Source organism: Acinetobacter sp. BIGb0196 (assembly GCF_011759595.1).
Lineage (GTDB): Bacteria > Pseudomonadota > Gammaproteobacteria > Pseudomonadales > Moraxellaceae > Acinetobacter > Acinetobacter guillouiae.
Map to the genome: position 1 here is coordinate 2,422,203 of NZ_JAAOZA010000001.1, position 57,671 is coordinate 2,479,873.

At 36.3% G+C, this 57,671-nt stretch carries 57 protein-coding genes, 1 tRNA gene and 1 pseudogene (2 of these 59 cut by a window edge); 27 read left to right on the forward strand and 32 right to left on the reverse strand.

Going from position 1 to position 57,671, the window contains the following annotated elements; translation table 11 throughout:
* Positions 1 to 7: the final stretch of an MFS transporter gene (locus tag FHR28_RS11110; RefSeq protein ID WP_004720991.1), read on the forward strand. The gene continues 1,313 nt to the left of window position 1, outside the view; 7 of the gene's 1,320 nt are visible here — the last part of the coding sequence; the start codon falls outside the window, past its left edge; it ends in the stop codon at positions 5 to 7.
* Position 8: 1 nt separating this feature from the next.
* Complete coding sequence (gene coq7, locus FHR28_RS11115; RefSeq protein ID WP_004720993.1) at positions 9 to 644, forward strand: 2-polyprenyl-3-methyl-6-methoxy-1,4-benzoquinone monooxygenase; 636 nt, start codon at positions 9 to 11, stop codon at positions 642 to 644.
* A 122-nt stretch (positions 645 to 766) separates the two neighbouring features.
* On the opposite strand, the gene FHR28_RS11120 is transcribed toward coq7, so the two are convergent.
* From FHR28_RS11120 to FHR28_RS11140, 5 genes are all read right to left on the reverse strand, one after another.
* The gene (locus FHR28_RS11120; RefSeq protein WP_105712813.1) at positions 767 to 1,291 is read right to left on the reverse strand and encodes a hypothetical protein; all 525 of its coding nucleotides are present in this window, start codon (positions 1,289 to 1,291) and stop codon (positions 767 to 769) included.
* Positions 1,292 to 1,318: 27 nt separating this feature from the next.
* Positions 1,319 to 1,750, reverse strand: a complete 432-nt coding sequence (locus FHR28_RS11125; RefSeq protein WP_016539512.1) for a 2-amino-4-hydroxy-6-hydroxymethyldihydropteridine diphosphokinase — start codon at positions 1,748 to 1,750, stop codon at positions 1,319 to 1,321.
* The gene (gene folB, locus FHR28_RS11130) at positions 1,707 to 2,087 is read right to left on the reverse strand and encodes a dihydroneopterin aldolase (RefSeq protein ID WP_004720998.1); all 381 of its coding nucleotides are present in this window, start codon (positions 2,085 to 2,087) and stop codon (positions 1,707 to 1,709) included. Before folB ends, FHR28_RS11125 begins: the two co-directional genes overlap by 44 nt.
* Before the next feature lie 109 nt (positions 2,088 to 2,196).
* Positions 2,197 to 3,495, reverse strand: coding sequence for an ABC1 kinase family protein (locus FHR28_RS11135; RefSeq protein WP_004721001.1), 1,299 nt, complete (start codon positions 3,493 to 3,495; stop codon positions 2,197 to 2,199).
* Positions 3,496 to 3,534: 39 nt separating this feature from the next.
* On the reverse strand, positions 3,535 to 4,317 hold the full coding sequence (locus FHR28_RS11140) for a HesA/MoeB/ThiF family protein (protein ID WP_166782589.1): 783 nt from the start codon (positions 4,315 to 4,317) through the stop codon (positions 3,535 to 3,537).
* A gap of 298 nt (positions 4,318 to 4,615) precedes the next feature.
* Between FHR28_RS11140 and FHR28_RS11145 the strand changes: the two genes are divergently transcribed.
* Together FHR28_RS11145 and FHR28_RS11150 are read left to right on the forward strand one after the other, a co-directional pair.
* Complete coding sequence (locus FHR28_RS11145; RefSeq protein ID WP_004721004.1) at positions 4,616 to 5,089, forward strand: Lrp/AsnC family transcriptional regulator; 474 nt, start codon at positions 4,616 to 4,618, stop codon at positions 5,087 to 5,089.
* A gap of 163 nt (positions 5,090 to 5,252) precedes the next feature.
* Entirely contained in the window at positions 5,253 to 5,726 is a 474-nt protein-coding gene (locus FHR28_RS11150; protein ID WP_166782590.1) for a GrpB family protein, read from the forward strand.
* A gap of 246 nt (positions 5,727 to 5,972) precedes the next feature.
* On the opposite strand, the gene FHR28_RS11155 is transcribed toward FHR28_RS11150, so the two are convergent.
* The 3 genes from FHR28_RS11155 to FHR28_RS11165 form a co-directional block, all read right to left on the reverse strand.
* Complete coding sequence (locus tag FHR28_RS11155; RefSeq protein WP_004721014.1) at positions 5,973 to 7,427, reverse strand: hypothetical protein; 1,455 nt, start codon at positions 7,425 to 7,427, stop codon at positions 5,973 to 5,975.
* A 924-nt stretch (positions 7,428 to 8,351) separates the two neighbouring features.
* On the reverse strand, positions 8,352 to 9,101 hold the full coding sequence (locus FHR28_RS11160) for a YebC/PmpR family DNA-binding transcriptional regulator (protein WP_004721018.1): 750 nt from the start codon (positions 9,099 to 9,101) through the stop codon (positions 8,352 to 8,354).
* Between the two features lie 106 nt (positions 9,102 to 9,207).
* Positions 9,208 to 9,771: a 1-acyl-sn-glycerol-3-phosphate acyltransferase gene (locus tag FHR28_RS11165; RefSeq protein WP_004721021.1), complete on the reverse strand. Its 564-nt coding sequence runs from the start codon at positions 9,769 to 9,771 to the stop codon at positions 9,208 to 9,210.
* A gap of 748 nt (positions 9,772 to 10,519) precedes the next feature.
* Here FHR28_RS11165 and FHR28_RS11170 point away from each other — a divergent pair.
* The 3 genes from FHR28_RS11170 (at position 10,520) to FHR28_RS11180 (ending at position 12,965) form a co-directional block, all read left to right on the forward strand.
* Positions 10,520 to 10,948, forward strand: coding sequence for an MAPEG family protein (locus FHR28_RS11170; protein WP_004721023.1), 429 nt, complete (start codon positions 10,520 to 10,522; stop codon positions 10,946 to 10,948).
* Positions 10,949 to 11,413: 465 nt separating this feature from the next.
* On the forward strand, positions 11,414 to 12,520 hold the full coding sequence (locus tag FHR28_RS11175; protein ID WP_004721026.1) for an OmpW/AlkL family protein: 1,107 nt from the start codon (positions 11,414 to 11,416) through the stop codon (positions 12,518 to 12,520).
* Between the two features lie 211 nt (positions 12,521 to 12,731).
* Positions 12,732 to 12,965, forward strand: coding sequence for a DUF2171 domain-containing protein (locus FHR28_RS11180; RefSeq protein ID WP_004721027.1), 234 nt, complete (start codon positions 12,732 to 12,734; stop codon positions 12,963 to 12,965).
* A gap of 115 nt (positions 12,966 to 13,080) precedes the next feature.
* Here FHR28_RS11180 and FHR28_RS11185 read toward each other — a convergent pair whose 3' ends face one another.
* Positions 13,081 to 13,365 carry a hypothetical protein gene (locus tag FHR28_RS11185; RefSeq protein WP_004721029.1) on the reverse strand — a complete coding sequence of 95 codons (285 nt, stop codon included), beginning with the start codon at positions 13,363 to 13,365 and terminating at the stop codon, positions 13,081 to 13,083.
* Positions 13,366 to 13,790: 425 nt separating this feature from the next.
* Complete coding sequence (locus FHR28_RS11190; RefSeq protein ID WP_004721030.1) at positions 13,791 to 13,958, reverse strand: hypothetical protein; 168 nt, start codon at positions 13,956 to 13,958, stop codon at positions 13,791 to 13,793.
* A 311-nt stretch (positions 13,959 to 14,269) separates the two neighbouring features.
* On the opposite strand from FHR28_RS11190, the gene FHR28_RS11195 reads away from it, so the two are divergent.
* Complete coding sequence (locus FHR28_RS11195; RefSeq protein WP_004721032.1) at positions 14,270 to 14,416, forward strand: hypothetical protein; 147 nt, start codon at positions 14,270 to 14,272, stop codon at positions 14,414 to 14,416.
* 403 nt (positions 14,417 to 14,819) lie between these two features.
* Here FHR28_RS11195 and FHR28_RS22080 read toward each other — a convergent pair.
* Positions 14,820 to 15,012, reverse strand: a pseudogene (locus tag FHR28_RS22080) (integrase); the annotation flags it as partial.
* Positions 15,013 to 15,161: 149 nt separating this feature from the next.
* Here FHR28_RS22080 and FHR28_RS11200 point away from each other — a divergent pair.
* Together FHR28_RS11200 and FHR28_RS11205 are read left to right on the forward strand one after the other, a co-directional pair.
* Positions 15,162 to 15,238: transfer RNA gene (locus FHR28_RS11200), tRNA-Ile, on the forward strand.
* Between the two features lie 369 nt (positions 15,239 to 15,607).
* Positions 15,608 to 16,042 carry a hypothetical protein gene (locus FHR28_RS11205; RefSeq protein ID WP_166782591.1) on the forward strand — a complete coding sequence of 145 codons (435 nt, stop codon included), beginning with the start codon at positions 15,608 to 15,610 and terminating at the stop codon, positions 16,040 to 16,042.
* Positions 16,043 to 16,141: 99 nt separating this feature from the next.
* Here FHR28_RS11205 and FHR28_RS11210 read toward each other — a convergent pair whose 3' ends face one another.
* Positions 16,142 to 16,636, reverse strand: a complete 495-nt coding sequence (locus FHR28_RS11210; RefSeq protein ID WP_004821067.1) for an SMI1/KNR4 family protein — start codon at positions 16,634 to 16,636, stop codon at positions 16,142 to 16,144.
* Between the two features lie 714 nt (positions 16,637 to 17,350).
* Here FHR28_RS11210 and FHR28_RS11215 point away from each other — a divergent pair.
* Positions 17,351 to 17,758 carry a hypothetical protein gene (locus tag FHR28_RS11215; RefSeq protein WP_004821063.1) on the forward strand — a complete coding sequence of 136 codons (408 nt, stop codon included), beginning with the start codon at positions 17,351 to 17,353 and terminating at the stop codon, positions 17,756 to 17,758.
* Positions 17,759 to 17,872: 114 nt separating this feature from the next.
* On the opposite strand, the gene FHR28_RS11220 is transcribed toward FHR28_RS11215, so the two are convergent.
* Genes FHR28_RS11220 through atzF form a run of 3 tightly spaced genes read right to left on the reverse strand, consistent with a single transcriptional unit; the run spans position 17,873 to position 24,018 of the window.
* A complete protein-coding gene (locus FHR28_RS11220) occupies positions 17,873 to 18,565 on the reverse strand; it encodes a GntR family transcriptional regulator (RefSeq protein ID WP_166782592.1) in 693 nt (230 codons plus the stop codon).
* Positions 18,566 to 18,568: 3 nt separating this feature from the next.
* Positions 18,569 to 22,171, reverse strand: coding sequence for an urea carboxylase (gene uca, locus FHR28_RS11225; RefSeq protein WP_166782593.1), 3,603 nt, complete (start codon positions 22,169 to 22,171; stop codon positions 18,569 to 18,571).
* Between the two features lie 14 nt (positions 22,172 to 22,185).
* Positions 22,186 to 24,018 (reverse strand): allophanate hydrolase, encoded by a 1,833-nt coding sequence (gene atzF, locus FHR28_RS11230; protein WP_171527316.1) that lies wholly within the window; start codon positions 24,016 to 24,018, stop codon positions 22,186 to 22,188.
* 569 nt (positions 24,019 to 24,587) lie between these two features.
* Here atzF and FHR28_RS11235 point away from each other — a divergent pair.
* Complete coding sequence (locus FHR28_RS11235; protein WP_004721040.1) at positions 24,588 to 24,860, forward strand: putative quinol monooxygenase; 273 nt, start codon at positions 24,588 to 24,590, stop codon at positions 24,858 to 24,860.
* A gap of 46 nt (positions 24,861 to 24,906) precedes the next feature.
* Here the strand turns inward: FHR28_RS11235 and FHR28_RS11240 are convergent, their stop codons facing one another.
* On the reverse strand, positions 24,907 to 25,446 hold the full coding sequence (locus tag FHR28_RS11240; protein ID WP_004821051.1) for a type 1 glutamine amidotransferase domain-containing protein: 540 nt from the start codon (positions 25,444 to 25,446) through the stop codon (positions 24,907 to 24,909).
* A 289-nt stretch (positions 25,447 to 25,735) separates the two neighbouring features.
* On the opposite strand from FHR28_RS11240, the gene dctA reads away from it, so the two are divergent.
* A complete protein-coding gene (dctA, locus tag FHR28_RS11245; protein ID WP_166782595.1) occupies positions 25,736 to 27,019 on the forward strand; it encodes a C4-dicarboxylate transporter DctA in 1,284 nt (427 codons plus the stop codon).
* 264 nt (positions 27,020 to 27,283) lie between these two features.
* Here dctA and FHR28_RS11250 read toward each other — a convergent pair whose 3' ends face one another.
* Entirely contained in the window at positions 27,284 to 28,495 is a 1,212-nt protein-coding gene (locus FHR28_RS11250; RefSeq protein ID WP_166782596.1) for an MFS transporter, read from the reverse strand.
* Between the two features lie 134 nt (positions 28,496 to 28,629).
* Between FHR28_RS11250 and FHR28_RS11255 the strand changes: the two genes are divergently transcribed.
* The 3 genes from FHR28_RS11255 to FHR28_RS11265 all read left to right on the forward strand — a co-directional run bounded on the left by FHR28_RS11255 (position 28,630) and on the right by FHR28_RS11265 (position 30,897).
* A complete protein-coding gene (locus FHR28_RS11255; protein ID WP_166782597.1) occupies positions 28,630 to 29,223 on the forward strand; it encodes a TetR/AcrR family transcriptional regulator in 594 nt (197 codons plus the stop codon).
* 196 nt (positions 29,224 to 29,419) lie between these two features.
* Positions 29,420 to 29,935: a GNAT family N-acetyltransferase gene (locus tag FHR28_RS11260; RefSeq protein ID WP_166782598.1), complete on the forward strand. Its 516-nt coding sequence runs from the start codon at positions 29,420 to 29,422 to the stop codon at positions 29,933 to 29,935.
* 152 nt (positions 29,936 to 30,087) lie between these two features.
* The gene (locus tag FHR28_RS11265) at positions 30,088 to 30,897 is read left to right on the forward strand and encodes a siderophore-interacting protein (protein WP_151957963.1); all 810 of its coding nucleotides are present in this window, start codon (positions 30,088 to 30,090) and stop codon (positions 30,895 to 30,897) included.
* A 265-nt stretch (positions 30,898 to 31,162) separates the two neighbouring features.
* On the opposite strand, the gene FHR28_RS11270 is transcribed toward FHR28_RS11265, so the two are convergent.
* The 3 genes from FHR28_RS11270 to FHR28_RS11280 all read right to left on the reverse strand — a co-directional run bounded on the left by FHR28_RS11270 (position 31,163) and on the right by FHR28_RS11280 (position 33,824).
* Positions 31,163 to 31,942 (reverse strand): TIGR03915 family putative DNA repair protein, encoded by a 780-nt coding sequence (locus FHR28_RS11270; RefSeq protein ID WP_004721052.1) that lies wholly within the window; start codon positions 31,940 to 31,942, stop codon positions 31,163 to 31,165.
* On the reverse strand, positions 31,943 to 33,202 hold the full coding sequence (locus tag FHR28_RS11275; RefSeq protein ID WP_151957965.1) for a putative DNA modification/repair radical SAM protein: 1,260 nt from the start codon (positions 33,200 to 33,202) through the stop codon (positions 31,943 to 31,945).
* Between the two features lie 199 nt (positions 33,203 to 33,401).
* On the reverse strand, positions 33,402 to 33,824 hold the full coding sequence (locus FHR28_RS11280; RefSeq protein ID WP_004821026.1) for a PACE efflux transporter: 423 nt from the start codon (positions 33,822 to 33,824) through the stop codon (positions 33,402 to 33,404).
* 93 nt (positions 33,825 to 33,917) lie between these two features.
* Between FHR28_RS11280 and FHR28_RS11285 the strand changes: the two genes are divergently transcribed.
* The 3 genes from FHR28_RS11285 to FHR28_RS11295 all read left to right on the forward strand — a co-directional run bounded on the left by FHR28_RS11285 (position 33,918) and on the right by FHR28_RS11295 (position 37,505).
* Positions 33,918 to 34,841: a LysR family transcriptional regulator gene (locus tag FHR28_RS11285; protein ID WP_004721057.1), complete on the forward strand. Its 924-nt coding sequence runs from the start codon at positions 33,918 to 33,920 to the stop codon at positions 34,839 to 34,841.
* 139 nt (positions 34,842 to 34,980) lie between these two features.
* Positions 34,981 to 35,697: a tRNA (guanosine(46)-N7)-methyltransferase TrmB gene (trmB, locus tag FHR28_RS11290; protein ID WP_105712828.1), complete on the forward strand. Its 717-nt coding sequence runs from the start codon at positions 34,981 to 34,983 to the stop codon at positions 35,695 to 35,697.
* A gap of 608 nt (positions 35,698 to 36,305) precedes the next feature.
* Complete coding sequence (locus FHR28_RS11295; RefSeq protein ID WP_166782599.1) at positions 36,306 to 37,505, forward strand: multidrug effflux MFS transporter; 1,200 nt, start codon at positions 36,306 to 36,308, stop codon at positions 37,503 to 37,505.
* A gap of 44 nt (positions 37,506 to 37,549) precedes the next feature.
* Here FHR28_RS11295 and FHR28_RS11300 read toward each other — a convergent pair whose 3' ends face one another.
* On the reverse strand, positions 37,550 to 38,107 hold the full coding sequence (locus FHR28_RS11300) for a TetR/AcrR family transcriptional regulator (protein WP_105712830.1): 558 nt from the start codon (positions 38,105 to 38,107) through the stop codon (positions 37,550 to 37,552).
* A 668-nt stretch (positions 38,108 to 38,775) separates the two neighbouring features.
* On the opposite strand from FHR28_RS11300, the gene FHR28_RS11305 reads away from it, so the two are divergent.
* Genes FHR28_RS11305 through FHR28_RS11325 form a run of 5 tightly spaced genes read left to right on the forward strand, consistent with a single transcriptional unit; the run spans position 38,776 to position 43,178 of the window.
* A complete protein-coding gene (locus FHR28_RS11305; protein ID WP_056510594.1) occupies positions 38,776 to 39,846 on the forward strand; it encodes an ABC transporter substrate-binding protein in 1,071 nt (356 codons plus the stop codon).
* Positions 39,847 to 39,855: 9 nt separating this feature from the next.
* Positions 39,856 to 40,635, forward strand: a complete 780-nt coding sequence (locus tag FHR28_RS11310; protein WP_166782600.1) for an ABC transporter permease — start codon at positions 39,856 to 39,858, stop codon at positions 40,633 to 40,635.
* Positions 40,635 to 41,426: an ABC transporter ATP-binding protein gene (locus tag FHR28_RS11315; RefSeq protein WP_166782601.1), complete on the forward strand. Its 792-nt coding sequence runs from the start codon at positions 40,635 to 40,637 to the stop codon at positions 41,424 to 41,426. The genes FHR28_RS11310 and FHR28_RS11315 overlap by 1 nt, the downstream gene beginning before the upstream one ends.
* 17 nt (positions 41,427 to 41,443) lie before the next feature.
* Positions 41,444 to 42,466: a D-cysteine desulfhydrase gene (locus tag FHR28_RS11320; RefSeq protein WP_166782602.1), complete on the forward strand. Its 1,023-nt coding sequence runs from the start codon at positions 41,444 to 41,446 to the stop codon at positions 42,464 to 42,466.
* A 1-nt stretch (position 42,467) separates the two neighbouring features.
* Positions 42,468 to 43,178 carry an aspartate/glutamate racemase family protein gene (locus tag FHR28_RS11325; protein WP_056510580.1) on the forward strand — a complete coding sequence of 237 codons (711 nt, stop codon included), beginning with the start codon at positions 42,468 to 42,470 and terminating at the stop codon, positions 43,176 to 43,178.
* Between the two features lie 189 nt (positions 43,179 to 43,367).
* On the opposite strand, the gene FHR28_RS11330 is transcribed toward FHR28_RS11325, so the two are convergent.
* From FHR28_RS11330 to FHR28_RS11355, 6 genes are all read right to left on the reverse strand, one after another.
* Positions 43,368 to 44,630: a carbohydrate porin gene (locus tag FHR28_RS11330; RefSeq protein WP_166782603.1), complete on the reverse strand. Its 1,263-nt coding sequence runs from the start codon at positions 44,628 to 44,630 to the stop codon at positions 43,368 to 43,370.
* Positions 44,631 to 44,896: 266 nt separating this feature from the next.
* On the reverse strand, positions 44,897 to 45,604 hold the full coding sequence (locus FHR28_RS11335) for a YoaK family protein (protein ID WP_105712835.1): 708 nt from the start codon (positions 45,602 to 45,604) through the stop codon (positions 44,897 to 44,899).
* A 48-nt stretch (positions 45,605 to 45,652) separates the two neighbouring features.
* Entirely contained in the window at positions 45,653 to 46,330 is a 678-nt protein-coding gene (locus FHR28_RS11340) for a YoaK family protein (RefSeq protein WP_228722057.1), read from the reverse strand.
* Positions 46,331 to 46,368: 38 nt separating this feature from the next.
* Positions 46,369 to 46,533 carry a DUF1427 family protein gene (locus FHR28_RS11345; protein ID WP_004721074.1) on the reverse strand — a complete coding sequence of 55 codons (165 nt, stop codon included), beginning with the start codon at positions 46,531 to 46,533 and terminating at the stop codon, positions 46,369 to 46,371.
* Positions 46,534 to 46,589: 56 nt separating this feature from the next.
* Entirely contained in the window at positions 46,590 to 48,464 is a 1,875-nt protein-coding gene (locus FHR28_RS11350) for an amidohydrolase (RefSeq protein WP_166782605.1), read from the reverse strand.
* Between the two features lie 39 nt (positions 48,465 to 48,503).
* Positions 48,504 to 49,190, reverse strand: a complete 687-nt coding sequence (locus FHR28_RS11355; RefSeq protein ID WP_004821006.1) for a hydrolase — start codon at positions 49,188 to 49,190, stop codon at positions 48,504 to 48,506.
* A 435-nt stretch (positions 49,191 to 49,625) separates the two neighbouring features.
* On the opposite strand from FHR28_RS11355, the gene FHR28_RS11360 reads away from it, so the two are divergent.
* Positions 49,626 to 50,510, forward strand: a complete 885-nt coding sequence (locus tag FHR28_RS11360) for a LysR family transcriptional regulator (protein ID WP_004721080.1) — start codon at positions 49,626 to 49,628, stop codon at positions 50,508 to 50,510.
* A 111-nt stretch (positions 50,511 to 50,621) separates the two neighbouring features.
* Here the strand turns inward: FHR28_RS11360 and FHR28_RS11365 are convergent, their stop codons facing one another.
* Positions 50,622 to 51,476, reverse strand: a complete 855-nt coding sequence (locus FHR28_RS11365) for a hypothetical protein (RefSeq protein ID WP_166782606.1) — start codon at positions 51,474 to 51,476, stop codon at positions 50,622 to 50,624.
* 155 nt (positions 51,477 to 51,631) lie between these two features.
* On the opposite strand from FHR28_RS11365, the gene FHR28_RS11370 reads away from it, so the two are divergent.
* Positions 51,632 to 53,035, forward strand: coding sequence for a PLP-dependent aminotransferase family protein (locus tag FHR28_RS11370; protein ID WP_166782607.1), 1,404 nt, complete (start codon positions 51,632 to 51,634; stop codon positions 53,033 to 53,035).
* A 129-nt stretch (positions 53,036 to 53,164) separates the two neighbouring features.
* On the forward strand, positions 53,165 to 53,323 hold the full coding sequence (locus tag FHR28_RS11375) for a hypothetical protein (protein WP_004721086.1): 159 nt from the start codon (positions 53,165 to 53,167) through the stop codon (positions 53,321 to 53,323).
* Positions 53,324 to 53,365: 42 nt separating this feature from the next.
* Here FHR28_RS11375 and FHR28_RS11380 read toward each other — a convergent pair whose 3' ends face one another.
* The 4 genes from FHR28_RS11380 to FHR28_RS11395 form a co-directional block, all read right to left on the reverse strand.
* Positions 53,366 to 54,145, reverse strand: coding sequence for a Rossmann-like and DUF2520 domain-containing protein (locus FHR28_RS11380; RefSeq protein ID WP_166782608.1), 780 nt, complete (start codon positions 54,143 to 54,145; stop codon positions 53,366 to 53,368).
* Positions 54,146 to 54,233: 88 nt separating this feature from the next.
* On the reverse strand, positions 54,234 to 55,268 hold the full coding sequence (locus FHR28_RS11385) for a DUF1311 domain-containing protein (RefSeq protein WP_166782609.1): 1,035 nt from the start codon (positions 55,266 to 55,268) through the stop codon (positions 54,234 to 54,236).
* Positions 55,269 to 55,412: 144 nt separating this feature from the next.
* Positions 55,413 to 56,963, reverse strand: a complete 1,551-nt coding sequence (locus FHR28_RS11390; protein WP_166782610.1) for an OmpA family protein — start codon at positions 56,961 to 56,963, stop codon at positions 55,413 to 55,415.
* Positions 56,964 to 57,156: 193 nt separating this feature from the next.
* Positions 57,157 to 57,671: the end of a dihydroorotase gene (locus FHR28_RS11395; protein ID WP_056510562.1), read on the reverse strand. It continues 721 nt past the right edge of the window; the window shows 515 of its 1,236 coding nt (coding positions 722-1,236); its start codon lies off the right edge, out of view; it ends in the stop codon at positions 57,157 to 57,159.

Below are 57,671 nucleotides of genomic sequence, written 5' to 3' on the forward strand. Positions count from 1 at the left end.
GGACTAATATGCGTCAATATACTGGCATCGATAAATTGATCAATTCATTTGACCAAGCTTTAAGAAGTTTAGTACCTGGTGCAACTTCGGCACAAAGAAGCAATCCGTCCAATGCAGTAGAAACTAAGCTGGCTGTCAGTGAAGCACGTCATGTTGCAGGCTTAATGCGCGTTAACCATAGTGGTGAAGTCTGTGCTCAAGCGCTTTATCATGGGCAAGCATTAACAGCCAAACTTCCAAATGTACGTCGTGAAATGGAATTTGCAGCAATTGAAGAACAAGATCATTTGGCTTGGTGTGAAGATCGTTTAAAAGAGCTCGACAGTCATACCAGTTTGCTGAATCCTGTATGGTACGGTCTTTCTTTTGGTATGGGTGCGCTTGCTGGCATTGCAGGTGATAAATACAGTTTAGGTTTTGTGGCTGAAACTGAACGCCAAGTCAGCTTACATTTACAACACCATATCAGTCAGCTTCCAGCTCAAGACGAGCGCTCACGTAAAATATTGGTGCAGATGAATGAAGATGAACTGCATCATCGTGATACAGCATTAACTGCTGGTGGTGTAGAGCTGCCTATTCCAGTGAAGATCACCATGACTGCTATTTCTAAACTGATGACCAAGACCAGTTATTTTATCTAATTTATCTAACAGTCTGATTTAACTGATTTACAAGCCCACTTGCTGGGCTTGCTTTTTTAGTATTTTAATAAGGTCTGCTTAACCCACATTTTGATGTAGAGATGTAGGTTAAAAATAAAAAATTACTCAGCAACGCCCAAAAGTAATTTAGCTGTATTCGGTGGCAATTTTGCAGTTGCGACAGGCAATAAAGATGGATTGAGCGGATATTGAGTTCCATCAAATTTCAACATCACTTGCCCATGCTTTCGGCTATAAACCAGCACTTGCTTCCAACCATTATGCATATATGTTGTAGAGTAAACTGGCGTATCCACCAAGGTTGTTTTACTTAAAAAGTCAAACTGGTGATTAGATTTTCCTTGAAAGATCAGCATTGTACAACCACCAGACCCACACCAATCTTGCCCTTTTAAAAGCACGATGGCTTCATCTTGCCCATCTTGATTGAGATCATCAAATGCCACATCAAATAAAGCTTGATCTTGTGTATAAGCATTCACTTTTTGCTTAAGATTGCTATCCCGCTGTTGTAAGCTTTGCACTTCACTTACAGCTTGTACTGGTGTAACAGATTGTTCAGGTAAATGGCGACATGCACTAAATAAAAGCACACAACTGAATAATGCCAAGGGCTTAAAATACATTGTTTTTTAACCTATTTATTTTAAAGACTATAAAATGATAACTGGAAATTGATCTGCGGAATGTTTGAATAATGCATCTTCCCAAAGATCAGACATCGGCACTTTAACATCCAACGCCAATGGTAGTTTCTTTGGATTAAATTGCATTGCAGTTAAATGAGATCCCCATGCAATGAGATCAATATCCAAGGAAATTTGATGTGATGGGCGTACACGACCTGAGTCTGCTTCCATCTTTTTTAATAAAGACAGCATTTCATCTACAGACAGCTGACTTTGAACCAAACATGCAGCATTCCAATAATCTGCACCAATTCCATCACGGCATGGAATCAAATAGATTGGAGAAAATGACACCATTCCCAAATGGGCAATCTGAGCAAATGCTTTTTGAAAATTTTGTTGTGGATCGCGATTACTCGCTAGAGCTAGGGCGAATATCATTTCGGTGTCGTTCAAGACGAATTCCTACAGAATTTGCTTGCGGGATAATGGCAGGCTTACGGATCGTAATCATAATCGATTCAATAGGCGGAAAGGTAGAGAAAAGCGTATTCAACACCAATTTGGCCGCATGTTCGATCAATTTTGGCGCAGCATCTTGAATCACTTTGGCAGAAATTTCACAAATTTCTGCATAGTTCAACGTATCGACCAATTCATCTGAGTTAGACGCTTGTTCTAAACTGGTTTGAATGTGGAGATCCAACATTAAAGGTTGGATAATTTGCCGTTCCCAATTGAAGCAGCCAATCACCGTCTCAACTTTCAACCCTTCAATGATAATTGCATCCATGACGTTTATAAATTCTCAGTTTAAATAAAAAAATACCCTTTTAAAAAAGGGCCAAGTAAGATTTTACAATCAGACCTAGCCAGCTTTTCACAAAGGGAAAACATCTATATCAATGTTTTAACAACGATACAGGATCAATATTTTGCACCATCTGTAAACGTTGGTCAGCATAAATATCGGTATATGGCGCAAGAACACGCATAAAACGATCAAAATAGAGCATTTGCTTAAATAATAAGGCGAAGTCACGTGGGAAACGAATACCATGACGCTCGCCTACACCCACCATGTCCATCATGATGTCATTTAAATCAGATGGGTTTGACGTCATAATTTTTTGTGGATCCGCAAGCAGTACCCCACTAAATAAACGTTCTAAATCTTCTGCCAAAACCTGAGTGTCGACTTGAGTACTGGTCATGCCCATACCCAACATATTTTCAGCCATCAACTTGTAATCAGTCTTTTGCAAAGCATCCATAAATGCCATACATGCTTGCCAAACTTCAGGTTTTAACTGTCCAACGATACCAAAATCAATAAAACCAATACGGCCATCTTCAAGCAACATCAGATTACCTGCATGCAAATCAGCATGGAAAGACTGGCATAACATCAAACTACCAAACCAAGTATTCATGGCGGTAATCAGCACTTGAGATGGATCTTTCGCGACCTTTCTCACCACATCAAAATCAGTCAGTGGCACGCCATACAAGCGTTGCATGGTAAGTACACGACGTGTTGAAAATTGATGATAGACCTTTGGTGCTGTTGCTGCGGTGTTTTGCGACACATTGAGATAATTCACAAAATCATCTAAATTTTGTGCTTCTTCAATAAAATCAACTTCACGTACCATCCGTGTTTTAATTTCATCAACAATATCGGCTAATGAAGCGAATTTTACTTTTGGAATTGCTTTTTCCAACACCTTTGTTGCCCAATGCAATACATTTAAATCGGTATAAAGAATAGTTTCTACACCTGGTTTTTGCACTTTAATTACAACATCTTCACCGGTCACCAATTTGGCCGCATGAACCTGAGCAATGGACGCTGAAGCAAGAGGCTTTTCATCGATGGATGCAAAGATTTCACTTAAATTACGTCCAGCAAATTCTTGTTCCAACACGTCTTGAACATAGCTAAAAGGTAAATAAGGCGTTTGATCTAAACAGCCTTGAAACTCTTCAACATATTCACGAGGAAATAAAGATGGTGTACTGGCAATAAATTGACCCAATTTAATATAAGTTGAGCCTAATGATTCAAAAGTTTCACGCATCAGTTTGGCATTACTTGGTTTTTCAGTGGCGTATTTAATGCCAGCTTTGGCTGCGATAACGGCAGTTTCCCCAACTCGGGCAACTGAACGCAGACCATCTAAAAAGATATTATTTTTCATAATGTCAACATTAAATTGAATTTGTATAAGTGTAGCAAATTAATCAGCATTTGCAGTATGGCTTGCCTGACAGTTTGTACAATCTCTATCTTTTTCAAAGGCTAAAATTCGTTGTTTCATTGTTAATCCATCCCATAGCATCAATTTTTGTTTCAGTGGGGTTTTCGCTAAACCTAAATATAGAAGTGCATGATGTGCCTGTAAACTTGCCATGACATTGGGTGTGGTGGCCAATACACCAGAGTCAGCACAACGTAGACTTTCATTATGCTGTTGCGCTTTGGGAAATAAGCATTCATAACAAGCTGAGTCACCTTCAACCATAAAAAGCTGACCTTGGAAACCAATCGCAGACGCACTAATCAGCGGGATATGCAGCTGGGTACAGATGTGGTTCACCAGATAACGGGTGGTAAAATTATCGCAACCATCTAAGACTAAATCTTGCTGAGCAATCAATGCCTGCGCATTATTTTCATCCAATTTACTGGTATAGCTTTCTACTTGGATAAAAGGATTAATTGTTTGCAATCTCTTGGCCAAGATCTCTGATTTATAAAACCCGACATCTTGCGCAACATAGGCAATTTGTCTTTGTAAATTACTGATTTCAACCGTATCAGCATCAATCAGACTAATTTTCCCAACACCTGCACGTGCCAACAATTCGGCAGTGGTACACCCTATTCCACCGCAACCAACAATCAGCACATTGGCGAGTTTTAATTTTTCCTGCGCCTCAATATCCCAACCATTCAGCAGAATTTGACGGGAATAGAGATGCATTTCAGATTCGGTAAGTTCTAGATCGTGTTCAAGCATGGGGGGATAAACTTTTCAATTTTAATCAGTATAAAGTAAAAATTTTATAGAGGAGCAATTACTAAAATAATCTTTCATCCTTTGGGTTAGGTTTTAGCAATTCGCTCAATGTTTTCAACAGGTCATTTGCAAAATCATCGTGATATAGCTCAACACAGAATACAGTTAGACTTAAACTCATTCCTTTTCTATAACCTAGCATTTTATGATATTTATTCTCAAAAATGATTCAAATATTGAAAAACTATAAAAATCAATCTACATTAATACAGAAAATTTTTTCAAGCTGGATAAAAATATGGAACTGGATCGTTACGACAAACAAATTTTAGAAATTTTAACCCATGAAGACATCAATCTAAATGAATTGTCAGAACGTATTAACCTGTCGGTAAGTTCTGTCCATCGTCGTATCAAACACTTGATCGAAACTGATATCATGACCAATCTAAAGCGTGATATTAATTTTGAAAAATTAGGCTTTAAATTACATGTCATTTTACAAATTTCCCTAAGTAAACATGATACTGATACCTTTGCTAAATTTTTAGAAGAACTCGAAAACATCCCTGAAGTGATTAACGCCTTTTTAGTGACTGGGCAAACTGCTGATTTCCTTGTAGAAGTTATCGCAAAAGATATGGAGAATTACAGTGAAATTTTACTTAAACGTATTGGTAAAATTGAGCACGTGGTTGCACTACATTCAAGCTTTGTGATTAAAGAATATAAACGCGTGTTTAATTGTACTGGCCTACTCAATCGAATTTAAATTATGTATTGAGTCCGTTTAGTTTCCACACGATGAATAGAATGGACTTAAAAGTTTACGAAGCAAAGCTACTCTCATTGGTCTTAAACATTGGTTTTATGATGTTTTAAATAAGTAGAATTTAAAAATCAAGATATCACATTGTATTTGAATGGATCTTTTTATGAAATTTTATTTAGCCGAAGAATATCAACCACTATGTCATGCACGGTTTGCGTATTATCAAACTCAAATCAAAGCACTTTTAACCAATGCAGAGATTGAGCACATTGGCGCCTCTTCGATTCCAAATGCAATCTCTAAAGGAGATTTAGACATTTATATTGCAGTGGATCAATCTGAATTTAATGATGCAATTCAAAAACTTTATGGCTTAAATTTTCAAGAAAAATTAGCAACACTGAGAACGGATCAACTGTGTATGTTGGAATCGCTCAATGGTGATGATGTCGCCTTTCAATTGGTTGTCAAAGGTTCTGAATTTGAGTCATTTATTAAGTTTAGAGATAGACTCTGGCAATCGCCTGAACTGGTGCAAACGTACAATAATCTAAAAAAGCGTTGTGAAAATTTAGATATGATCGATTATCGGATTGAAAAAAATAAATTTATTTCCGCTGTTTTAAACCAGCAATAAATTCTCTCAATAAAAAACGCACCAAAAGGTGCGATTAACATTCAATTAAATCAATATGTTGTAATTTTATTGCACTCAATATTTTCATTTATTAAATTTAAAAAATAATCATGTTTTATTAAAAATTTTATCATCATTGCACTGCCTGAATCACTCTTAACTAGATAAGATTTATTACTGATGCTCAGATTGTCAGTATCAGTAATGTTCTCTTTTAAATTCTGTACGAATTCCAGTAAATTAAGATTAACAAAATTTAAGACTACCATAACAATTTGGGGCAAAATTTTGCCCATTAAGCTGAAGGTTAGATAAATTCATTTGTAGGGGAGCAACATTTGATAAATTTACATTTCCAATATTTGCATCAAGGCCATTTCCACTAATAATTCCACCAAGATCATTTGTTCTGGCAGGATTTTGCTGTAAATAATCTCCAGCTTTCGTAGCAAATTGACCAAGCAATGGCTCAATACTTAATTTTTGGGTTGGTTCTACTCGACCTATACTGATAGGATCTGCAAGTGCTAACCACCAACCTGGCTGTGCAATATTTAAGGATTCAGAACCTGGCCACAATAAACTCTGATTTTGTAAGCTTAAAGATGCAGCCGAATTCACCTGTAAGCTATGAATAAAGCCAAGAGCTTCTTGAAAATTTACAGTCGCTTTTGCACCACTTACTGAACCACTCATTTTGATATTAGTAAATTGACGCCCTGTTGGTGCTGCTAAACAAGCAGGAATTAAAAAAACCGTGTTTTGACATCCTGTTATCTTAGCGTCTACGGGATTACCAGCTGTGTATACTGCTGTTGTGGTTCCATTTGCATCAAAGGTTGTTCTACCTATTGCTGGATAATCATTTCCTGTCCCTAAATTGATAGTTGGAATATCAACAGATGCAGATAAGCCAACTGATGTCTTACGATTTCCTACAACAACAATTTGGGAAGTTTCAAAAGGAAGGTTATTCATTTCTGGAATACTGAATCCCCCTCCAGTTGTGATAAAACTTGCATTTGCTAATCCAATTGCAACTAAGTTGCCTTTAATTGGATATGTAGCTAGATTCATAAACTGTGCAGCAGTATCGGCATATCCTTTAATTTTACTTTGTTCTGCAACAGTAGTACCAATACCTGACTGTACTTTCATGTATCCAGAGAAACTATTTAGTCCATTCGCAACAGATGAATTTTCTGTTCCTAAAGTCAGCAGACCTAGTATTTTCTCGGCACTCAGTCTCAATCCTACCATTTCTCTTGTTGATGACTGACCAGGATTTTTAATTGCAAACTCAATGAAAGGGTTAGTTAATTTTGCACTGGAACTTGCTCTGCCAGAATTAGTATCAGAAATACCACTTAAACTTAAATTATCAATATCAAGGTCACATCCACCAGCCCCGTTCAATCCCCCACAACCTAGTTGTAATTTTTTAATATTAGCATTCAACTCTAGTTCTGCTTCCAAACCTAAGCGATAAAAACCGATATTCTGGCTACCGCCAGTGCGCTGTCTTTCCAAGTTATCTGAATCATTAGGTGCAATAAAAGACATACTCATTAAAGCCTGACCAGTAGTCGCTGACATTTCACTTTCTGACATAGGTTGAAAAGTTTCAGAACTTGCATAAACTGAATAGTTGCTAAAACAGATTAATCCCAAAAAAGCATTTGATAAAAATACCTTTTTCATTATAAAAATCCCTTTTTCATTGTAAGAATGCTTATTAGTTTAAAAATTCAAACAATTACTTTTATTAATAATCGTAATGCAATTTTGCTGTAATTGTATACTTTTTTTTATTCTTCTCAAACTCTTTTTAATTTACCTAAACATTCTAATGTATAAAAATTTTGACTATTGAAGACTGTGGTCTATAACTAAAAAGAGAACTCCAGCATTGCCCACCGTGAGTGGGTTTTTATCTCAAAATCCGATCTTAAATTCACCATACGCAAGCTTTATAATTGTTTTGTCAAAATTTTCATTATAGTTTTTGCATTTTTAATAGTTTTTTCCAGCATTATTCCTAAGGATAAAACTCTATCCAAAGAACCTTAGTACATCATTCAAACCACTACACTCGTTGTATTTAGCAACGGTATAACGATCCTTAGCGTGATTTCTTTACCCTGCCCTAATTTCAATTTAAGGAGTTTAGGGCAAAGTATCATTTAGATATCTGTAGTTTCAAATATGCTGTATTAAAGTAATTTTAGAAAATATTAACTATTAAAAAAATTAATTTCATTAAGTATTCGTCTTCACTCTCAAGAAATTCTTTCTCTTCTAAATTACATGAAAATGCTTCAAAAATATGATTAATTACTTGAATTACACTCTCTTTGTTAAAATTTTCAATGTTAACTAAAATCGACAGTGCATCAGAAATTTCATTCAGGCTAAAAGAGTATTCAAATCGTCCAATTTCAATTAGATCTTTGATTGATTGATCAACAGAAGCAATGTTGATCTCATCTTGTTGAAGGATTTTATTTAAATTTAGTCAAATGAAAAATAACTTATAAACTATTGTTTTTTATTTAATAAATTAAATTAAAACGCGTAATAATAAAAAACGCACCCAAAGGTGCGTTTTATCAACTCAAATCAGACTTAACTGTCTAATTCAGCCAATACTTCATCTGTGAATTCAACATTGGTATATACGTTTTGAACATCATCAAGATCTTCAAACATATCAATCATTTTCACAATGAGTTTTGCTTGATCCACATCAGCAATCAATGCTTTTGTTGATGGGCTCATGACCACTTCTGCATTATCAGATTTTAAACCAGCAGCAGTCAAAGCATCTTGTACATCACCAAAACTTTCAGGTGTAGTGATTACTAAGATTTCATCTTCGTTCACTTCGATATCTTCAGCACCAGCTTCCAAAGCCACGTCCATGATTTTATCTTCCAAAGAAACATCTTCAAAAGTAATCTCACCACGTTTGGTAAACATGTATGCCACTGAACCCGCAGTACCTAAGTTACCATTGGTTTTAGAAAAACAATGACGTACATCAGGCACAGTACGATTAAGGTTATCTGTCATGGTTTCTACGATAACCGCAACACCACCCACACCATAACCTTCATAAGTGACTTCTTTTAAGTCATCGTTATCTTCACCACCAGCACCACGCTGGATAGCGCGGTTGATCGTGTCACGTGTCATATTCACTGAAAGTGCTTTTTCGACAACAGCACGTAGACGAGGGTTACTTCCCACATCAGGACCGCCAAGTCTTGCTGCTGTGGTTAATTCACGAATATATTTGGTAAAGACTTTACCACGACTTGCATCTTGTTTTGCTTTACGATGCTTAATATTGGCCCACTTGGAATGACCCGCCATGCGAAATATGCTCCTGTAGATTGGCTTTATGCCATATCAAATTGCGACAATTCTACCATAAGCACTTTTTTATGAGAAAGTGCTTATTTTTTAGATTTAATGCAAATTAAGAATTTTTTGCTTCAGGAATCACAATATCGAGCCCTGTATGTTGTTTATATAGACGTTTAATTTCTGCTAAGTCTTGATCTAGATCTGTTGGGTAAATTTTTCCAAAGATCCCACCCTGTTTTGTTTTTGAGTTTGCATACATTAAAACAATAGGAACACCAGCTGCTTTTGCGATATGCCAAAAACCAGTACGGATCGGTTTACGTGCTTGCCCACGTTCTGCGCGAGTCGCTTCTGGCGCAATCACCAAATTAAATTCTTCATTACTCTGAAACAGATCAACCATTTGTGAAACGATATCTTTGTTTGACTTACGGTCTACAGGAATACCACCAATTTTTTCTAAAATCGGTTTTAAAGGACCTTTAAATAATTCTTTTTTAATTAAAGTATGGATTTTAATGTCATGAATTTGAAAAATTGCCAATGACAACACAGCATCCATCATGGATGTATGTTCAAAACCGATGATGACTTGTTTTTTTTCTAATACACTTTGATCAACTTCATATGACCAACCTGAGAGCTTAAAAGTAAGTTCTCCCAACATCTTTTTCATAAATACCTGACATCATAAAATCATAATTTGCGAATTGTCCGAGTAAAAGCTTAAAAAGACAATCTCTATTGTGCTTATTTTTTACATTTGTATATTTATTTTTGTCATTTTAAACACTTGTTTTGCTACACCAAAATGTATGCTTAAAATAGAAAACCGTTAAACGCACCAATATCATCTAACTTCCTCTAGAACAAAAATATAAATTTTTCATAAAAAACATCCATATAAATCATAATCTCAATAATAAGGTTCAAATCAATATTTTTTATCTTGTTAAAATCATTTAGACTTTAGTCTTAATTGCGCCATAAGCTCAAAAATTTTACCTGCAAAAGGATTGCAATATGTTGATGCCTCTCTTTGGCGTAAGTGCCTTAGTCTTTGTTTTGATTTGCACATGGAGCATATTTGAAATTTATTTAGAAAAACGAAAAAAGTAACACTGCATACTATTCCCGCTCAATAGCCACAAACTTTGCTAGATCATCGTATAACGCAACACACTCAGCAGCAGCTCTCATTGACTCAAAGCTTAGATCATCGTTAAAAGCACTCGATTAATTTTCAATTGTGTTTAAGTTTCTAATCATTCGATTCTATTTCAGTCATTCTCACCAAAAAATAAATCAGAGCCATCAAGCATTAAAACTGCTTCTAAAAATTTCTCTCGACAAAGTTTAAAAATCACTTTAAATAGATACACTTAATTAAATACATCTAAAGCATATAAAATAAATGGGGATCTATGAATAATCTACTACATATCTATGCATTTTGTGTGGTTTTGCTTTTTTTTAAAATGCTTGTAATCTCTTGTTATCAAGGATTTTATCGTATAAAGAATAAAGCGTTTAAAAATGCCGAAGATGCTAATTTTGTCAGTGTCCAAGCCCGACCCGAAGAGCTGCCACAAGTAACCAGAGCCAGCCAAGCTTGGGCAAATGATTTAGAAAATATTCCCGTGTTTTGGGTGTTTGGAGGGCTTTGTATTGCATTAAACCTAAGTAGTGATTTTATTGTCTGGATCTTTTGTATTTTTACGATTGCAAGAATCACACATACAATCACCTATCTCAGTGCAATGCAACCATGGCGCAGTATTTCTTATGCTGTTGGAATAATCTGTCTTATTATTTTGGCGATTCAAATCATAATCACATGTATTGGATTTTAAATAAATGCAAATCAATAGGCATTAACTGATCATTTTATGCTTTATTCGCTATTTTATAATAGTTAATTTCTTTATAAGTTGTATTTTATAGTTGGAAAAATAATACAACTTATATCGATAATTCACCAAAATATTCTATGAATAATAATTAAATTTAGATTTACTAATCTATGCTGTAATTTTTTTAATATAATCAAAAGTAAAGTAAATTTATCAAAAAGTAAAACTATGTCACTATTTTGTAATACTTTATTTATATGAAAAATATACTTAAAAATACATTATTTTCAAACAACTCTATGATTTTATGTTTTTTATATTACTTTTCGATCATTATTAATTAACTTCTAAGTCTTAATACTGTTTTTAAATTAGAGTTTTTACTCTACTTATTGGTTGTTTTATGTAATTTTAATAATCTCATTGTCAAGAAGACAGTGATTGTATTTAAAAGGATGAATTCAAGTGAAAACAAAAAAGATCTTTCAAAAAGCCGTCATTACAACCTCACTCATTTGTATTGCGGGAATAAGTCAAGCTGAAGATTTTAAACGCTTCTCGGTTTCTTCAGGTTGGTTACATATGTCATCAATGGGGAAAGCACAACCTTTTAGGATTAATACCTCTGTAGGTAATGGTACTAAAGCTGCGGTGGGTGTAATTTCAGGCAAAACGATTATAGATAATCTCGATCAATCGCGTATTGATGCGATGGATCCCAACCTTATTAGCATACTCAACATGCCGAGTAATGAGGAAGGACGGTATGTATTTGATGATCTGTTGGATGCAATTATGGCAGATGACCCAACATTAATAGACCAATTAACAGGAATTGCTGAAATCAATGGGATTGCCCATTGGTCAGCGGATGCTGGTTTGGAAGTTGAGGATGTAGACACGTTAGGTATGATGTTTACTTATAATGTCACCGACAATGTTGCTGTTCAATTGATTGCAGGGATTCCACCAAAAGTTGATCTAAAAGGAAAAGGTACTGTTTATGCACCCTTTTCAGCAGCTTCTCAACCACTCGGTGGCATTGCAGGCGATTTGTATTTAAAAAACAATCTTTTAATTACAGATTTGGATAGTTATAACACTGCTGCATCTGCTAGAGCTTGGACGCCTGCCATACAAGCGCAGTACTATTTTGGTAAATCTGGTGTCAATAAGTTCAGACCATTTGTAGGTGCTGGTTTAATGTATGCCTACTTCAATGATATCGAAATCAATTCAGGAATTGAAAATGATTTGATACGTGCTGGACATATGATTCAAAACATTCATGATGGTAAAGCAGGTGCTTCTTTAGAAGGAAAGCCATCGAGCGGCAACATGAAAGTTAAAGTAGATGCAACTGATGCCATTGCTCCGATTGTTACTGCTGGTTTTACCTATGACTTTAAACAAAACTGGTTTGCTACAGCCTCTATTTCTTATGCGAAGTTAGACAATACGGCAACCATTACTGTCCTAAACACCAACAACAATGCAAAGCTCATTCAGGCTAAAACTAAAATTGAGATCGACCCACTGATCACTTACCTTGGTGTAGGTTATCGTTTCTAAGTCTATCTGTTAAAACCTAAAGCCATTACAGTGACTTAAATACTGTAATGGCTTCATTTATAATTAATTTCAAAAAATTACCATGTATAAAATTTAATTCATTAAGTAATTATTTTGGCTGTCTTGTAGCCTTTTCATTTCAGACCAAGACTCACCTATCTATTTCATATAAGGTAAATATTCAAATCACATTTCAATAGGAAAGTATCAAATGACTTCTATCAATGTTGAAAGTATTAAGAATCATGCCGATGTTATTGCGTCTTGTGGAACCAAAGTTGGTGAGGTAGATCACCTTGTTGGAGCAGACCAAATCAAACTGACCAAACATGGCGATGGACATCACCATCTCATCCCAACATCTTGGGTTGGTGAGATAAAAGGCGAAAAAGTGATCTTAACTAAAGATTCTCAAGAGGTTAAAGACACTTGGCTAGAAGTATAGATTTTGCCTATTACAACTGAGTTTTATTCAATTTATGTGTGTCACGTTCTGAAGTAGATTGACACTTATTCCATATAAAACGCTCGATGAGTTTCATCGAGCGTTTTATATTTGATTAAATCTTATTTTTTAAGACTTTCGTATCTTCATCCAATCTTAATTGGCGTTGTCTTTCGCCTTCATTGATAAGATCGAGGCGTTTGCCCCAGTATTGAATTGCATATTGATATTTTGCAAAAAATGCAAAAAACATAAAGGTTAAGGCTGGACCTAAAACAATTTTATCTGCTTGACCTATGAATTTCTCATAGATCGCCATGCCGAGCGCACAAAAGGTTAAAACCATAAACATAAAGAAGCTAAATTTTAAAAAATTATCGAAGCTTTTACCTTTAAACATAATCAAGAATACATATCATTATCATTTGATAGCTTATTATAGGAGATAGGATCTAATTTTCAAGTGATCACTATTGGTTTTGTATTGATGGCTTTGTATTGATATTGAGCAACCTTATTTCTGATTTAGATCCTTCATCAATCATTGTATTTTGATTGGCATGCTGATCTAAGAATTTGCTTTTTAAAATCTGTCTAATAAATTACACTTTGATATTCGCTCGGTTTGCATGTTGATATATTTTCTATTCTAGAATTTATGAGTAGTAATATGGGTAATGAATAACGGCGTAATGTTTTAAATAACGAGCACAGATAATCCTATAGGCAAACGTTAAAAATCATCTTTATAACTCTATTATTTAATTTTTCAAAGTTAGCAGTTTATTTAACAAATAAAAAATCCACCGAGGTGGATTGAATCAGCTAAGAGTGGCGTAATTTTTTCCCACCTCCATCCTGCTTATTTACGGTCGCCCAAGCAATACGTTGTGCATCTTCATCAGAACGGCCTTGTTTTTTCTCACTTTCATAAATATGTTGGGCTTGTCTTTTCTGCTTTGCTGTATATGCAGATTTATCTCCTATAGGCATAATCACGTCTCCATATAACGATAAATATAAGGATTATCTTTATAACATGGATTATTTTATTCGCTGTTTAGTGTTGTAAGTTCTTGTGAATTTGAGTCATGCTTATTTATTTTAACTCAATATAGAATACCAATTAACACTATGTTTTTATTTTTAAAATAACTAACCCTTATTTTAAAGTATCATTTCATTTAATACTTAAAATTTCACTTAATCTACATTGATCACTTTTTAACAACATTTATTCACACAGTATTGATGAGATTAGTCCACCATATAAATTAATCACTTGATAAATCTTAGAGGTTAATATGCAACCTGATAACAACCCATCAACAGCTCAAGAAAGATCAGAAAAAGCACAAGAAAAGCGTAGAATCCCAAAATATATTTTACTCATAGTGGGTCTATTTTTGCTTGCGATTGTGATCTATATGCTTGCGAGTTGGCAAGGCTAAGTTAGAGTAATTTGCAGCTATTTTTATAAGCTTAGCGTTTTAAAAATGTTTAAAGCAGATTAAGAAAAGCAAGGTGTTTCCTTGCTTTTCTAATAGTGAATTTAATTAAAATCCTATTTAAAATAAAAAATCTTAAATTAAGATGCTAATCACACTTCCAAATACCGCCCTCTTTTTAAACGATCTATTTTTGATTGTATAGTCTATGATTGATCTTGCTTGAAAAGACTCTAAATTGAGGTAATCCATAAAAACTTCGTTTGCTCTAGCTACTGTAGACTTCTTCTTCTCGATATTTAATTGTTGTTGCTGCTCTGATATTTTTGCTTTTTCTCTGGGTTGGGATTTATCCCTTATGCCATTTGCAGCAATTTTCTCTCTACCAATTCATACGCTTAGTCTAGATCGATATTTCCATATAATCCGAAGTTGAGCAAATAGATCGACTGAGAACTTTCTTTTCAGCGATATAAGTTTTATCGCTGTTATTTACACGTACAACAAAGCCAATCAACTTATTGTCTCGATAAATCGCAGATCTAAGCTCCAATTGATCAATAAATGTCTTTTGTCAGCTTTACTCTTGGTGTTGACATATATAGAATCTCTAGCTGTCGCAATGCTAAATACTATATCAAGCTATTCTCTACAGTCTACTTGTAAAAAAAACTTGATAAACTCTAAAATCTTAGATAGTATTGCACACGTTCCAAGTAGTTGATAATTAATCAATTCACTTGATGAAGGGCCTGTAGCTCAGTTGGTTAGAGCAGCGGACTCATAATCCGTTGGTCCCCAGTTCAAGTCTGGGCGGGCCCACCAAATAAGACAACCACTTAGGTGCATTAATCCTAAGTGGTTTTTTTGTTGTCTGTGATTTTAGAATGGCCGTTTTTCAATATATTTTAGAAATCATCAGCTTTAGCTCTTTGCCAAGTACTGCTTCTTAAAAAATAATTTATTGACGAATACATTAAAAAAACTATGATATATACTCTATAAACATTTGAAATTAAGGAAAATAAATGAATAAAGAAGTTAAATCATCTTCTATTGTAGCAGGTGTTGGTACTGACTCTTCTCGTACTATTACGTTAGTGAATTATGAACTCTTTAAATCGCTTAAAAATTAATTTTTTATAATTATTCATTCCTTCAACTATCTTGAAACTCACCACCATTGGTTTATATATGAAATTCAAACATTTTACGATTTTGGCATTAATCGCAACTAGCACATCTCTCGTTTATGCAAAACCTACCCAATTTTATAAACCTTATAAAAGTGTAAATACTGTAGAAAATATACAGCCTAAGAAATACCATATTGAAACGGTAAATGTGAGTTTAGCGAGCAAAGTAGATGCTCCAACATTTTCAACTCAAGACCAAATAAAAGAACGATATGTTCAGAAACTAACGGATGAATTAGAATCTAAAGGTTTATTGGCTGATGAGCAAACAGCTCAACCGATCACGTTATCATTTGATATAAAACAAAAAAGAGTTTTTGCTGGAGAAGATTTAAAATTCTTGGGCTCTAAAGCTATTGGAAAGTACGCTCACGCATTACCTTTGTTTTCTTCAATGACTTTTATCTCTTCAGCTTTAAACTCTGCTGAATAAAACTTTTGTTTCTTGCTCATAGTAAACTCCTGATGAGTATATATAGTTTACCAAGTTAAACCCTGCGGTTTCATCAGCACACATCAAACTCAAAAATATTCATTGCCAATATTTCTGTCCCTCATTAATTGCAAAATTCACTATAAAATTACGAAAATTACTTTCTACTTTTTTCCACTCTTCTCTGCTATCCATTCGATTTGCAACTATTATAGAACCATAATCCTCTTTAGTTTTATCCAACCTTAATAGCAATAAATCATTATCTCCCAAAAACTCACCAATAATATAATCTCCGAAGACGAAATCATCTCTATAATCAAGCATAAATTCTTTTGTTTTTATTTCTATAAAATATAAATCTAATAATATTAATCCCCATTGTCCATATATAACATCTTCAAACAAATATGCACCATTAGAAATTTTATAGAATTCGATAAAATCTTCAGAAAAGGGTATATCATCAAATTCATTTATTCCATGTAAGAACCGACATCTAAATAACATATCTATGGAAATATTATTTATTACTTTAGGTTTCGTCCAACTATTTCTTAATAATTCCACAGTGACTTCAAAACTATCATTCATACTAGTACCTATTCCAAAACTGATAATATTCCTTTTGATGCATTTTTCTTTGTAAAGGTACTAAATTATTAATACCTCAAAATTTTAGAGGCTTAATATGATGAATATCATATTCACTCCAACCACCTAATGGTGTCTTGTAACTCCGTCATACCACACTTTAATATATTCACCACGACTCTGTGTGATGTGTGCTGAATTATCTGGAGATTTTCACTTGGGATATTTTAGGCAGCCAACTTGAATAGATCCCAACTTTTGATTGGCTGTATTTCATAACAATGATTGATGATCGTTGTCATAAAATTATCAATATCTAGATCATTTTTATGATGATCAATTTCTTTAAAGATTTCTACGAAGTCAAATGACATAAACAGCCTACATTTTCCAAAAATTGTAATAAGTAAGATACTTTTTTGATTCCCTGAAATTAACATAATACAGCTTAGGCGAAACTATAGATATTTTCATATCAATAACCGAATGCTACGTTGCCCTAAACTCTTAAAACTTGAGTCAAGGCAGGGCAAAGAAATAGCACTATGGATCAACAATACTCTTGCAAAATACAATGAGTGTAGTGCTTTGAATGATACTAAGAATAAAGGCTCTTATTTGAAGGTTTAGGTAACAATTTACTTAAATAGACAATTGATATTACTAAATTAAACTTTTAAAATTTATTTTTTAATTTTAAAGAAATGTTAATAAATGAAAAAAATCACTCTGCTATTCTTAAGTTTATTCTGTATAGAGTCAGTTTTAGCTGAAACTGTTTATCGACAAAATGGATTGGGTCAAGTTGAAGCAATGGATTCATATGGAAATACAACAACATACCGTAGAAATGGATTAGGTCAGGTTGAATCCACCGACTCTTATGGTAATACAACTACTTATCGCAGAAATGGGTTGGGACAAGTCGAATCACATAATTCTTATGGTAATACAACCACCTACAGGAAAAATGGATTAGGCCAGGTTGAGTCTACAGATTCGTATGGAAATAGAACCACCCAACGTATTAATGGACTAGGTCAATTAGAAATTACTGATCAAAATGGAAATGTTACAACATGCCGAAAGAATGGATTGGGACAAGTTGAATGTGGTAGATAATTAAGATTTAATGTTGAAACCTTATCTAGTACAACTCCCTGATTTTTATTTGAGATCAAAAAGATAATTTCAAGTGTAGATTAAACTTTTGAATATAGTATATTCCCCCTTAGCTTAAATAAATTGACTAGAATCTAGCATTTGCAATGTAATTTTCTTTACCTCATCACGGCTCTGTTTGATATGCTCTGTAGTCGCATTTAGCGCAGAATCCCGCTCTTTTCTAAAAATAAAACCTAAAATAGTCTGATGCTCAGCATAAGTTGCCTCTATACGATATTGTTTGGAGAAATCTAAGCGACGAATAATTCTAATTTTTTCACTCAGTTCTCGATGTATTCGTGCCATTTCCTGATTACCTGCTGCACGAACAAGAGAACAATGAAAATCTTCATCTTGTTGAGAAAGCGCCTTAATATCTTTTAGGTATTGCTCAGGTTCGATACACCATAAATCTTTTAATACTGCCAACTCAATTGATGGCTCCCCAATATGAGCGCAAAGTATTTCGATGGCTGCTTTTTCTAAAATGATGCGAACATCATACAGTTCTTCATAATATCTAAAGTTCAGTGGTCTCACCTGCCAACCACTTCGAAAACTAACCTCTACATAACCTTCCTGCTGTAAACGATATAAAGCTTGACGTATAGGGGTACGACTCACTTGATAAGTTTTAGCAATTTCTGACTCAGTAAAACGCTCACTCGGCATAAGTTTAAAATCAAAAAAATCATTCTTGATTCTTCGATAAACCAGCTCAGACAAATTGTCTGAGCTTTTTAAAGAATTCTTTATTTCAGTCATATCCTATTCCATATAGACCAATGGCTCACCACTATGTACTGTCTGACCAGCGCGACAAGTCACAGCTTTTACAATACCGTCTTCAGATGCATATACAGGTAATTCCATTTTCATAGCCTCGATGATCGCTACAGTTTCACCTTTCTTCACCACTTGACCATGTTCAACCAATATTTTCCATATATTGCCTGTCATTGATGCATTTAAAGCGACAAAGTGACTAAAATCTTGCTGTTCAATGTAATCCTTTTGGGTTTCTGCTGGATGGATAAAATCTTCTTTCCATCGTTCAACTTCAGTTTTAAAAGCAAACTGTTGTTTTTCTTTAAAGACCTCGATGCTGTCAGCTTCATCCTCTAAAAATTTACAGTATTGCGCATAATCAAATTCAGTTTCTTCAATTTGAATTTGAGCTTGACCATTGGCAAAATCTAAACGCCACTGATCTAATTCAGCTTCAGTAACCTCAAAAAATTTGATTTGGTCAAAAAATTGCAGGAACCATTGTTTATCGCCAAATTGTTTATTCTTTTTAAATTTATTCCAGATCGGTAATGTGCGACCAATTAATTGGTATCCACCTGGTGAATCCATTCCATAAATACACATGTACATACCACCAATTCCCACAGTCCCTTCTGCGGTAAATGTACGTGCTGGATTATATTTAGAGCTTAATAAACGATGACGCGGGTCTATCGGTACTGCGCAAGGTGCTGTCAGATAAACATCTCCTAATCCAAGCACAAGATAATTTGCATTAAATAAGATTTGTTTAACTTCATCACGGTGTTTCAAACCATTAATTCGCTGAATAAAATCCACATTATTTGGAAGCCATGGTGCTTTGGCGCAAACACTTTCCTGATATCGTTCAACTGCACTCAGGGTGGCACTATCTTCAAATGCCATGGGTAAATAAACGATACGTGATGGTATTTTTATTTGGCTTAGATCTCCCATTTGTTCTTCTAAATAGAGCAGTTCAGCGATTAGCGTTTTTTGCGGGATGATCAAACCATCATATTTAATTTGCAAGGAACGAACACCAGGTGATAATTCTAAAATACCTGCGATATTGTGAGCACGTATCAGCTCTATCAATTTGTGGACACGTAACCTAAGGGAAAGATCCAGAATATTGTCACCATACTCAAGTAAGATATAACTATCTCCGGCTTGACGATAAACTGTTTTTGGAGAAAGCTGCATAGCCTCTCTCTGTGCCAAAATCGTCGTACCCATTTCCGCTTTAGAAATAGGGGCTACATCTGGAACTGCAGTTGAAAAGTTTTCAATCAAATCTAGCTGCTGTTGTTCTAATTGATTCGCTTGTTCTACGCTTAATGGATAAAAAGAGATTTTATCATCTGCTTTAAGTTGTCCGATTTTCCATAATTCTGCTTTAGCAATCGTTACTGGGCAAACAAACCCACCAAGACTTGGTCCATCTTTAGCTAAAATAACAGGGAAATCACCTGTAAAGTTGATTGCGCCAATGGCATATTCACAATCGTGTACATTGGAAGGATGTAATCCAGCTTCTCCACCATTTTCTCGTGCCCAACTAGGCGTTGGCCCACTTAAACGAATTCCTAAACGGTTTGAGTTAAAATGAACAGTCCATTCTGAAGCAAAGAATTCTTCAATATATTCTTGTTTAAAAAAATCTGGTGCGCCATGTGGGCCATATAGCACTCCGATTTTCCATTCGGTGCTATAGCTTGGAATTAAGTGGTTAGACAATGCTTGTGGTTGTGCAATGGCAATAGGTAACTCATTCATAAGTAAAGTCGGATTCACCATTTTAATCGTATCACCTGCACGAAGTGTACGACCAGCATGACCTCCAAAATTACCTAATGCAAAAGTCGAGCGACTGCCTAAATATACTGGGACATCCAAACCATCCCGTACTGAAAGATATGTTCGACAACCGGATTCAACTTGCCCTAACTCAAGTATCTGTCCAGACTTGACTGTGATCGGTTGCCAAAAATGAATAGTTTGATCGTCAAGATATGCAGAACATGGCGCACCTGTTAATGCAATGGTGGTATCAGCATGAAATTTTAACGTAGGCCCCATCAAGGTAAATTCAAAACCCGCAGCTTTAGCATCATTGCCTACAATTTTATTTGCCAATTGGAAAGCAAAATCATCCATAGGGCCTGATGGTGGGACGCCAATATCCCAATAACCAATACGCCCAGGATAATCTTGAATCGAACTTAATGTTCCCGGCTGAACCACTTCAATCACCCGAGGTGTATATTTAAAATCGTCTAACATCCGTGTCCAGATTTGCATACTTTCAAAGCGAACATCTGAAATAATCTCACGCGCATAATCAAGATTGGTACTAATACCGTTGAGTCGTGCTTCAACTAATGCTTGTTTTAACTTTTGTATCGCAGCCTCACGATTTTCAGCATGAACGATGATCTTAGCAATCATTGGATCAAAATATTGAGAAATTTCAGTGCCTGTAGATACCCATGTATCAACCCGAATTCCTTCAGGGAAATAAACATCAGTTAAAACACCTGGACTCGGCTGAAAATTCTTAACTGGGTCTTCTGCGTAGACCCGAACTTCTATAGCTGCACCTTGGGGCTGTATATGCGCTAAGTCATCCCAATCCAACCGATCCCCTGATGCGACTTTTAGCATACATTCGATTAAATCCAGCCCTGTTACCATTTCTGTTACAGGGTGTTCAACTTGTAGTCGAGTATTGACCTCTAAGAAATAAAACTCATCTCGTGCTGCATCATAAATAAACTCAACGGTTCCAGCGCTACGATATTGAACCGATTTTCCGAGCTTAATTGCAGCTTGATGTAGTTTTTTTCGTGTTGCGTCAGGTAAATTTGCTGCAGGTGTTTCTTCAACAATTTTTTGGTTACGACGTTGTAGTGAACAATCCCGTTCTCCCAAAGCAACCACTTGACCTTGACCATCACCAAATATCTGTACCTCTACATGACGAGCCTTATCTATAAAGCGTTCTAAAAAGACGCCAGCATCCTTAAAAAATTGCTCACCTAAGCGTTTCACACTTTCATAAGCTTCCATTAAGGCATCTTTTGAGTCACAGCGGGTTAAACCAATACCGCCACCACCTGCGGTACTTTTCAGCATGATCGGATAACCAATTGTTTCCGCAGCTTCGAGTGCTTCATCTAAACTATTTAATAAACCTGTTCCGGGTGTCATTGGCACATTGGCTATGGCCGCCAGTTCACGTGCACGATGTTTTAGTCCGAATTCTAAAATTTGCTCGGCTGTAGGCCCCATAAATGCAATATCGTTTTCCTCACATGCTTGAGAGAACTCAGCACTTTCAGAAAGAAAACCATAACCCGGGAAAATCGCTTGTGCGCCTGTGTCTTTTGCAATTCGGATTAACTTTTCAATACTCAAATACGTATCTGCTGGCTTAATCCCCTGTAAAGCAACTGCGAGGTCTGCATCTAATACATGCTGAGCATAACGATCTGTGTCTGAATAGACAGCTATACTTTTGATGCCTAATTTCTTTAAGGTTCGAATGGCTCTTACAGCAATTTCACCACGGTTTGCAATTAATACAGTATGAAACATGATGCTTTCCCCCCTTAATTCGATACAGCTGGTACTGGATTATTTCGCTGTTGGATATATGCCCGCCATCCTCCCAAATGACTGATATTCTCTGCATCTTCCAAACCATAAGGTTCACAGATAAAGCCTTTTACCCAGCGCCCATCTTCAAGTTCCACATTTCCCATACCCAGTGGTGTCGGGATTTCTGCAACAAACTCCCCAAAACGAGCAGTTGGAATATCCCAAAGTTCTACAATAATGGCTTTCCCCTCAGCTTCATTACGTGCAAGGCCCGGTTTAGGCGGCACTGTCCCATTCAATGCATATAGAGAATATTTACTGGCAGTTTTGGTCGTTTCAATATGTACAGCATCTCTGCTGGTCAATTGAAAATTCAGTGGCATACCTGTTAAATGAGCCCCAACAACAGCAACACGGATATGATGATCAGATCGGGTTAAATCCAGTTGAGTAGATTTCAATTTTGCTTGTGTTGCCCCTAACTTTAAATCGAGATATCGCTGCCAGAGTTTTCCAAAATGAGTTAATGCAGCATCATGCCAAGCAGGTGCAATTAAAGTAATTCCAAAAGGTAAGCCGTCTTCTCGAAACCCTGCGGGTAAAGCCAGTGCACTTAAATCAGCCAAATTGGTGAAATTAGTATATGTACCAAAATGAGAGTTAAACTTAATGGGTTCAATTTTCATTTCTTCGATTGTGTAAATTGTGGGGGATGTTGGTACGATCAAAGCATCAAATTGAGCCAATTTTTCCTGAATTTCACGTGCCAAATCTTGTTTTAGATACTCTGCGTTGTAAGCATCAATCGCTGTGTATTGATAACCCTGTTTAACTATTTCTAAAACTGTTTGATCAAATGCTTCAGGATTTTTTTCGATAAAATCTTCTAAAGCAGCAGTTCGTTCAGCCACCCAAGGTCCTTGATAAAGTTGTACTGCGAGTTTTTCAAAAGCCGTAAAATCAATCTCTGTAATAGAAGCCTGAAAAGACTCAAGTAATTTTAGTGCTTGGTTAAACGCTTGTTCCGATTGTTGATCATCAAAAAAATTTAAAGTGTCGGGTATTGCAAAATTGAGTTTTGAGGTAAAGCGTGCTGGCGCTGTTTTTGGATTCTTCCGCGAGTAACTATCTCGCGCATCATGTTTTTCTAATAGATTGGCAACATATTCAGCATCTACAACTGTTAAAGCAAAAATCGAAATACAATCAACAGTCTTACAGGCAGGCAATAGACCATGATTTGAAAAACGCCCTTTGGTTGGTTTTAATCCAACAATATTGTTAAAACCAGCTGGAACACGGCCAGACCCTGCAGTATCAGTTCCCAATGAAAAAGGCACCAGACCACGAGCCACTACGCTCGCTGAACCAGAACTTGATCCACCACTTACATAATTTGGATTAAAGCTATTTTTAACTGCGCCATAAGGAGATCGAGTGCCAACTAATCCAGTTGCAAATTGGTCCAAATTTGTTTTACCAACGACAACCGCGCCAGCATTTTTCAATAACTGGACAAGTGCAGCATCTTGTTCAGCAGGATGAGAAATGATCTTACATGCCGCAGTAGACACAAATCCTTTTACATCAATATTGTCTTTAACTGCGAATGGAATTCCATATAACGGAAATTGCAGATAAATATTCTCTAAGTCATGAGTATCGATTTGAAGATCTTCAATCTGTTGTTTGATTTGTTCGACAGTCGCAATTGAAATCCATGCATTATCTTGCGGATCAAACTCACTCACTAAGTCACACAATTTTTCGATATTAATTTCACCAGTTTGATAAGCCCGTTGCCAATCACTAATCGTCCAGCCACTCATTTTTTCTAAGTACATTGTTTGAATCCCATCTTGTATACAAGTTTGAATTACATTTGCAGGATCCATGCCAAAAACTAACAACCTGTTTTTTATATCCTTTTTATATATGTGAGACTGATATGCAATAATTTAGATCAATTTTTTTTAGTCAAAATGCAAGCTTGCTATTTATGAGTGCAATATAGGATGGTTTATAAAATTGGTGCTCTACTTAGGCAACTTCATCCACTTGGTCATCTGAATAGATTGAAGTCTGTAGCGGTCAACTGCTTTTTAGAGTGAGTCAGCATCGCCTTTATGCTCTTTCAAAAGCTCAAGTTTTTTTATGATTTAACTTTATTTTATCGTGGCGATCTTTTACGTTTTTTATGACTTTTCCTACAAGTTTTTATTTTCTTATGTAGAGAAATATGACGATTTACGCTCTATATATTAACCTTATATTTTAAGTATCACTTCTCTATAAGTAATATGTGAGCAATCCAATAAAAAATGCGTATTAAATTTTTACGCAATAAATAATAATATAAGACTCGTCCTACGCCTACATAAAACAACAGCTATATTTTATCAATGAGAATGCTATGGTTAAGCTAAGTGGTCAGTTAATCTGTGTGTCTGAACAAGAATTAAATATCGTAATCAAGTGTCTTCCAGAACATATCAAGTTAACCAGACAAGAACAAGGTTGTGTTTCTTTTGAGGTCAAACAAAGCCAAAATCCCTTAATTTGGGATGTACATGAAGTTTTTGAGAATCGACAAAGTTTTGAAAATCATCAACGTAGAATATCTGGTTCCGTATGGGGAATTAAAACCCAACATATTCAAAGATTATATGAAATAACCCTCGATTAAAGGGCTATCTCAAAAGTTTAAACTTTGCCTAGCCTGCTCTATTCACTTATTCCAACTCTTTTAATATCGCCTCATTAAAGGCAGGAATATCATCTGGATTACGCGATGTAATGAGTACCCATCCCCCCGTATTACAACGATGAACTTCTTCATCTATCCAGTTTGCACCTGCATTCTCTAAATCTATACGAATACTTTTATATGAAGTCAAATTTTTATCTTTAATTCTTTCTGCATTGATTAAAGCCCATGGTCCATGACATATGGCAGCAATCGGTTTCTTATGGTCTGTAAAGGATTGAATGATTTTCTTAGCATTCTCATCAATTCTCAATTGATCGGCATTGACCGTTCCCCCTGGAATAACCAGTAGATCATAATCACTTGGATCTACTTTTTCCAAAATCGCATGCGGACTATATGACACCGATTTTTCATCATCATGAACAACGGTTCGTACATCGTTTAATTCAATCGCAGCGTGTATGCTTTCTATGCCCTTGCTCGTCAAAAAGTCCAAAGGTTTTTTAAGCTCATCATGCTCAACGCCAGAATTGGAAGTGATGAATAGTACTTTTTTAGTCATTTTCTTACTCCAACAATACGGTATATTTCAAGCTAACAAAAAATACGATTGTAGATGTACAAGTTTTAGCTTCTTATTGTTAAATGTTTTAGGATATTGTTTTAAGGCTTGTTATATATCCTTTTATTTTTTTGATCTATAAATAATTAAATACCACTATTAAGCAGCCTATGTATTAAACATCAAATACCGCCATAACAAAAACTACAGAAAAGACCAAAAATTATTCATTCAAAAAATGGCATAACTATTGCTTTTTCAAGTGACCTTTTAGTTATGAATCTCCTCAATGAAGCTTATTAAACGCTCTTTATTTTTACAAGTGATGATTGCATTGGTGATTGGTTGTTTATTCGGTTACTTTTTGCCACATATTGCGATCAATTTTCAAGTGTTTGGTAATGGCTTTGTCAAACTTGTCAAAATGCTGATTGCACCGCTTATATTCTGTGTCATTGTGTTAGGAATCTATGGTGCAGGAGACTTAAAAAAAGCTGGGAAAGTGGGAATAAAAACGCTGATTTATTTTGAAATAATGACCACTATCGCTTTAATTTTAGGATTAGCCGCAGCCTACATATTTAAACCTGGGCATGGTATGCACGTGGATATTTCAACTTTAGATGCGTCCCAAATGACCAAGTACAATGAAAATATCCATGCAGTTACAGGCGTATCTGATTTCTTTTTAAATATGATTCCTCAAACCGCTGTGGGCGCATTTACAGGGAATGATATTCTGCAAGTGGTTGTCTTTTCAATTTTATTTGGCGTTGCATTATCTATGCTGTCTAAAGATGTCAGTGAACCTGTCGCCTCTTTTATTGACAAAATATCTCAAGTTATTTTTAAAATCATGTCCATCATCATCAAACTGGCTCCTATCGGCGTTTTTGGTGCAATTTCTTTTACCGTGGCAAAATTTGGAATAGAAACTTTACTTAATTTGGGCTATTTGGTCTTAATTTATTATGCAACTGTGATTTTCTTTGTGATCGTCATACTTGGTCTGGTATTAAAACTCCTAGGTTTCAATATTTTTAAGCTCATTCGCTATTTTAGAGAAGAAATCACCATCGTATGTGGAACATCATCTTCTGATTCAGTATTACCGCAAGTGATGTATAAACTAAAAAAATTAGGGATAAAAGACTCCACTGTAAGCCTAGTCATTCCATCGGGTTACTCTTTTAACTTAGATGGCTTTTCAATTTATCTCACCCTTGCTGTTGTATTTATCGCGCAAGCGACAGGTGTTCACCTAACAATTTCAGACCTCATCATGATTCTTTTAATCACCTTATTTACCTCAAAAGGAGCACATGGCATTCCTGCATCAGCGATCGTTGTACTCGCTGCGACTTTATCCAGCTTTCCTGTTATCCCAGCGATTGGCTTGGTATTGATCCTTTCAGTGGATTGGCTGATTGGTATTTTAAGAGCAGTAAGCAACTTGATTGGTAATTGTGTCGCAACTTTAGTGATTGGTGTATGGGAAAATGATGTTGATAAGAAACGTGTATATCAAATGTTAGATGATCCGAACTGGGCAAAAAATGAATTGGGCAGTTAAAACGCAATTAACACATAGTGGGGAAAAATTAGAGTTTTATTCTGCAGCAAAACCAATGCACTACATAACCAACGCACTATTAGCAACACAATACGCTTTAGATAAAATCCTTTAACGCTATCTTAAGCACACATATTTCATAAAAACCATTTCCGCATTGAGTCGCTGAAATGGTTTTTTTATGAATCACAGTTATTCACTTAAACTAAAGCCCTCAATCGAAGACCATTCCAGGAAGCACAGCAAAAAGAATCGTGCTGATCATCATGACGGATCATTTGATATGGTTATGCTGTCATTAGCCAGACGGTAATGTCCCCATAATACAATCACCAACACCATACCCCCTGCGCATAATGCAACGAGAAAACCCGATCGTAGCCCATAGCCATCAACCATTTGTCCAGAGATTGCTGCTCCTAGTGCCACGCCAACATTTAACCCAGCCAGTAACCATGTCATACCTTCCGTCAGGCGATGTTTTGGCACAATGCGCTCAACCAGTGCCATTGCGACGATCATCGTCGGTGCAAAAAATACTCCTGCCAGTAAAACACTACTTGCCAGCATCGTAATACTATTCACCCATAATAAGGGTAATGTACTCGCTGCAGTTGCCACACCTCCAAGTAATAAAAGATGCTGTAAAGACATTTTCAATTTAACTGCACCAAATAATAAGCCAGCTAAACATGAACTTAACGCATATGCAGAAAGCACCAAACTAGCAGCTGCAGGCTGACCAAGATGTTCAGCAAAGGCGACACTAACGATATCAATCGTGCCTACAATGATCCCCATTCCAACCATTAACAATGTCAGCAAGCGTATCTGAACAAGCATAATGATTGAGCCGGAACGCTTATGAGTTAAATCTTGTGTGTCGATTTGGGGTTCTGTACCTCGTTGTAACACCAGTAAAAATACACCGATAATCAACAACAATGTTGCAACCAGTAAACTTGCTTGTGGTAACACTGCTACCGATAAGCCAACAGACAATGGCGGGCCAATAATAAAGGTGACTTCATCTAGTACTGTTTCTAGTGAGTAAGCGGTTTGTAATTGAGCTTGTCCAGCATATATTGCCGTCCAACGCGCCCTTACCATGGCAGATATACTGGGCATAAAACCCGCCAATAATGCCCCCACAAACAACGTCCAATCAGCTGCCCGCCACCATGAAGCAAATACCAATACTAGTAAACCAATACTGCTGATCGTTGTTACGATAGGCAGTATGCGGCTTTGTCCATATTGATCAACTAACTTTGATACTTGGGGCGACACTAATGCGTATGTCAATACGAATACCGCAGATACTCCTCCTGCCAGCGCATAACTCCCCCTCATTTGAGACAACATAACAATGATACCAATGCCGGTCATCGGTAAGGCAATCCGAGCCAATAGCCCAGCCAAAGCAAAACCTTGGGTCCCCGCGACAAAAAATAGTTCTCTATATGGACCAATCATCAGACTCTCCTGAATACAATCACTTGCAAACATATAAGGATTCAGCAAAAATACATACACTGCGTATGAATAAAGCATACATTCATACGCAGTGTATGTAAATAATCATACGAAACGTATGTAAGGAGAAGTTGATGGTTCGTCGTACTCGTATTGAAATGGAAGAAACCCGTGCTGCACTGATCGCAATGGCTCGAAAAGTCTTTAGTGAACGCGGTTATGCCGATACCTCAATGGATGATCTCACCGCACAAGCAGGTTTCACTCGTGGTGCGTTGTATCACCATTTTGGTGATAAAAAAGGATTACTGGCTGCAGTCGTCGCACAAATCGATCATGAAATGGATCAACGTTTAGACATGATCTCCGAACAAGCTAAAGATATTTGGTCAGGATTTAGTCAGCGTTGTCATACTTATCTGGACATGGCAATAGAATCAGAATATCAACGCATCGTACTGCGTGATGCACGGGCGGTATTGGGTAGTGCATCTATAGATTCGCAACAGCACTGTATTAATTCTATGCAAAGACAGATAGCACAACTTATCCAGCAAGGAATCATTGAGCAAGCTGATCCGCAAGCACTCGCCTGCTTAATTTATGGCAGTTTAGCTGAAACCGCGTTTTGGATAGCTGATGGTGAAGACCATAATCAAAGACTCAAGTCTGGAAGAACAGCACTAAACCTTTTACTCCGCGGGTTATTGATTAAAGCGGATCAATAAAAATTCTGATTACTATGAGTACAGGGATTAAATTGAAACTCGATATTCAGAATAAAGTCAGAAAACTAGGATCGATATCCCTATTGATGACTTCAATTTAGGATTGGTTTTTAGCTTAAACTATCCTAATTTTAACCATGTACCTTTTGTCATCTATGCGATAAATTAACTGTAATTCTGAATTTTCGAGGTTTTTTTGAACTGGAATAATATAGAGATCCATTTTTCTCAAGTTGTTTTAAAACCATTTACATCTTTAGATGCTGATGAGGTATTTCAGCATATTACTCCCACCTTGACTCGATATATGGCTTGGGATCCTCCGCAAAGCCGTCAAGAGTTTGATGAGATCTGGCATAAATGGCTAGAGAATATTAAAGATGGGAATGAGTTAATTTTCGTCGTCAGAAACATTGCCAATCATGAGTTTCTTGGCCTTGCAGGATTGCATCAAATACAAACGGAAACACCTGAATTAGGCATTTGGATTCGAGAAGATCGACATAAGTCAGGATTTGGTAAAGATGCGGTAACAAGCATGGTTCATTGGGCTTCAGTCAATTTGAGTTTTAAAAATTTTATTTATCCTGTAGCTGTCGAAAATTATGCCAGTCGCCATATCGCAGAATCTTTAGGTGGGGTTATTTCTGAGTATAAAAAGAAACCTAAATATGATTCGGTAACCTATGCTATTTCTCCTCATACTGAATGATACAAATGGATAGATTAAATTGTTTATGATTTATTGATGATGAACACTGAGCATCTTTGCAGTTTTATCATCAACTCTCGCGGTAATGGTGGCATTTTCATGTAAAAGCCGATACGATAATGAGAATTATTGTTATTTATATGGAATAAATCATGGCGCTGAATGCACATCGCACTTTTATTCAAGTGAAAGAGAAAATATATCTAGGTCCAAACTATATCCGTATTATTTTTGACTGTGCAGATGTTGAGAAATTCAAACACACTAGTATTGGTGATAACAATAAAATTTTTATTCCAAGGCATGATCAAACCACAATAGAAATTCCTGATTTTGATTTTAATCAACGTAAATGGATTGTCAGTAATCCTGAGATGATGCCAGAAATTCGGACTTATACCCATCGTGATATTGATTTAGTCAATAAAACCCTAACCATCGAGTTTGCAATGCATGGTACAGATACGGTGGCTTGTCACTGGGCAGATCGTGCTCAACCTGGAGATCAAATTGGCGTAACCATGTCTACTGCCGCTAAAAATTCAATCCCTACAGGACTAAATCATTATCTCATTATCACCGATGGGACGGGACTTGCAGTCACTCAAGCGATCTTAGAAAAATTAACAGCTGATGCCAAAGTATATGTCATTGCAGAAGTGGCAACTGTAGAAGATCAAATCGAACTACATACACAAGCTGATTTAGAGCAAACATGGCTGTTCAATCCGAACCCGCTTCAGCAAAGCTTATTGGCTGATGAGTTGTTACGCCATCCTGAATTCATTAATCTACCAGCAAGCCGTTTTGCACATATTACCGCTGAACTACAAGCTGTACGCGCATGTCGTAATATCTTAAGAAAGCAAAGTGATTGGGGCAAAGAAGATTGTTATGCCTGTTCTTACTGGCAGATTGGGAAAGCAGATAATGAACGACAGTCTAAAGTGCTAGATGATTAAGCCAAAGTGAATAAATGATCAATCCCGAAATATCTGATTTATATTATTTCGGATAGATGCATTAAAACCTTATAAACTAGCATTTATAAGGTTTTTGATTCCCAAAAAAACTCAATTGAAAAAACACGAGTCTTAGAAGTATAGAATAATTAGAGAATCAAGTTTAATACCTAAGAACTGACAAATTTCCAAACTCATTCATGAATGTAATAGAGAAAATCAGCTACACATCAAAACCGAACCCATATTATTGATTTAAAGATATTTAAATCGTTTTCTCATTCATATAACGCCAATATCGCTTCGGTACATATTGAATATGTAGTTTGATGTTTTTCCGCGCTGAAATATTTACACTGTTAAAATAATCTTTCCAAAGCTGATCATATAGGACCTCTTGATGATCTAATTCAACACTAAAATCCTGACTAGAGCCTTGATGAATATTTTGATCAATTTCTAAGACATTCATATTGACTTGATGAACCTGTCTTAAATCATAATAGATACCAAAATTTCGTTTTTCATCATAAATAAGCCAGCGCTGATCTTGATAGCGTGCTTTAAAATGCTTTTCGATCAAAGGCAAAACATTGAAATCTGGCTTAACCAAGCTTAAAAATAATTCATCTTTACATTTTTTAAAGCGAACAAAGGCTTCCATACGGTGCTTTTCTCTTCCCACTTGTTTGGCCCATTTTGACAGTGCCAAAACATCTGGATGACCATAATCCCGATCAATCGCTTTTTGAGCGAAGAATGCATAAACACTAAAATTAAACAGATGTTGAAAAGCATCTTCCTGTTCAGATAAAAAAGTATAGTAAAAATTACGTAAACCACTTGCTGAAACTTTTAACTTTAGGCCTTGCCAAACTCTATTGGCTTGAGCGTCATTGGATTCAACAAAAATCGTTTCATCAAATAAAGCGGCTTGGGTGTTGTTTTCACTTGAGACAATGACATCAAACTCTTTAAATTGAAATGCACGAAATACACAGCACAAAATCCCTGTCATGGTCCCATCAAAAATATATTTCGCCATTTAGAATAACAAGTCCAACTGGGGTGAAAGTTGTTGAGTATATTTTGAATGCCCTGTCTGTAATATTTTCTGGCGAATTTGACTGGGTAATTGATCTTTTAAAAATGGTGGAGTATCTGCACAACGAATAAAATGCATTGCCCTATTATAAGCAATCCCCAATTTTTTGATTTGATCAATATGAATTTTACCAAAGCGACGTGCTTGAACAATCTTTTTAGCTGAACGCACCCCAATTCCAGGGACTCTTAAGATCATTCGATATTCAGCTTGATTGATATCGATAGGAAATTGTTCAGGATGACGTAGCGCCCAGCTCAGTTTGGGGTCGATATCTAAGTCTAAATTTGGATGCTTTGCATTGACAATTTCAGTCGCTTCAAAACCATAAAATCGCATTAACCAATCAGATTGATACAATCTATTTTCACGCAGTAATGGCGGTGCTGAACCCACTGAAGGCAATGCTTTTTCTTCATCATTAATCGGAATATAGCCCGAAAAATATACCCGTTTTAGTTTAAATTCTTTGTAGTGATGATCAGCCATTAAGATAATATCCTGATCCGTTTCATTATGTGCGCCCACCACCATTTGAGTTGTTTGTCCTGCTGGAACAAACTTCGGCACAGTTTTTATAATTTTTCTTTCATCTTTAAATTGAATCAAACGATCTCGAACAATGCCCAAATCTTTTTGCACTTCATCATGGGTTTTTTCAGGAGCAAACTTTTTAAGGCCTTCCGCGGTAGGCATTTCTAAATTGATACTCATCCGATCTACATAAAGCCCTGCCTCATGGATAATCTCCTGTGAAGCACCTGGAATCGTTTTAAGATGAATATAGCCATTAAAGTTTTCTTCTAATCGTAGCTTTTTAACGACTTGTAGCATGCGCTCCATGGTATAGTCTGCTGACTTAAAAATTCCTGAACTTAGAAAAAGGCCTTCGATATAATTTCTTCTATAAAAATTAATGGTTAAATCAACAACTTCTTGTACCGTAAAAGCAGCTCGTTTGACATCATTAGAACGGCGAGAAACACAATATGAGCAATCAAAAATACACACATTGGAAAATAAGATTTTAAGCAGCGACACACATCGACCATCTTCGGTATAACTATGGCAAATTCCAGCCCCCGTATTGCCTAGCCCACTGTCTTTGTTTTTACGGTTACTGCCACTGGATGAACATGACACATCATACTTCGCAGCATCTGCTAAAATTTGCAGCTTTTCTCTAATACGCTCTGTCATCACTCACACCTAATTTTCCGAATGAACTTTAGTGATTATATAAATTATGAGCGGTCAACAACGGCGATTTCTTTATTGTTGCGACATGAGCTGTCGTATAAATTTAAAGCGTTAAATAGAAATTATTGTGCTAGAAAAAACCTGAATTATTGCCCATTCAATTGAATGGGCAAATAACTTAAGCAGAAACAACTACATTTTAAGCTTGAGCAGAAAGTGGAACACCAAATAAACGATCAAAAGACCAATTAAAAATAAAGGTATAAATTGGAATGATAACAATTAAAGCCGCATCTAATAAAAATGCCTCTAGAAAACTAATATTCATCCACCATGCAATCAATGGAATAAGAAAAACCACCAAGGTTAATTGAAATCCGATCGCATGAGCTACACGGCGTTTTACTGTACGTTGACGTAAAGTTTGGCGTTTTTCCCATGCTTCAAAAATTAAGTTATAAATAAAGTTCCAGCTCACAGCAATCGTGGTAATCAGGAAAGCCAAAGGCCCCGTATGGGTTAATTGTGTACCCGAAAGTAGTGCCAGCCCTAAAGAAGAAATACCTAATCCAATGATTTCATAGGTACTTACATAAATTACTCTACGTTTAAGACCTTGCATAAACTTACCCAAACAGATTTTCAAAAAAGCTATTTTAATTTCAGTTATAATAATAGATAAAGACAATAGCTTTCAGTTTGACTGATACCAATTATGAATTTCACCAGCGAAAATATAGAATTATTTGTAAAAGTACTGGATACAGGCTCTTTTTCTGCTGCGGCTCGTGCCTTAAATCGAGTACCATCAGCCGTCAGTATGGGTATCGCAAATATCGAAGCAGAATTAGGCTTACAGCTGTTTGAAAGAACACCCCGCAAAGTGATTCCAACAGCTTCAGCACTTGCCTTAGCCCCACAAGCAAGAATCATCTCAGAACAATTAAAACAATTGAGTAAGCATGCTTATGAACTGTCCTTAGGTTTGGAGAGTACTTTAAAAATAGGTGTTGTATCAGATGTAAATAATCAAAAACTTTTACAATCTATTGATAAACTTGCATCAAAATACCCGTTGCTCAATATCGAAATCATTACTGCGCCACAAGATGATATTTTGCATTTACTGTATTCAGAACAAATCACAATTTGTTTAGCGGGTTCAGGGCAACATATCAAAATGCAAGAACATTTGCAGTTGGTCAGCATGGAAGTTGTTGTTGCAACAATATCCGCAAATCATGCCTTGATGAATCAAGCAGTTCATCCTATTTATATCGAGGATTTGGTTAATGTTCGGCAAATTGTTGTTGCGAGTAGTGCGCTTGATATTGCAGATTTGAGATCGGTAATTGCTGCATCTTACTGGCGAACCAATGATCTACAAACGGCGATTGATATGGTTGAGATCGGCTTAGGATGGGGAAATTTTCCATATTCATTGGTTAAGTCACATATTGATGATGGGCGTTTAATCCAAATTGATTTTAAAAACACCTACAATCAACTTTCTGTTCCGATTTATCTAATTTGGTTAAAAGATAAAGCACTACCTAAAGCATCGCGCGAATTAATCGAGTTAATTAGACAAAGTCTAAATGAACATAACGACTCTTTGAGTAACAGCAATACTCTCTGACTCAACGCTCGATAGTGATTTTATTTTATCCAGTTTTCATTGTAAATTTATTAGGATTGAATGAAATTCTATAAAAAATTTGACTTGCGAAGCTCAGCACTTACAATACGCCTTTTAGATTTCTAGTATTACCTAAATCATGTCAAACGATCAAATTGAAGCACAAATTGTAGAATTAGACAATTTGCAAGAACACCGTGAAATTGTGACATTTATGCGTAGATCGTCACCGCTCAATACTTCACAACGTACTGCGCTTGAACAACATCGTGATTTAATTTTGGAATACCCTGTCGGCGATTTACGTCAACACTTTGAACATCCAGAACGTCCACTTACGGTAGAAATTGGTTTTGGTATGGGCCGTTCTTTGGTTCTGATGGCAAAAGCCAATCCTGAACGTAATTTCGTTGGAATCGAAGTGCATGTACCTGGTATTGCGCAATGTGTTTATGAAGCAGGTATGGCGGAAGTTAAAAACCTACGTGTTTTAGATGCAGATGCAATTCAAGTTTTACGAGAAATGCCTGACAATAGTATCAATACGGTTCAACTTTATTTCCCTGATCCTTGGCAGAAAAAACGACATTTTAAACGCCGTTTTGTTTCTCATGATCGTATGCCATTGGTTGAAGAAAAACTTGAAATTGGTGGTACATTCCATGCTGCAACAGACTGGGAACCATATGCTGAATGGATGCTCGATGTTTTAGACAATCGCCCTCGTTTAGAAAACTTAGCAGGCAAAGGCAATAGCTATCCTCGTCCGGACTGGCGTCCACAAACCAAGTTTGAACGTCGTGGTATTGAGGCAGGCCATAAGATTAATGACTTTATTTTTAAGAAAATAAATTAATGATCTAAGAAAACTAGACTGAGTCTACAATTAAACATTATAGGGTTAAATATTAATTATTTAACCCTATTTTTACATCTAAATTTAGGTAATTATTCGAGTTAATTCTTGTTCTAAAAATAATTAATTCAAACAACCAAAGCATAAATATAAGACCTCATACGAGCCATAGTCTCTACTCAGCGCAAAATTCAGCCGGATAAGAATCAAGAGAAGAAATCAGGGCTAAAGGTCAATTAAATAATGGTCATTTTTTGATATTCAAACAAATATTGATAATTGTCAGATCAAAGTCTGAACGGCTACAAATTGAAACCGGTTCTAAAACAACATTCTCCACTTGCATGTAATTTTACATCAAGCTCTTTGACTAATACTTTCAGCATTCACTCAGCGTGACTATTATTTTATATGTTGTAATTTAATGACGATAGTTGGTTCATTTTAAAAGATTATTCAGTAAGGATTCTTTTTATACATATAAAACTACCTTTGGCGCCCTGCTCTTTAACTCCATTAAAAATCGTATTTTGGTTGATTTTAAAAGCAAACAAAAATAAACTACCTACCGTTAGGTAGTTTTAATTATACAAACTTGGGTGAAATTTATGCAAGGTCACTTACAGACTCACAAAATGAGTACTTCATTTATCATATTACTCTCACTATTAACTGCTTTAGATGCCTTAGCAATTGATATTTATGTGCCCGCATTTCCAGTGATAGCGACCTCATTACAGGTATCTACCAGTCAAATCCAACAAACATTATCAATTTTTTTAGTAGGTTTAGCTGTTGGCCAAGGCTTATATGGACCATTTCTTGATCGTTTTGGTCGAAGAATTCCATTATTAATTGGTTTAATTATTTTTATTTTGGGTTCTCTGCTCGCAGCAGTCGCAACTTCACTTGAACTATTATTGTTTGCACGCTTTCTTCAAGCCATTGGTGCTGCGTCTGGTCTGGTCACACCTAGAGCAATTATTAGCGATATTTGTAATGAGCAAGATGCAGCTCGCCATTTTTCTGTGTTAATGCAAGTCATGATGGTCATTCCAATCATTGCCCCTTTGGTTGGAAGTCAACTTTTGAACTACGGCACATGGCATATTATTTTTTATACATTAGCCTTACTATCTTTTATGTTATTGGTGTGGAGTAGTATATCTGTTCCAGAAACATTAGCTCTTTCGAATAGACAACCCTTAAATCTAAAAAATATTTTCAAAAATTACTATCTTCTATGTAGAAATAAAAGCTATTTCAGTTTTACCCTTGCTGGAGGCTTTCTACTCGGTGGGTTCTTCTTCTACATTAGCAATTCACCCTATATTTTTATTCAACATTACTCAGTCAGCCCTGAACATTATAGTTATCTCTTTGCACTCAATGCACTGTGTTTCATCATCTTTGGTCAGCTTTCAATTTGGTTATTGAATAGAGGATGGTCTGCTTACCAAGTTTTAAAGCTAGGCTCTATTATTTTAATGTTTTTTACACTTATGCTTAGCCTAGTAACGTTACTGTATACACCAAGTTTATGGGTTTACACCCTATTACTGACTATGGTTATTAGTTCTACAGGGCTTTTATTTGGTAATCTTACAGCACTGACCATGCAACAGGTACAACATCACTTAGCAGGAATCGCTTCAGCTTTAATTGGCTTACTTCAATACAGTTTCGGAGCAGTTATTGGTTTTATTGCCAGTCTTGCAACAGAAAATATCCTCGTCCTTCCTGTAACTTTACTTATATGTGCTTTTTCTATGATTATATTAAATACAATTGCTCATAAAAATGCTTAAAAATAGATAGTGCTAAATATCTAATATTAGATATTTAGCACCTTTTAACCGAGTAACACCTCAAGTGCTTTTAAGATCGCATCTAATCTTTTTTTATATTTATCTTTACCACCATAAATGAGCTCACTTTGCAAAGCATCTACAAAACACATGCACAGTCGAGCCAAAGTCGTTGAATCAAACTTCTTGTTTTCTATATTTTCAGGGAATACGTTTTTAAAGATATTCTCCAAATCATCCATAAATATATGCATCGGATCAATCACTTGATCATAAATATGCTGTGGTGGGTTAATGAGCGCATTCATCCAAAATTGTACATCATATGAAGCATCAAATCGTTCACCTATGCTGCAGAAATACGCACAAAGTTGTTGATGAAAATTTTCTCCACCAGTTAATGTATTTTTTGCATAAGTCAGTTCATGATTGATCATAATCGGAATTAGACTCAAATATAAATCATCTTTATTTTTGAAATGTGCATAAATAGAGGGTTTTTTAATGCCAACGTCTTCGGCTATTTCATTCATTGATGTTGCAGTAAAGCCTTGTTTTGCGAATCGCTGCAATGCAATACTTTGAATTTTTTTTGCTGTCACAAATGAAACCTAACAAAAATTTTGCCTATTATATTAAAATTATCATCATTAAAGAAGAATTTAAGCTAAAGTCACCTGACTTCATTTTATAAAGCCATCACTAAAGATATATTCAATAATATATTTTTAATGGAGAGGCTAATTACTTATACATTTTTTGTGCGTAACTGATTGGTTTTAATATTCCACAATTTTGATCAAGTACATGTTCATTACCTCCTAATCTAATAATGGTTTAAAATTCATATACCTAGTTAGATAAGTTAAATGAATGTTAATCAAACCAAATTTTAGTTTGTTTGTTAATTGATCATTCTCATTTTAATCACCCTTTTTAATTAAACTTATAGGCTTGGTCCGAAAGTACTTATCAATACGAAAACCAGCATGTGTATTTTTGATATTTTTTACTTGAAGTAATCAGAATGTGATCATCAATTATTTAAATAAATGATTTTATAATCAAATTTCTACCTATGCTTTAAAAGCACATCATCTTAAAAATTTGACTACAAGGTATAATCTTTACTTTTAAAAACTATAAATATTTCTTTTTTATTCATAAAGATAACATCTATTTTATATATAACTATTCCATTTTTTCATATTTTTATTAATTTAAAATTCTCATTAAGATCGGAGAAATTTCAAAAACACTGGAAAGAAAAATGTTGAATACAACAGGTTTTCATTTTAAAAATTTGGCTTTGTCCCTCGGTATTCTCAGTTTTACACTTTTAGTTGGTTGTGGAAATAAATCGCCACAAAACAATGAACCCAAAGCTGAAGCGTCACAAACAGCAGAACAACCACAAGAGGTCCGTTTTGCTTGGGGTGGTGGTCCCCGTGTCTGGGTCCTAGGTAAAGCCGACGGAGATTTTGAAAAAGCTTTAGGCACCAAAATTAAGTGGGTTGAATTTGCATCGGGAGCAGATGTGATTAATTACTTTGCTGCCAATGAAATTGATATCGCCCGTTTTGGTTCAAGTCCTGCTGTTGCAGGGATCACTCGCGGATTACCCATTGAAGTCATTGGCTTAGAGGGTCTAATTTCAAGTGCAGAGCGTTTGATTGTTCGACCTGAAATTAAAACGCTACAAGACTTAGTGGGTAAAAAAGTTGCTTTCCCTGCAAACTCAACTGCACAATATGCATTAGAACAAGCACTTACATTAAATAAAATTGATAAATCAAAAATCAAATTATTACCACTTAAACCTGCTGAAATTGTTTCTGCATGGACTCGTGGCGATATTGATGCTGCCTATGTTTGGGGCCCATTTACACAACAATTAGAAAAACAAGGTGGCAAAGAGATTTATCGTACAACGACACTAAATGAACAAGGTATTTTGGTTTATAACAACTTCGCTGTCCGCAAAGAATTTGCAGAAAAACACCCCGATCTTGTGATTAAGTTTTTAAAAGCATACCAAGAACAAGTTGATGAATATAAAAAAGATCCGAAATTAGCTTCTGAAAAAATTTCTAAATACTTAAACCTTCCATACGAGCAAGTTGAAACTACATTGGCAGGTATTGATTACATTCCTTTGAAAGATCAAGCATCTGAAAAGTACCTAGGTACAACATCAAACGATGAAAACTCTGGCTTAGCAAAAGCGACTCAAGATATTGCTAAATTTCTAGTCGGTATTGGCGAGCTAAAACAGTCTGATGTTCCAAAAAGTTATGCGCCCAATATCGACAGTAAATACCTTATCGAAGCAACTAAATAAGGTTATAGAATGAGTCAGTTGAACCCGTTTAAAGCAAAAGTAATTAGTGCATTATCACTAATCACTTTTGTTGTTATTTGGCAGCTTGTGTGTACCTTTAAACTTGTGTCACCCATTTTATTGCCACCCCCCTTACAAATAGTAGATACAGTTTTAGATTTATTTCAAAACGGTTATCGAGATGCTCCATTTTATCAACACATTTTAGTAAGTACGGCACGTGCATTTTTTGCATTTTTCATTGCCATTATTATTGGTGTTCCTTTGGGGTTGTTAATGGGCCGTAGTCCTGTACTCAATGCCATTTTAGATCCATTCGTACAATTTTTACGCCCTATTCCTAAAATTGCTTTAATCCCATTAGTTGTTGTGTGGTTAGGGATTGGTGAGGCATCAAAATTTTTCCTAATCTTTATTGCTACTTTACTTAGTGTAATTGTTGGCGCAACTGCAGCAAGCCAAAACGTTCCACAGGGTTTAATTCAAGCAGCACAAACAATGGGACTAGGAAAAGCATCAATCTTATTTCGTGTCATTTTACCCTCTTCACTTCCTGAAATTTTCACCACGATTCGCTTATCGATTGGTATTGGTTGGACCTCATTAATTGCGGCTGAGATGGTTGCTGCAACGTCAGGTTTAGGATGGATGATCATTAACGCGGGCTCATACTTACGTACTGATGTTGTGATTGTCGGTATTATTTTACTTGGAACAATTGGCTTTATTTTAGATTGGCTCATTGTAAAAGCACAGCAAAAATGGGCACCTTGGACAGGAAAAGTATAATGACTCAAGCATTTATTCAGCTAAATAATGTTCAAAAAACATTCAAGCAAAACAAATCTGAAAATACGGTTCTAAAAGACATTAACTTAGAAATTTCTGAGGGTCAGTTCGTTTGTTTACTTGGTCCATCTGGCTGCGGTAAATCAACTATTTTGAACTTACTTGCAGGTTTTGAAAAACCTAGCTCTGGTAACATTTATGTAGATGGTCAACCTATTTCAGCACCAGGCATTGATCGAGCTGTTATATTCCAACAAGCACAATTATTCCCTTGGCTTACAGTGAAAGAAAATATTTATTTTCCCCTTAAGCAATTAAAGGGAGAGCCTAAATACATTACCGAACAAACTGAATATTACTTAGAAAAAACAGGTTTAAAAAAATTTGAAAATCATCGCGTTTGGCAAATTTCAGGGGGGATGAAACAACGAGTTGCACTTGCCCGTGCTTGGGTCATGAAACCAAAAATTTTACTCATGGATGAACCCTTTGGTGCTTTGGATGCTCAAACACGTATTTTGATGCAGGAAACATTAACTAAGCTTTGGCAAGATAACAAAACGACCGTTTTATTTGTCACTCATGATATAGACGAATCTTTACTTTTAGCAGATCGCATTATCTTAATGGCAGGACATCCTGGACGTATTGCAGAGGATATTCAAGTCAATTTACCCCATACACGTACAATTGAAAATATTGCTCCACAGCCAGAATTCATTGAAGCCAAAAAACATATTTTAGAAATTATGCGCAAAGAAGTTAACCGCATGATTGATTACATACACTAAATCTACAGGACACTTTTATGTTATTAAGTCATTTACCCCGCGTTAAACTTGTTCATGCACCTACTCCTCTTGAGTTTTTACCTAACTTAACCAAAGCATTAAACGGTCCTGAAATTTATATCAAACGCGATGATGCAACAGGTCTTGCTACTGGTGGAAATAAAACCCGTAAATTAGAATTTTTAATAGGCGATGCAATTGCAAAAGGCGCAACGCATGTGATTACTCAAGGTGCAACTCAATCTAACCATGTTCGTCAAACCATTGCTGCAGCAAATAAATTTGGCTTAAAAGCATCTGTTTTACTTGAACAACGCGTCAGTGATGCTGCAGATGAATATTACAACAATGGGAACTTATTGCTGGACGAAATTTTAGGTGCCATATCAATTGAAGTTGTTCCTGGCGGCACAGACATGGCTGCTGCTTTAGAAGCGAAAGCAGAAGAATTAGAAGCACAAGGTGAACGTCCTTATATTATTCCAGGTGGAGGCTCAAACGCTATTGGTGCTTTAGGTTATGTATCTACTGCAATTGAATTAATTAACCAACTCAACCAGATCCAACTTGCACCAACTCATCTTGTACATGCAACAGGGAGTACTGGAACTCAAGCAGGTCTTTTAGCGGGTATTGTTGCAACAAATTCTAACTTACCTGTATTAGGTATCAGCGTTCGTGCTGAAAAATCTAAACAAGAAGAAAACGTCTATAAACTTACTCGCTCAACTTTAGAACATCTTGGTTTGAGTGCTGATCTTATCGCACGTGAAAAAGTTGTGGCAAATAGTGACTATGTTGGCGATGGTTACGGTATCCCAACAGACAGCATGGTTGAAGCTGTTGAACTCCTTGCCAGAACTGAAGGTATTTTGCTTGACCCAGTTTACTCAGGTAAAGGTTTTGCAGGTTTAGTAGGCCTAATTCGCCAAGGTTATTTCACTAAAAACGATAAAGTGATCTTTCTGCATACTGGTGGTGCTGTAGGCTTATTTGGGTACCGTAAAGCATTCTCTCACAAAGACGCATACCGCTTGTAAAATGATTGATTTTTCAGAATTTCCTACGCTCGGAATCCTGGGTGGCATGGGGCCAGGTGCTGCAGTTGATTTTCAACAGCGCCTGCTCGATGCAAGCCCTGCAACTAAAGATCAGGAACATATTCCAACTATTGTTTGGAATCATGGTGGAATTCCTGACCGACAACTTGCACTTAAAAACTTAGGTGAAAGTCCTTTCAAAGCCATGTTACATGGATTAAAAATTTTAGAACGTAGTGGTGTTGCTAAAGTGGCAATTCCATGTAATACCGCACATTTTTGGCATGCTGACTTACAACAACAGACCAATATTGAAATCTTAAATATGATTGAAATTACTGTACAACAGATTTTGGATCATTATAAATATGGTGATAAAGTTGGAATTTTAGCAACCAAAGGCGCCCTTTCTACCGAGTTATATCAACGTGAATTAAGTAAATATAACATCCCTTATGTAATGAATTCTGAAGAAGAAATTGAAAAAAAATTTATGCCTGCAGTTTATGCTGTTAAACGGAATGAATCAGAAAAAGCAGGTATCATTTTTCAAGAACTCAGTCAACGGCTTATGGATGTAGGTGCAGGTTCAATTATTTTAGCCTGTACAGAAATTCCCTTGGGCTTACACGCCATTCAATCTCCAATTTTAAATGTAAGCTTCGATACTACGCAACTTTTAGCAGATGCTTGTGTAAGGTGGTTTTACTAAAAATAAATCAGTCTTCATTTTCTATTTAAGAGAATACTTTGAATTATTTTCGGCTTTTTATTGCCTTACATTATATGGCATAAGCATGGATCAAGCAGTATATAAACCCATCTATAATCAATATAGATAAATACCTAGTGTTCGTAACATCAGCATGCATTGATAAAATTTAATTAACTATTCTTGATTCTAAAAGTTAAGCTTTGTCCCCAATGCCAAAACCCAAGCATTGTTGATATCATGTGTTGCACCAGGATGAACAATATATTGCAGGCTTGGACGTAACATCAGCCATTTTGTTGGATAATAACTATAATTTAATTCAATATTATATTCGGTATCAGCATTAATTTGCTTCTTATCATCTGCAAAACGATTATTGATATGAATACGATTAAGCGCAAAACCCAAATTATCCTCAGCTCGGCTGGTTATCACCCCATAATACTTTAGACCGATCTGTTGAGACTGATCCACCTTGTTGGTGGTACGGCTATGGAATGTAAAATTTGCAAAACTGTGTAAGCCCTGATTTCCTACACCAACTGAAGTAAGTTGCTGGTCAAAATTAAACCAAGCGCCATAGGTATGATTTTGTTGCTGCCCCGTCCGTATATCCTTTTGATTTTTAGTTTCATCTGCAGTGTTATATATTGCCCCTACGCGATACGTTCCTGCTAATCCATTGATCAATGATTTCGGTTGCCAGATCATCTCTAACGGAATGGTGACACCATCAGCTTGATGGGTACTCAGATTCCAGCCATGCCGTTCTAAAGCATTTTGAGGGTTATATTCATAAACACCGATTTGTAAGGCGAGTTCTGGGTGAAATTGATATTTTAAACGACCACCCCATTGAGAAATTGGAGAGTTATACCAAATTCCGCTTTGCCATTTTCCCATTTGCGCAGCACAAAATGAATTATTTTGAAATTCACAAGACATCACATTGAAATCTGTACCCATTCCCAAACGCCCTAATTTAATACTGAGCCCCTGTTCTTTAAAGTTTTTCTCCAAAGAAAACTCGGTCAATCGACTTTTACTGTTGCCACGACCATAATTTGCTTGAACATTGGCAAGCTGTGGTGCGGATGGATCAGAAATATCTTCTGAAGATAAACTTTGTCCTTGTCTTGCTGTGATTGTTGCTCTTAATGTGATCCCTTCCCAATTTGCCAGCTTTTCTAAATCTAAAGTTGAACCAATTAAAAATTGACTGGCATATTTAGGATCACTCCCCGGATTGTAGCCACCATCAACTAAATAAGCGCTGTCTACAATCAAGTTTGCATCTAATTTAATGCCTTGCTTTAAAAGTTCAGTCCGCATCCCCTGCCAATCACCAAACAAATAAGAGCTATTTTTGTCTAAGCTGTATTGAGCAGCATGTAACTGTATACTGAGCAATGAAACAAAAGAAATTGTAAATTTAATCAAATTTGACATAGGTTTACCTTAATTTTGCAAAGTCCATAATTTAAATAAATGACAGATGCTGGTTTTGCTATTCGACAAAACATGGTTTAATTTTTGGATTTCTCAAAAATGTGAATGATGAATGCGAGTTAAATCAATCAAGGCTTGATTTAACTAAAAGACGATTGTTCCAATAAATATTTGAGGGAATTTTTAAGCGCCTACGTGGTCACAATAATTATGACAAAACTCCATCAAGCATGATTACTCATTGACGTTTATTCATCATTGAGTCACTAGCTTGGTTGGACAAATCTTTGCTGGGCTGCGAGATAAGACAGATACAACACGGGTGCCACAAAGAAAGCGACACTCCAGAAATCTAGATACACATATAAAAAAGCACCTAAAAATGCGCCAATCACAAAACCCACCACAATGCTGAAACTGTGCTGTAACTTTTGCATATTGCTATGGTTCCGATCTCTTAAATAATTAGAAATATCTATACCTAACTGTGTTGTATTTCCCGTCATCATGGTGCTCGGACTAATATGTTTAATTAAGGTTTTACTTGAAGTGTTACGAATAGCTAAGGCGATCAGCCCTAAACCACCTGTAATTGCGACAGTGACACTATTGGCATCTTTAAACGGTTCAAAATATAAACCCGCAAGCATAAACCCAATTAAAAAAATTGCTTCCCCCAAAAATAAATAACTTAAGGTGGTATGTTTTTGTACGCTACGATCAATCCAATATTTGGTGATGGCAACAGTCAGAATAAATAAGGGAATTGCCCCAAGCTTAATCCAAATCCCAGGCCCACCTTTGACCCAAGCAGCACCAGCTAAGACTAAGTTTCCTGTGACATGCGCAGTAAAAAAACCAAACAGTGCGATAAAGCCAATGGTATCAATTGCGCCACCCACAATTGTCAATAACAAAGGATCTCGACATGTTTTCCAAAACCCACTCGGCGGCGTCGTTTGTATATTTTCCATGTTCTACTCGTCATTCAATAATTAATTAGAATTAGGATCTTTCAAAACCTAAGCTTTTTTATAGTTGTCCCGATTGATGTAAATCATCAGCAACAAAACTGGGGGAAGCAAAAATAACCACAGTAGTGCAAATTTATATACGATTGCGGCAACTGCGCATCCCAGTGCAAAACTCAACATGGTTGGAAAAATTGCAACAATACTCTGTCGAATTTGCAGTCTTTTTTCCTGAGAAGGTTTGGAAAAAAGCTCAGCAATATTTAACATCAATTGTGTTGTAGCACCCGTCATCACGGTTGTTGGTGATTCTTTCGTCCAATGGATACGGTGCATCGCGTTTTGAATCGCCATAGCCGCCACCAACAACATGCCTACAGTGAAACTCATGATGGTATCGTATTTCGGAAAGGGCAAATAAAAGTAGGAACATACGGCGACAATACTAAAAAGCAAAAACATCAGTTTTAGAAAAAACGCATATGAACTGTTTTGATGTCGGATAAACTTTTGATCCAACAATTTGACCGATAAAACTGTAATACAGAACATCGGTAGTGCTGCCAATTTAGCCCAAGCACCTGTTTGCCTCTCGGAGACTAAAGCCGCGCCTAATGTTACAAAATTACCTGTCACGTGGGCAGAAAATAAGCCATGCAATGCGAGAAAGCTTGCAGTATCGACATAGCCTGCATTGAAGCTCAATAACTTACTTAGTCTGAATTGCATCATTTGCCCCTTTCTCCTGTTATTGCATTACCCTATCGTTAGGATAATAAGTTTTTAATCATTGGCATGAGTTGTTCGCCAATAACCATCCCCAATAAACCGCATAGGGCCACAAAAGGGGGTGCTGGAGATTTCACATTTAATAGGTAATACAACACGCCAACCAACAACCCAACGGCCAAAGAGATCAGATAGATTTTCATAAATTTCTCCCCAATAAAATTCCACCTAGTTTCAGATGGAATTTTTTAGGTTGGTTTTAAAAAGCAAAACAAGAACAGCCTAATGCGCCCCAAAATGATTTTTTATCCTGATCATTGATAGGAACATCAAGCATCCATGCATGCGAATGTCCATGCATGCCACAGCTGCTAGAACATGCACACACTGCTGAATCTTTTTGTAAGGGTTGTAAGGAAGGCGCATTACGATTTTCAGAGTGGCGCCACTGCCCGCCAAATCGCTTGACTGGTGACCAATCAGGCGAAGCGGGTGGAATCGGTGGATCTTGTTGCTTAAATTCGGCACCCGCATAGACCACTTTACCGTCCATCACCGTCATGACTGATTCAATAAATTGAATTTCATCGCCCTCAACAGTGAGATAGTCATCTGAGAGTACAACTAGGTCTGCATGTTCCCCTGCGACTAAAGCGCCTTTATGGTTTTGCTCGCCTGAAAACCAAGCAGATCCTTTGGTCCATAGTCTTAACGCTGTTTGACGATCAAGTAAGTCTTTCTCATCATATAAAGTAAAACCACCCACAGTTTTACCTGTGGTTAACCATGCCAAACAGACCCAAGGATTGTATGATGCAACACGCGTCGCATCTGTTCCAGCGCCCACTGGTACACCCAACTCAAGCATTTTTTTTACCGGAGGCGTGTCTTTGGCTGCATCGGCACCATAACGCTGAACAAAGATTTCGCCTTGATACGCCATACGGTGTTGAATGGCAATTCCTCCACCGAGGGCACCAATCCGTTCTATGTTTTTTTCTGAAACCGTCTCTGCATGGTCAATAATAAAACGGGTTTCAAATGGCTTTTTACCATTGACACGTTCAAAAACATTGAGCAATCGACTAATGCTTTCATCATAGGTGGCGTGAATTCGAAACGGCCATTTCTTCTCAGACAAATGTTCAACAATAGCTTCTAATTCAGTTTCCATTTTTTCTGGAAGATCTGGGCGAGGTTCATAAAAATCCTCAAAATCACCAGCTGACCAAGTCAGGTTTTCACCCGCACCATTCATCATCAATAATGCATCACCATCACCAGGAAACGTCATTTCTGTCCATCGTTGATAATCTTCTAACTCTTCACCGGCTTTTTGTGCAAAGAGGTTATAAGCAATACGAACGGTCATTTGATCTTTTTCATGCAATTGATTGATCACTGCATAATCATCTGGATAGTTTTGCCCACCCCCTCCGGCATCTATCGCAGAAGTGACACCGAGCCGATTTAACTCACGCATAAAATGTCGGGTAGAATTCACTTGATCTTCGACGGGTAATTTGGGTGCCTTGCCCAGTGTTGAATACAAAATTGCAGCAGAAGGCGTTGCCAATAATAAACCTGTTGGCTCGCCTTTTTCATTGCGTTCTATTCTGCCCCCGGGTGGATCAGGAGTATCTTTATTAAAACCTAAGACATCTAATGCTGCTCTGTTCAACATTGCACTTGCATATAAGTGCAGAATAAAAACAGGGGTATCAGGTGCAGCTTTATTGATTTCAGCTAAAGTTGGTAAACGCTTTTCTGCAAATTGGAATTCAGTCCACCCACCGACAACACGTACCCACTGTGGTGCTGGCGTATTTTCTGCCTGCTCTTTGAGTAAGCTTAAAGCATCTTTAACAGTCGGAACCCCTTCCCAACGCAACTCCATATTATAGTTAAGCCCGCCACGGATAATATGGAGATGGCTGTCATTTAAACCGGGAATAACGCGACGACCATTTAAATCAATCACTTTTGTCGAGTCGTTGGCCAACTTCATGATGCTATTTTCATCACCCGTGGCAAACACTTTTCCATCAGCGATCGCAATTGCATCTACTTCAGGTTGTTTCGGGTCAAGCGTGGTAATTTTGCCGTTCTTAAGAATTAACTGTACATCTGTCATGATCATCTCCATGTAGATGAATATTTATATCCATAAGGTTTATTTTGCTGACACAGGTGCAATAACTTCATGTTGCGTTGTGGTTCTTTCTGGCGCTTTATGTACCATAGTATATGCATAATCTACGCCCATACCGTATGCACCCGAATGTTCACGTACAATGTCCATCACTGCATCATAAGTTTCACGATGTGCCCAATCACGTTGCCACTCAAGTAAAACTTGTTGCCAAGTTACAGGAACCACGCCTGCTTGAATCATCCGTTGCATCGCATAATCATGTGCTTCTTTTGAAGTTCCACCTGAAGCATCGGCAACCATATAAATTTCATAATCACCTTCCAGCATTGCACCAAAAGCGAATGTAATATTGCAAACTTCAGTCCATAAACCCGATACGATAATTTTTTTACGATGATTGGCTGCCAATGCATCACGAACCTTTTGGTCATCCCATGAGTTCATAGAGGTTCTTTCGAGTAAAGGGGCTTCAGGGAACACATTTAATAATTCTGGAAAAGTGTGTCCCGAAAAACTTTCTGTTTCTACTGTTGTAATGGTGGTTGGAATATTAAAAACCTGAGCGGCTTTAGCCAATCCCACCACATTATTTTTTAAAGTTTGTCGATCAATTGACTGTACGCCAAAAGCCATTTGTGGTTGTTGATCAATAAAGATGATTTGACAGTTTTGAGGTGTAAGTTGTTCTAAAAATGCTTTATTCATTTTGATTCGCAACACATTTATAAAGGAATTTATATAAAAGCAAAAATACACGTAAACCACTAGACACTATTTTAAATACAAACTGTATCCTAAAAAGATACAATGATTGATCAGCGTAGGATGATGCGTTACTTTAGGGGCTGTTGACAATTCGTCTATGTTTGCGACTTCGAGTGGTTTTTAGATGATACAAGGCACGAAATATGAAATTTAGTCATTCTAAATGAATAGTTCGTAACGAAGTAGCGGCAAAAACCACACTAGTCCCGAAGGGTTGTGGCTAAAATTATCTCAGCCTACGTTATGAAACTCGAAAATAGTCTCGCTATTCTTTTCGTTTCATGCCTTGTCTGCTCAATTTTAGCTTACAACGCAAGCTATTTATGAAATGTCAACAGCCCCTCATCATTCAAGTGAAGAGTACTTTAAAATTAAATGGATAAATTAGACTGTATCAATACTTTTATTAGTGTCGTTGAATATGGAAATTTCAGCAGTGCATCACGTCACTTAAACATTACTAGAGATCAAGTTGCGAAAAGAATTTGCCATTTGGAAACTATTTTTAATACGGTCCTGTTCATCCGCAATACTCGCAAAATGGATTTAACTCATTCAGGTGAAAAATTTTATCAACACTCTAAAGTCATTATGAGTGAGTTTGAATGGGCAACCAGTGACTTTACCCACGACCAGAAATATCCCGAGGGTAAACTCAGAATCAATGCACCTCATTCATTTAGACATGCGCATCTTACCGAGATCATTTCTAAATTTATGACACAGTACCCCAACATCAAAATAGACTTGTTACTTTCAGATAAGTTTTTAAATATCAGTGAAGATCAATATGATATTGTTCTAAGAATCAGTCAGGATATTGATCAGCGTAATGCTCACCTGTTTAGTACCTATCATCGACATTTTTATGCAACTACTGCTTATTTTGCAAAATATGGCGTACCCAATACAATTGATGAGTTAAAACAGCACAGTTTATTGTTGTATTCACAAACGGATTCAAGTACTAAAATTGTGCTGAATAAGAATAAAAAAGAAGAAACTATTTACTGTACGCCGAAATTGACATGCAATAGTGGCGATTTCCTTTTAGATTTTTGTAAACAAGATCAAGGCATTATATTTTTACCCGATTTTTTAGCAAAAAAAGATCAAGATGCTGGAAAAATTGTTCGCTGTTTAGAAGACTATCATTCAAAGCAACTTTATTTTTATGCAATCACACCATCTCAACAAAAGATTCCAAAAAAAGTGAAGCTCTTTTTAGATCATCTCAAAAAACACTTATCTGATCGCTAAAATATAAAGCTTTAGACTAGACTTTAACCTAATAACTAAGTATTCACTGCTCATGTCGTATCTTTATAGATAGCAATTTAACAAAGTGTTGTTTATGCAATTATTCAGCATCTAAGCTTGCAAGCTTGACACAGATTTGAATTTTGGACTAAACACATTGTTCTGTAATCGTGTTTGCATATACTCAGCATAAACCGATAATTTTTCATAAATATGTTCAGAATAAAACATATCTTCGACTAGGTTTTGCGCTTGAGCTAGATCATAAAGACCTGATAAATTTAAAATTTTAGCATTCATTTCTGAAAATTTACGACATAAAGCCACATAAAAATCATCTTTATATTTAAACAAAAGCTTCTGCATGTTTAATTTATGATCATGATGATCTAATTGCAAATTTAGACCAGTTTGATCATTTTCGGGATTTACCAAGAAAATTCGAACCTTAAAAAAACATTCTATTTCAAACAAATAATCTGGATTGATCGGTTGATCTGTAATTAAAAAGATACGATCAACTTCTGCCTGAGTCAGTGCTTTGAACAACTGAAAATAAACAAATTCCTGTGCATCCCATGTTTGATCTTGTAGGTCTAAAAATAGATTTAAACTTTCTAGAACGACATCATCCTTGGTCAAGTTCATGGTTTTTTCCACCTGATAATAAGGTTTTAAAATATCTTGAACTTGTGCAGTCAGAACTGTTGAGTAAAGCACTGTTTGATTTAAATTCGCCAAAATAAACGGTGAAAACAAATAAGCCAGACTTAAATGATTTGAAATAATTGCAGATTGGATAATCGCTGTACTTTTCTTTTTTGAAAATTCACGTAAGACTTTGGCACGCAACAATGTAGCTTCTAAGTTTACAAATCTTTGATTGAGTTGCTCTATCACATTTTCAGAGCAACCATGCTCACATAAAACTTGTGTGAGCACATTCAACTGAGTCGTCACAAACATATCCCTGCCTCATTCTATACTGCATCGTGTGCGACTATTTTGGAAAGAAATCAAAAAGAAATATAGCCACAAAATTTTAGAAAAAATATATAACAGATAGAGCTGTGCTGATTGCTTCTGTTATAGTTATTTTAAATACCCACTTGCATTGACCTATGTATAAATCTGAACAACTGGCCCATAGCCTAAAACTATTGATTAAAAATGGGACGTGGAAAGCGCATGAAAAGTTACCCTCACTACGTCAACAGGTTGAACAATCAGGTTTAAGCCTGATTACGGTGATGAATGCTTATCAAGAGCTCGAAGCGCAAGGTCTGATTTATTCAAAAGAAAAGTCAGGGTATTTTGTTGTAGAACAAAGCTCAGATCACCCCACTACATTACATGTTATTAATGAAACAGTTGAAATTAACTCCGTTGTTTTTAAATATTTAAAATCAACACAGTCTGAACACATTATCCCTTTAGGCTCTGCCTTTCCCAATAGCCAATTGCTCTACTCCGCTAAACTGATACAAACGCTCGGACAACTTGCTCGACAACGGCGTAGCTATGAACAAACACCCAGCCTCCCACCCGGAAATTATCAACTGAGAAAAATTATTGCTCAAAAGTATGCTATGCAAGGCATCCCCACTGATCCATCTGATATTGTGATTACGTCTGGAGGTTTAGATGCATTAAATCTTTCATTGCAAGCACTTACACAAGCTGGGGACTATATTTTATTACAACAAACGATTTTTTATGGGGCATGGCAAGCGGCTGAACGACTTGGATTAAAAGTAATTACTATTCCAGAGCACCCTGAACATGGCATTGATTTAGACGCATTCGAACAGGCAATTTTAAAATATCCAATTAAAGTGTGTTTGATGATGTTAAATGGTCAGAATCCAATTGGCTTTACTGTGAGTGACGAAATTAAATTAAAATTGGCGAAGTTACTCAACCAATATCAGATTTATTTGATTGAAGATGATGTCTATGAAGAACTTTACTATGATCAGAAAAAACCCCTCTCTATGAAGTATTTTGATCAACAAAATTGGGTATTACATTGTTCTTCTTTTTCAAAAACATTAGGTGCAGGTTTTCGTATCGGTTGGGTCTATGCAGGTAAATTCTCTGAACATATTCAACACACTCAACTTATGAGCACCCTTTCAGTCAACTCATTTATCCAAAATGCCTTGGTTGAATACCTCTCTCATCGTCATTATGAAAAACATTTAAAAACTTTACGATCCACCTTACAACGTTATAAAAAACAATATTTTAATTATTTAAAAACCCATTTACCTGAGCAATGCCATGTCAATTATTATCCTTCCGGGTACTTTCTATGGATTGAATTGCCTGAACAAGTCGATAGTAATGAGATCTATCAGCACATGTTAGAACACGGTGTTAGTGTCGCGCCGAGCAGCTTATTTAATATTAGCAATCAACAAAATCACTTTATTCGGATGAATTGTTCATTTGAAATGAATGAAAAGATTCAAAATGCATTAAACCAATTGATTTATATTATTGGTAAATCAGTGATGACATAAGCTGAATTTTTATAACAGATTCATCATTGCTTACTTATCTGTTATAGTTTTTTTCTAATTTTTTGTATCTACAGTGTGAATACGTTTCTATCCATAATGAATCTATATTAAGCAGAAAGAGATTTTGCGATGAATGATGACAAAAGCCCTAAAAAACCACAATATGCTGATAGCTCGATTTCAGACAAAGCCTTTAAACGCATGATCATCTGGTTTTTTATCTACTGTAGCCTGTTTTGTATTGGTGTTATTGTCACAATTGGTGCAGATCACGCTGCTTTAAACTAGATCTCAATTGATTTCAAAAGATACGATTGATAAAACACTCACTTAATCAAGTGAGTGTTTTTTCTGTATCTGTTGGCTTAAAAGTGTATAGGCATCTTTAAGATCTTCCCGCCCCATATCCTGTAACATGCGCTGATGCATATTTAAAATATTCACATCTCCACGCCTTGCAGGACCCGTCTGCATTGTTTCAGGATCATTTTGAGTGGCTTTTTTTGCTGTTTCCAAAATTAATGGATACAGTAAATTAAAATTGACCTGCTGTGCATCGACCACTTGTTTAGCCATGTCATAACAATAATTGGTAAAATTACAGGCAAATACCCCTGCCAGATGTAAGCTCAGCCGCTGCGCTGAATTATATGGATAAACCTGATTACTTAGACTATTTGCTAGCGTCGTTAAAGCAGACAAATCCTCTTGCAAAGCCGTTTCAATAAACAACGGGGTATTCTGCCAATCCACTTCACGTTCAAAGCTAAAAGTCTGTAAGGGGTAAAAAACCCCAGATTTTACATGGTGTTCAGTCAATATATTGAGGTTGGTACTGCCAGAAGTATGAACAATCAAAACATCCGAAAGTTGTGAATGAATCGTTTGGATGACTTGAGTAATGGCTTGGTCACTTACCGCAATAATCAATAAATCAATTTCAGGGTCTATACAATCCACAGCATCAATAGCCTGAGCATTCACCTGCTGGGCTAAGCTGTGTGCATTGTTTAAATTACGACTATAAATCTGAACAATATGATGTTGTTTTGACAGTGCTTTTGCAAAATGTGTAGCAACACGACCTGAACCAACAATACTAATACGCATATCAACATCTAAAACTTTAAATATAGTTACAGCATGCCAATAAAAAAGGGATGAATCAATTCATCCCTCTCAGATTATGATGATTACATCAATTTACTGCATTGTTTAAATAAATAATTCGCTCAGCGGTACGTTTATTAAAACACTTGGTATATTGCATCTCTTTATTTTGTTGAGACATCGCATCATCCCAATATTGACGTTGTTGCTGATAGGTTTCAATTTCACTGTCTGGAATATCACCAAAACTTTTCTGTGAAATGACTTTACAATCAACATCACGTTTTTCAAACCATTCTGTTTGATCTTGCTTAAATTGTGCTTTTTGTTCATCACTCAAACTATCCCAAGTCTGGTTTAAACGATCAACTTGTTTGAGCTTTTCTTCATCTAGCTCTTTTTTGCGGATATCCATGGCTTTTTGTGCAAGCGCTGTTTGCTCTGCATTTTCAATTTGGTTGACCTGCTCGCGTTCACGCATATCTTTATTTTCTTTCATATAGGCTGCGTATTGCACCGCTTTTACCGTAACAAAAGTTACCCCTTGAATAACTGCATCCTGATTAAGCACATCAAGGGTTAAACCATCTTTGTCTGTTTTCACAACATTATAGTTAAACTTGCCTTTTAGCTGATCATTGGCTAGTACCAATTTAGATTCACCAGCTTCGATATACTCACGTATGCTACGATACCCATCACCTTCACATCCCTCCTCACAATCTTGCCCAAATTCTGCATATGAATTTTCAGCACGCTGTTGTAAGCCTTTCGGGAATTGAACCAATAACTGACTTTCACATTCCAGTTGATTGGTTTTAGACGAGTCTTCAGTGATTGTACGAACATTCTTCACTTCAAACTTTAAAGCATTGTTAATTTTCTGAAGTAGTGCTTGGTCAGCTTCATAACCAGAATTTTTAATATTATCTGTGACTTCACGCAAATACTCATCTTTCAAATATTTTTGAATTTGATTGATATTATCTTGATTGGTACAACTCCACTCTGCAAGTTCAGAATTACCTTCATCTTTTTTCTTTTTGAAGTAATCACAGCCTGACAGCATTAAGGTACTCGAAATCGCTGCAATCATAAATAATGGGTTTAATGATTTATTCATTGTTTATCCGATCATATTTTTATGTGGGTCATTTAACCAAATAATTGAAGAATTTTCGAGTAAAAAATAAAAAGCTTCTGGATATTCAGAAGCTTTTTATACAATTTATGTGCGTTTTGGCACAGAGCATCTAACTAAAAGGGATTATGGCGTCGTTGCACCAAGTACTTCAAACTCAATACGGCGGTTTTTAAATTGCCCTTCTTTGGTTGAATTATCTGCAATTGGATTGTCTTGACCATGTCCTTCAGCAGTTAACTGTGAAGTATGTACGCCCTTTTCAACCAAATATGCAACAACCGATTTTGCACGTTTTTCAGATAATTTTTTGTTTGAATCCGCACTCCCAACATTATCGGTATAACCTTTAACCACAAGTTTTGCATCTGGTAGTTGTTTTAACAAATTCGCTGCTTTATCCAAAATCGCTTTATTGGCTTCTGGAATACCAGAAGAACCTGTCGCAAAATTAATCACCTGTAAATTCAATGCAGCGGCAATATCATTTACATTGGCTTTATCTGCCTGAATGCTTGAAAGTGCTTGGTCTGCTTGTGAATTACTTGTATCTACATTTGCAGCACTACTGGTTGGAGCTGCATTTGCATCGGCTGTTTGCTGTGCAGAAATGTGTAGATTAGGAACAACAGCTTTTAACTCGTCTGCCAATTTTTGTGCTTGCGCTAAATCTGCTGTTTGAATGGTAAGTTGATCACCGATCCAAGCCAGTGAAATATTTGGAATGCCTTTAATTTTAGCCAACACCTGATCTACAGCATTTTGATCTGGCAAATCAGCAGCATAAGCACCACTGGCTGTAAGTTGACAATGATCGGTTTGGCCAAACACTGAGGCAATACTGGTTTTTAAACTATCCAGTAAAGATTGACTGCTCGATTGTGCCTGACAACTTGCTAATTTACCTTCAGCATCTGTAGAAATTTGCAGTTCAGCGGCTTGCAAATCAGCAACAGCTTGTGAAGCTCCACTGCTTACTGGATCTCCCCCAGCAGGCGGTTTACTACTGCATTGTTTAAATAACAATGCGGCCAATCCTGCAATCACCAACAGAGCGATAATTGGCAATAACCAATTGGATTTTTTAGGTTCATCTTGGATCGAATTTATTGTGATTGTAGACGTATCAAGGGGTACTGGTGTTGGAGATACACTTTGTACAGGTATCGGTGCCACAGGTTCTACAGGCGGGATAACAGCCTCAGCCACGGGTGCAGCTTGCGTTGTGGCTGCGAAACCAAGACCGCCTACACTTAAGCCCAGTGTGGCAAATAATCCTGTTGCCCAAGCTGGCAAATCATCTTGAATATTGTTCCATTGCGCTTTGATAAAATCAAAAATTTCATGCTTACCATCTGAACCTGCTTGATCTGCAAGCAATGATAAAGTCGGAGCAATGGAATGGTTTAATGTGGTTTCAATTTCTTGGGTCGGTGCATTGCCCGCAACCAGTCCTAAAAAATGCGCGACCGTTTCTGGTTGATGACTGAAAATATCGCCTAAGCGAGGATTTAGATTTTGTTGAAGTGTATTAATAAGTTCTGGTTTTGATTTTAAAACTGAGAGGAGAATGGGATAAAAGGCACTTAAAGCACCGATTTTTTCATCTTGAAACTGAAGATCACCCTGTAAAACTTTTGTGGTCACCCGTTCTTTTAGAAGCTCAATAATATTCATAATTTTGGACACTCCGATTTCATTGTTGTATTTGTCACATTAAAAATCATTTTATTGATCATTTTTTATTCTAGTGATTAAATTCTAATAGTTATAATAGCTTTTTGTAGCACAGCGTGTTCAATATCTATTTGAAAAGCCAGCTTATGCTGGCTTTTTGTTTCAATTTTTGCGCTTATGTAAATTTTACAGCTTAGGCAGTAAACGTTTGCAGTACTTTACCGACCATTTTTTGATTGATTAATGGCGTATTTTTTCCATGAGATAAAATACTGTCATTGCTAACAATCCATTCTAGATCTGGATCAACCAATGCCCAACCCGATTCTTTGACCCAACGATCCGTCATATTGGCCACTTTTGCAGGAGCAAGCGTAACTTTTTCAACCCATTCTAAAGGTTCAAACAAACCTTCACGAACCAATTGCACCCCAAAAGAGACATAGGTATCAAATGCGCTAATACCTGGTAAAGTCTCGGCAAAAGGCGCTAATTTCGCAGAACCACTCAAAGGTTCATGATGAGTACAAATCGCATCAATCACACCGTCTTTGACGCCTTGGCGCAGTAATTCTTTGTCTTTTTCAGCACGCAATGGTGGGCGCACATGTGCCAAAGAATTAAAACCATCAATCAAGTGTTCTGTTAAATGCAATTGATGCATTGCAACATCTGCCGTCACAGGCAAACCTTTGTTTTTTGCAATTT

Excerpts from the sequence above, each read along its gene's own strand:
- atzF (WP_171527316.1), bottom strand. The coding sequence starts at position 24,018 with ATGTACTTAGAAAAAATGAGTGGCTGGACGATTAGTGATTGGCAACGG.
- FHR28_RS11235 (WP_004721040.1), top strand. The coding sequence starts at position 24,588 with ATGGTTAAGCTAAGTGGTCAGTTAATCTGTGTGTCTGAACAAGAATTA.
- FHR28_RS11160 (WP_004721018.1), bottom strand. The coding sequence starts at position 9,101 with ATGGCGGGTCATTCCAAGTGGGCCAATATTAAGCATCGTAAAGCAAAA.
- FHR28_RS11135 (WP_004721001.1), bottom strand. The coding sequence starts at position 3,495 with ATGAAAAATAATATCTTTTTAGATGGTCTGCGTTCAGTTGCCCGAGTT.
- FHR28_RS11305 (WP_056510594.1), top strand. The coding sequence starts at position 38,776 with ATGTTGAATACAACAGGTTTTCATTTTAAAAATTTGGCTTTGTCCCTC.
- FHR28_RS11365 (WP_166782606.1), bottom strand. The coding sequence starts at position 51,476 with ATGTTTGTGACGACTCAGTTGAATGTGCTCACACAAGTTTTATGTGAG.
- folB (WP_004720998.1), bottom strand. The coding sequence starts at position 2,087 with ATGGATGCAATTATCATTGAAGGGTTGAAAGTTGAGACGGTGATTGGC.
- FHR28_RS11145 (WP_004721004.1), top strand. The coding sequence starts at position 4,616 with ATGGAACTGGATCGTTACGACAAACAAATTTTAGAAATTTTAACCCAT.
- FHR28_RS11265 (WP_151957963.1), top strand. The coding sequence starts at position 30,088 with ATGGCGCTGAATGCACATCGCACTTTTATTCAAGTGAAAGAGAAAATA.
- trmB (WP_105712828.1), top strand. The coding sequence starts at position 34,981 with ATGTCAAACGATCAAATTGAAGCACAAATTGTAGAATTAGACAATTTG.
- FHR28_RS11185 (WP_004721029.1), bottom strand. The coding sequence starts at position 13,365 with ATGTTTAAAGGTAAAAGCTTCGATAATTTTTTAAAATTTAGCTTCTTT.
- FHR28_RS11140 (WP_166782589.1), bottom strand. The coding sequence starts at position 4,317 with ATGCTTGAACACGATCTAGAACTTACCGAATCTGAAATGCATCTCTAT.
- FHR28_RS11375 (WP_004721086.1), top strand. The coding sequence starts at position 53,165 with ATGAATGATGACAAAAGCCCTAAAAAACCACAATATGCTGATAGCTCG.
- FHR28_RS11255 (WP_166782597.1), top strand. The coding sequence starts at position 28,630 with ATGGTTCGTCGTACTCGTATTGAAATGGAAGAAACCCGTGCTGCACTG.
- FHR28_RS11320 (WP_166782602.1), top strand. The coding sequence starts at position 41,444 with ATGTTATTAAGTCATTTACCCCGCGTTAAACTTGTTCATGCACCTACT.
- FHR28_RS11340 (WP_228722057.1), bottom strand. The coding sequence starts at position 46,330 with ATGCAATTCAGACTAAGTAAGTTATTGAGCTTCAATGCAGGCTATGTC.
- FHR28_RS11325 (WP_056510580.1), top strand. The coding sequence starts at position 42,468 with ATGATTGATTTTTCAGAATTTCCTACGCTCGGAATCCTGGGTGGCATG.
- FHR28_RS11155 (WP_004721014.1), bottom strand. The coding sequence starts at position 7,427 with ATGAAAAAGGTATTTTTATCAAATGCTTTTTTGGGATTAATCTGTTTT.
- FHR28_RS11190 (WP_004721030.1), bottom strand. The coding sequence starts at position 13,958 with ATGCCTATAGGAGATAAATCTGCATATACAGCAAAGCAGAAAAGACAA.
- FHR28_RS11315 (WP_166782601.1), top strand. The coding sequence starts at position 40,635 with ATGACTCAAGCATTTATTCAGCTAAATAATGTTCAAAAAACATTCAAG.
- FHR28_RS11355 (WP_004821006.1), bottom strand. The coding sequence starts at position 49,190 with ATGAATAAAGCATTTTTAGAACAACTTACACCTCAAAACTGTCAAATC.
- FHR28_RS11335 (WP_105712835.1), bottom strand. The coding sequence starts at position 45,604 with ATGGAAAATATACAAACGACGCCGCCGAGTGGGTTTTGGAAAACATGT.
- FHR28_RS11330 (WP_166782603.1), bottom strand. The coding sequence starts at position 44,630 with ATGTCAAATTTGATTAAATTTACAATTTCTTTTGTTTCATTGCTCAGT.
- FHR28_RS11195 (WP_004721032.1), top strand. The coding sequence starts at position 14,270 with ATGCAACCTGATAACAACCCATCAACAGCTCAAGAAAGATCAGAAAAA.
- FHR28_RS11240 (WP_004821051.1), bottom strand. The coding sequence starts at position 25,446 with ATGACTAAAAAAGTACTATTCATCACTTCCAATTCTGGCGTTGAGCAT.
- FHR28_RS11165 (WP_004721021.1), bottom strand. The coding sequence starts at position 9,771 with ATGAAAAAGATGTTGGGAGAACTTACTTTTAAGCTCTCAGGTTGGTCA.
- FHR28_RS11280 (WP_004821026.1), bottom strand. The coding sequence starts at position 33,824 with ATGCAAGGTCTTAAACGTAGAGTAATTTATGTAAGTACCTATGAAATC.
- uca (WP_166782593.1), bottom strand. The coding sequence starts at position 22,171 with ATGTTTCATACTGTATTAATTGCAAACCGTGGTGAAATTGCTGTAAGA.
- FHR28_RS11275 (WP_151957965.1), bottom strand. The coding sequence starts at position 33,202 with ATGACAGAGCGTATTAGAGAAAAGCTGCAAATTTTAGCAGATGCTGCG.
- FHR28_RS11220 (WP_166782592.1), bottom strand. The coding sequence starts at position 18,565 with ATGACTGAAATAAAGAATTCTTTAAAAAGCTCAGACAATTTGTCTGAG.
- FHR28_RS11170 (WP_004721023.1), top strand. The coding sequence starts at position 10,520 with ATGAATAATCTACTACATATCTATGCATTTTGTGTGGTTTTGCTTTTT.
- FHR28_RS11310 (WP_166782600.1), top strand. The coding sequence starts at position 39,856 with ATGAGTCAGTTGAACCCGTTTAAAGCAAAAGTAATTAGTGCATTATCA.
- FHR28_RS11295 (WP_166782599.1), top strand. The coding sequence starts at position 36,306 with ATGCAAGGTCACTTACAGACTCACAAAATGAGTACTTCATTTATCATA.
- FHR28_RS11210 (WP_004821067.1), bottom strand. The coding sequence starts at position 16,636 with ATGAATGATAGTTTTGAAGTCACTGTGGAATTATTAAGAAATAGTTGG.
- dctA (WP_166782595.1), top strand. The coding sequence starts at position 25,736 with ATGAAGCTTATTAAACGCTCTTTATTTTTACAAGTGATGATTGCATTG.
- FHR28_RS11205 (WP_166782591.1), top strand. The coding sequence starts at position 15,608 with ATGAAATTCAAACATTTTACGATTTTGGCATTAATCGCAACTAGCACA.
- FHR28_RS11150 (WP_166782590.1), top strand. The coding sequence starts at position 5,253 with ATGAAATTTTATTTAGCCGAAGAATATCAACCACTATGTCATGCACGG.
- FHR28_RS11180 (WP_004721027.1), top strand. The coding sequence starts at position 12,732 with ATGACTTCTATCAATGTTGAAAGTATTAAGAATCATGCCGATGTTATT.
- FHR28_RS11350 (WP_166782605.1), bottom strand. The coding sequence starts at position 48,464 with ATGACAGATGTACAGTTAATTCTTAAGAACGGCAAAATTACCACGCTT.
- FHR28_RS11370 (WP_166782607.1), top strand. The coding sequence starts at position 51,632 with ATGTATAAATCTGAACAACTGGCCCATAGCCTAAAACTATTGATTAAA.
- FHR28_RS11360 (WP_004721080.1), top strand. The coding sequence starts at position 49,626 with ATGGATAAATTAGACTGTATCAATACTTTTATTAGTGTCGTTGAATAT.
- coq7 (WP_004720993.1), top strand. The coding sequence starts at position 9 with ATGCGTCAATATACTGGCATCGATAAATTGATCAATTCATTTGACCAA.
- FHR28_RS11380 (WP_166782608.1), bottom strand. The coding sequence starts at position 54,145 with ATGCGTATTAGTATTGTTGGTTCAGGTCGTGTTGCTACACATTTTGCA.
- FHR28_RS11390 (WP_166782610.1), bottom strand. The coding sequence starts at position 56,963 with ATGAATATTATTGAGCTTCTAAAAGAACGGGTGACCACAAAAGTTTTA.
- FHR28_RS11120 (WP_105712813.1), bottom strand. The coding sequence starts at position 1,291 with ATGTATTTTAAGCCCTTGGCATTATTCAGTTGTGTGCTTTTATTTAGT.
- FHR28_RS11270 (WP_004721052.1), bottom strand. The coding sequence starts at position 31,942 with ATGGCGAAATATATTTTTGATGGGACCATGACAGGGATTTTGTGCTGT.
- FHR28_RS11345 (WP_004721074.1), bottom strand. The coding sequence starts at position 46,533 with ATGAAAATCTATCTGATCTCTTTGGCCGTTGGGTTGTTGGTTGGCGTG.
- FHR28_RS11285 (WP_004721057.1), top strand. The coding sequence starts at position 33,918 with ATGAATTTCACCAGCGAAAATATAGAATTATTTGTAAAAGTACTGGAT.
- FHR28_RS11250 (WP_166782596.1), bottom strand. The coding sequence starts at position 28,495 with ATGATTGGTCCATATAGAGAACTATTTTTTGTCGCGGGGACCCAAGGT.
- FHR28_RS11215 (WP_004821063.1), top strand. The coding sequence starts at position 17,351 with ATGAAAAAAATCACTCTGCTATTCTTAAGTTTATTCTGTATAGAGTCA.
- FHR28_RS11385 (WP_166782609.1), bottom strand. The coding sequence starts at position 55,268 with ATGAATAAATCATTAAACCCATTATTTATGATTGCAGCGATTTCGAGT.